General features: G+C 63.6%; 53 protein-coding genes (1 of these 53 only partly in view). 22 read left to right on the forward strand and 31 right to left on the reverse strand.

Features of this window, described 5'->3' with window-relative positions; all coding sequences use genetic code 11:
• Positions 1–311: 311 nt before the first annotated feature.
• Positions 312–830 carry a low molecular weight phosphatase family protein gene (locus B1790_RS07820; protein ID WP_079922649.1) on the reverse strand — a complete coding sequence of 173 codons (519 nt, stop codon included), beginning with the start codon at positions 828–830 and terminating at the stop codon, positions 312–314.
• Between the two features lie 393 nt (positions 831–1,223).
• Between B1790_RS07820 and B1790_RS34180 the strand changes: the two genes are divergently transcribed.
• The 4 genes from B1790_RS34180 (at position 1,224) to B1790_RS07835 (ending at position 6,037) form a co-directional block, all read left to right on the forward strand.
• Complete coding sequence (locus B1790_RS34180; protein WP_142271129.1) at positions 1,224–2,525, forward strand: hypothetical protein; 1,302 nt, start codon at positions 1,224–1,226, stop codon at positions 2,523–2,525.
• Positions 2,526–2,859: 334 nt separating this feature from the next.
• Complete coding sequence (locus B1790_RS07825) at positions 2,860–4,002, forward strand: DUF1972 domain-containing protein (protein ID WP_079922650.1); 1,143 nt, start codon at positions 2,860–2,862, stop codon at positions 4,000–4,002.
• Positions 4,003–4,029: 27 nt separating this feature from the next.
• Entirely contained in the window at positions 4,030–5,169 is a 1,140-nt protein-coding gene (locus B1790_RS07830) for a Gfo/Idh/MocA family protein (RefSeq protein ID WP_079922651.1), read from the forward strand.
• Between the two features lies 1 nt (position 5,170).
• Positions 5,171–6,037, forward strand: a complete 867-nt coding sequence (locus B1790_RS07835) for a hypothetical protein (protein WP_079922652.1) — start codon at positions 5,171–5,173, stop codon at positions 6,035–6,037.
• A 124-nt stretch (positions 6,038–6,161) separates the two neighbouring features.
• Here the strand turns inward: B1790_RS07835 and B1790_RS07840 are convergent, their stop codons facing one another.
• Positions 6,162–7,211, reverse strand: a complete 1,050-nt coding sequence (locus B1790_RS07840; protein WP_142271132.1) for an SGNH hydrolase domain-containing protein — start codon at positions 7,209–7,211, stop codon at positions 6,162–6,164.
• A 644-nt stretch (positions 7,212–7,855) separates the two neighbouring features.
• On the opposite strand from B1790_RS07840, the gene B1790_RS07845 reads away from it, so the two are divergent.
• From B1790_RS07845 to B1790_RS07855, 3 genes are all read left to right on the forward strand, one after another.
• Positions 7,856–8,764, forward strand: coding sequence for a bifunctional 2-polyprenyl-6-hydroxyphenol methylase/3-demethylubiquinol 3-O-methyltransferase UbiG (locus B1790_RS07845; RefSeq protein WP_079922654.1), 909 nt, complete (start codon positions 7,856–7,858; stop codon positions 8,762–8,764).
• A gap of 8 nt (positions 8,765–8,772) precedes the next feature.
• Positions 8,773–9,861 carry a glycosyltransferase family 4 protein gene (locus tag B1790_RS07850; RefSeq protein ID WP_079922655.1) on the forward strand — a complete coding sequence of 363 codons (1,089 nt, stop codon included), beginning with the start codon at positions 8,773–8,775 and terminating at the stop codon, positions 9,859–9,861.
• 122 nt (positions 9,862–9,983) lie between these two features.
• Complete coding sequence (locus B1790_RS07855; RefSeq protein WP_369832306.1) at positions 9,984–11,108, forward strand: glycosyltransferase family 4 protein; 1,125 nt, start codon at positions 9,984–9,986, stop codon at positions 11,106–11,108.
• Here the strand turns inward: B1790_RS07855 and B1790_RS07860 are convergent.
• Positions 11,002–12,021, reverse strand: coding sequence for an SMP-30/gluconolactonase/LRE family protein (locus tag B1790_RS07860; RefSeq protein WP_369832307.1), 1,020 nt, complete (start codon positions 12,019–12,021; stop codon positions 11,002–11,004). The two genes, B1790_RS07855 and B1790_RS07860, sit on opposite strands and share 107 nt — an antisense overlap.
• A gap of 143 nt (positions 12,022–12,164) precedes the next feature.
• On the opposite strand from B1790_RS07860, the gene B1790_RS34185 reads away from it, so the two are divergent.
• Positions 12,165–13,358, forward strand: coding sequence for a hypothetical protein (locus B1790_RS34185; protein ID WP_142271133.1), 1,194 nt, complete (start codon positions 12,165–12,167; stop codon positions 13,356–13,358).
• 143 nt (positions 13,359–13,501) lie between these two features.
• Entirely contained in the window at positions 13,502–14,257 is a 756-nt protein-coding gene (locus B1790_RS07870) for an FkbM family methyltransferase (protein ID WP_233165002.1), read from the forward strand.
• 33 nt (positions 14,258–14,290) lie between these two features.
• Here the strand turns inward: B1790_RS07870 and B1790_RS07875 are convergent, their stop codons facing one another.
• From B1790_RS07875 to B1790_RS07905, 7 genes are all read right to left on the reverse strand, one after another.
• A complete protein-coding gene (locus tag B1790_RS07875; RefSeq protein ID WP_198951945.1) occupies positions 14,291–15,358 on the reverse strand; it encodes an O-antigen ligase in 1,068 nt (355 codons plus the stop codon).
• A 425-nt stretch (positions 15,359–15,783) separates the two neighbouring features.
• Positions 15,784–17,268 carry a lipopolysaccharide biosynthesis protein gene (locus B1790_RS07880; protein ID WP_079922660.1) on the reverse strand — a complete coding sequence of 495 codons (1,485 nt, stop codon included), beginning with the start codon at positions 17,266–17,268 and terminating at the stop codon, positions 15,784–15,786.
• A gap of 60 nt (positions 17,269–17,328) precedes the next feature.
• Positions 17,329–18,054, reverse strand: a complete 726-nt coding sequence (locus B1790_RS07885; RefSeq protein WP_079922661.1) for an SDR family NAD(P)-dependent oxidoreductase — start codon at positions 18,052–18,054, stop codon at positions 17,329–17,331.
• On the reverse strand, positions 18,051–18,983 hold the full coding sequence (locus B1790_RS07890) for a phosphoglycerate dehydrogenase (RefSeq protein ID WP_079922662.1): 933 nt from the start codon (positions 18,981–18,983) through the stop codon (positions 18,051–18,053). The genes B1790_RS07885 and B1790_RS07890 overlap by 4 nt, the downstream gene beginning before the upstream one ends.
• A complete protein-coding gene (locus B1790_RS07895) occupies positions 18,980–19,654 on the reverse strand; it encodes a cytidylyltransferase domain-containing protein (RefSeq protein WP_079922663.1) in 675 nt (224 codons plus the stop codon). Before B1790_RS07895 ends, B1790_RS07890 begins: the two co-directional genes overlap by 4 nt.
• A gap of 20 nt (positions 19,655–19,674) precedes the next feature.
• A complete protein-coding gene (locus tag B1790_RS07900) occupies positions 19,675–20,634 on the reverse strand; it encodes a glycosyltransferase (protein WP_079922664.1) in 960 nt (319 codons plus the stop codon).
• A gap of 335 nt (positions 20,635–20,969) precedes the next feature.
• Entirely contained in the window at positions 20,970–22,379 is a 1,410-nt protein-coding gene (locus B1790_RS07905) for a polysaccharide biosynthesis tyrosine autokinase (protein ID WP_079922665.1), read from the reverse strand.
• A 693-nt stretch (positions 22,380–23,072) separates the two neighbouring features.
• Here B1790_RS07905 and B1790_RS07910 point away from each other — a divergent pair.
• Complete coding sequence (locus B1790_RS07910) at positions 23,073–23,270, forward strand: hypothetical protein (protein WP_142271139.1); 198 nt, start codon at positions 23,073–23,075, stop codon at positions 23,268–23,270.
• Positions 23,271–23,384: 114 nt separating this feature from the next.
• Here B1790_RS07910 and B1790_RS07915 read toward each other — a convergent pair whose 3' ends face one another.
• The 5 genes from B1790_RS07915 to B1790_RS07935 form a co-directional block, all read right to left on the reverse strand.
• Positions 23,385–24,815, reverse strand: a complete 1,431-nt coding sequence (locus B1790_RS07915; protein ID WP_079922667.1) for a bifunctional dTDP-4-dehydrorhamnose 3,5-epimerase family protein/NAD(P)-dependent oxidoreductase — start codon at positions 24,813–24,815, stop codon at positions 23,385–23,387.
• 13 nt (positions 24,816–24,828) lie between these two features.
• Entirely contained in the window at positions 24,829–25,824 is a 996-nt protein-coding gene (gene rfbB, locus B1790_RS07920) for a dTDP-glucose 4,6-dehydratase (RefSeq protein ID WP_369832312.1), read from the reverse strand.
• Complete coding sequence (gene rfbA / locus B1790_RS07925) at positions 25,824–26,693, reverse strand: glucose-1-phosphate thymidylyltransferase RfbA (protein ID WP_079922669.1); 870 nt, start codon at positions 26,691–26,693, stop codon at positions 25,824–25,826. The genes rfbB and rfbA overlap by 1 nt, the downstream gene beginning before the upstream one ends.
• Before the next feature lie 163 nt (positions 26,694–26,856).
• Entirely contained in the window at positions 26,857–28,710 is a 1,854-nt protein-coding gene (locus B1790_RS07930; RefSeq protein WP_079922670.1) for a DUF4012 domain-containing protein, read from the reverse strand.
• A 124-nt stretch (positions 28,711–28,834) separates the two neighbouring features.
• A complete protein-coding gene (locus B1790_RS07935; RefSeq protein WP_079922671.1) occupies positions 28,835–29,323 on the reverse strand; it encodes a hypothetical protein in 489 nt (162 codons plus the stop codon).
• A 627-nt stretch (positions 29,324–29,950) separates the two neighbouring features.
• Between B1790_RS07935 and B1790_RS07940 the strand changes: the two genes are divergently transcribed.
• Positions 29,951–31,657, forward strand: coding sequence for a PE-PPE domain-containing protein (locus B1790_RS07940; RefSeq protein WP_079922672.1), 1,707 nt, complete (start codon positions 29,951–29,953; stop codon positions 31,655–31,657).
• A 69-nt stretch (positions 31,658–31,726) separates the two neighbouring features.
• Here the strand turns inward: B1790_RS07940 and B1790_RS07945 are convergent, their stop codons facing one another.
• From B1790_RS07945 to B1790_RS07970, 6 genes are all read right to left on the reverse strand, one after another.
• Complete coding sequence (locus B1790_RS07945) at positions 31,727–32,626, reverse strand: cyclopropane mycolic acid synthase family methyltransferase (protein WP_079922673.1); 900 nt, start codon at positions 32,624–32,626, stop codon at positions 31,727–31,729.
• 137 nt (positions 32,627–32,763) lie between these two features.
• On the reverse strand, positions 32,764–33,654 hold the full coding sequence (locus B1790_RS07950) for a cyclopropane mycolic acid synthase family methyltransferase (RefSeq protein ID WP_079922674.1): 891 nt from the start codon (positions 33,652–33,654) through the stop codon (positions 32,764–32,766).
• 77 nt (positions 33,655–33,731) lie between these two features.
• On the reverse strand, positions 33,732–34,610 hold the full coding sequence (locus B1790_RS07955; RefSeq protein WP_079922675.1) for a cyclopropane mycolic acid synthase family methyltransferase: 879 nt from the start codon (positions 34,608–34,610) through the stop codon (positions 33,732–33,734).
• 154 nt (positions 34,611–34,764) lie between these two features.
• Positions 34,765–35,667: an alpha/beta fold hydrolase gene (locus tag B1790_RS07960; RefSeq protein ID WP_079922676.1), complete on the reverse strand. Its 903-nt coding sequence runs from the start codon at positions 35,665–35,667 to the stop codon at positions 34,765–34,767.
• Entirely contained in the window at positions 35,667–37,013 is a 1,347-nt protein-coding gene (locus B1790_RS07965; protein ID WP_079922677.1) for an AarF/ABC1/UbiB kinase family protein, read from the reverse strand. Before B1790_RS07965 ends, B1790_RS07960 begins: the two co-directional genes overlap by 1 nt.
• A 66-nt stretch (positions 37,014–37,079) precedes the next feature.
• Positions 37,080–37,298 (reverse strand): hypothetical protein, encoded by a 219-nt coding sequence (locus B1790_RS07970; RefSeq protein ID WP_142271141.1) that lies wholly within the window; start codon positions 37,296–37,298, stop codon positions 37,080–37,082.
• 407 nt (positions 37,299–37,705) lie between these two features.
• Between B1790_RS07970 and B1790_RS07975 the strand changes: the two genes are divergently transcribed.
• A complete protein-coding gene (locus B1790_RS07975) occupies positions 37,706–37,951 on the forward strand; it encodes a hypothetical protein (RefSeq protein ID WP_079922679.1) in 246 nt (81 codons plus the stop codon).
• On the opposite strand, the gene B1790_RS07980 is transcribed toward B1790_RS07975, so the two are convergent.
• Complete coding sequence (locus B1790_RS07980; protein ID WP_079922680.1) at positions 37,948–38,856, reverse strand: alpha/beta fold hydrolase; 909 nt, start codon at positions 38,854–38,856, stop codon at positions 37,948–37,950. The genes B1790_RS07975 and B1790_RS07980 overlap by 4 nt on opposite strands.
• A 64-nt stretch (positions 38,857–38,920) precedes the next feature.
• Here B1790_RS07980 and B1790_RS34190 point away from each other — a divergent pair, with 64 nt between their 5' ends.
• Positions 38,921–39,412 carry a hypothetical protein gene (locus tag B1790_RS34190; RefSeq protein WP_142271143.1) on the forward strand — a complete coding sequence of 164 codons (492 nt, stop codon included), beginning with the start codon at positions 38,921–38,923 and terminating at the stop codon, positions 39,410–39,412.
• A gap of 53 nt (positions 39,413–39,465) precedes the next feature.
• Here B1790_RS34190 and B1790_RS07990 read toward each other — a convergent pair whose 3' ends face one another.
• Positions 39,466–40,077, reverse strand: a complete 612-nt coding sequence (locus B1790_RS07990; protein ID WP_079922681.1) for a DinB family protein — start codon at positions 40,075–40,077, stop codon at positions 39,466–39,468.
• A gap of 2 nt (positions 40,078–40,079) precedes the next feature.
• On the reverse strand, positions 40,080–40,604 hold the full coding sequence (locus B1790_RS07995; protein WP_079922682.1) for a DinB family protein: 525 nt from the start codon (positions 40,602–40,604) through the stop codon (positions 40,080–40,082).
• 64 nt (positions 40,605–40,668) lie between these two features.
• On the opposite strand from B1790_RS07995, the gene B1790_RS08000 reads away from it, so the two are divergent.
• Entirely contained in the window at positions 40,669–41,781 is a 1,113-nt protein-coding gene (locus B1790_RS08000; RefSeq protein WP_079922683.1) for an epoxide hydrolase family protein, read from the forward strand.
• Between the two features lie 89 nt (positions 41,782–41,870).
• Here the strand turns inward: B1790_RS08000 and B1790_RS08005 are convergent, their stop codons facing one another.
• The gene (locus tag B1790_RS08005; protein ID WP_233165003.1) at positions 41,871–42,719 is read right to left on the reverse strand and encodes an LLM class flavin-dependent oxidoreductase; all 849 of its coding nucleotides are present in this window, start codon (positions 42,717–42,719) and stop codon (positions 41,871–41,873) included.
• A gap of 64 nt (positions 42,720–42,783) precedes the next feature.
• On the opposite strand from B1790_RS08005, the gene B1790_RS08010 reads away from it, so the two are divergent.
• On the forward strand, positions 42,784–43,281 hold the full coding sequence (locus B1790_RS08010; protein WP_079922684.1) for a MarR family winged helix-turn-helix transcriptional regulator: 498 nt from the start codon (positions 42,784–42,786) through the stop codon (positions 43,279–43,281).
• A gap of 31 nt (positions 43,282–43,312) precedes the next feature.
• Here B1790_RS08010 and B1790_RS08015 read toward each other — a convergent pair whose 3' ends face one another.
• Positions 43,313–43,888 (reverse strand): TetR/AcrR family transcriptional regulator, encoded by a 576-nt coding sequence (locus B1790_RS08015; protein ID WP_079922685.1) that lies wholly within the window; start codon positions 43,886–43,888, stop codon positions 43,313–43,315.
• A gap of 86 nt (positions 43,889–43,974) precedes the next feature.
• Between B1790_RS08015 and B1790_RS08020 the strand changes: the two genes are divergently transcribed.
• The 3 genes from B1790_RS08020 (at position 43,975) to B1790_RS08030 (ending at position 46,188) form a co-directional block, all read left to right on the forward strand.
• Positions 43,975–44,874: an SDR family oxidoreductase gene (locus B1790_RS08020; RefSeq protein ID WP_079922686.1), complete on the forward strand. Its 900-nt coding sequence runs from the start codon at positions 43,975–43,977 to the stop codon at positions 44,872–44,874.
• 230 nt (positions 44,875–45,104) lie between these two features.
• Positions 45,105–45,515 carry a hypothetical protein gene (locus tag B1790_RS08025; RefSeq protein ID WP_142271145.1) on the forward strand — a complete coding sequence of 137 codons (411 nt, stop codon included), beginning with the start codon at positions 45,105–45,107 and terminating at the stop codon, positions 45,513–45,515.
• Positions 45,516–45,837: 322 nt separating this feature from the next.
• Complete coding sequence (locus B1790_RS08030; RefSeq protein WP_079922727.1) at positions 45,838–46,188, forward strand: type II toxin-antitoxin system HicB family antitoxin; 351 nt, start codon at positions 45,838–45,840, stop codon at positions 46,186–46,188.
• A 6-nt stretch (positions 46,189–46,194) separates the two neighbouring features.
• Here B1790_RS08030 and B1790_RS08035 read toward each other — a convergent pair whose 3' ends face one another.
• From B1790_RS08035 to B1790_RS08050, 4 genes are read right to left on the reverse strand one after another with little or no spacing between them, the layout of a single operon-like run.
• Positions 46,195–47,928 (reverse strand): aminotransferase class V-fold PLP-dependent enzyme, encoded by a 1,734-nt coding sequence (locus B1790_RS08035; RefSeq protein WP_079922688.1) that lies wholly within the window; start codon positions 47,926–47,928, stop codon positions 46,195–46,197.
• Complete coding sequence (locus tag B1790_RS08040) at positions 47,925–48,692, reverse strand: amino acid ABC transporter ATP-binding protein (RefSeq protein ID WP_079922689.1); 768 nt, start codon at positions 48,690–48,692, stop codon at positions 47,925–47,927. The genes B1790_RS08035 and B1790_RS08040 overlap by 4 nt, the downstream gene beginning before the upstream one ends.
• Positions 48,685–49,596 (reverse strand): amino acid ABC transporter permease, encoded by a 912-nt coding sequence (locus tag B1790_RS08045; protein WP_079922690.1) that lies wholly within the window; start codon positions 49,594–49,596, stop codon positions 48,685–48,687. Before B1790_RS08045 ends, B1790_RS08040 begins: the two co-directional genes overlap by 8 nt.
• Positions 49,586–50,548: an ABC transporter substrate-binding protein gene (locus B1790_RS08050; protein WP_079922728.1), complete on the reverse strand. Its 963-nt coding sequence runs from the start codon at positions 50,546–50,548 to the stop codon at positions 49,586–49,588. The genes B1790_RS08045 and B1790_RS08050 overlap by 11 nt, the downstream gene beginning before the upstream one ends.
• Before the next feature lie 124 nt (positions 50,549–50,672).
• Between B1790_RS08050 and B1790_RS08055 the strand changes: the two genes are divergently transcribed.
• The 4 genes from B1790_RS08055 to B1790_RS08070 all read left to right on the forward strand — a co-directional run bounded on the left by B1790_RS08055 (position 50,673) and on the right by B1790_RS08070 (position 57,416).
• Positions 50,673–51,626, forward strand: a complete 954-nt coding sequence (locus tag B1790_RS08055; protein WP_079922691.1) for a YafY family protein — start codon at positions 50,673–50,675, stop codon at positions 51,624–51,626.
• A 143-nt stretch (positions 51,627–51,769) separates the two neighbouring features.
• The gene (locus B1790_RS08060; protein WP_079922692.1) at positions 51,770–55,897 is read left to right on the forward strand and encodes an NEW3 domain-containing protein; all 4,128 of its coding nucleotides are present in this window, start codon (positions 51,770–51,772) and stop codon (positions 55,895–55,897) included.
• Positions 55,804–56,505, forward strand: coding sequence for a malonyl CoA-ACP transacylase (locus tag B1790_RS08065; protein WP_369832308.1), 702 nt, complete (start codon positions 55,804–55,806; stop codon positions 56,503–56,505). The genes B1790_RS08060 and B1790_RS08065 overlap by 94 nt, the downstream gene beginning before the upstream one ends.
• Positions 56,505–57,416, forward strand: coding sequence for an ROK family protein (locus B1790_RS08070; RefSeq protein WP_079922694.1), 912 nt, complete (start codon positions 56,505–56,507; stop codon positions 57,414–57,416). The genes B1790_RS08065 and B1790_RS08070 overlap by 1 nt, the downstream gene beginning before the upstream one ends.
• A 15-nt stretch (positions 57,417–57,431) precedes the next feature.
• Here the strand turns inward: B1790_RS08070 and B1790_RS08075 are convergent, their stop codons facing one another.
• Positions 57,432–57,671, reverse strand: the 3' portion of a protein-coding gene (locus B1790_RS08075; protein WP_079922695.1) for a bifunctional 3-(3-hydroxy-phenyl)propionate/3-hydroxycinnamic acid hydroxylase. The gene runs 1,305 nt beyond the window's last position; only the last 240 of its 1,545 coding nucleotides appear in the window; the start codon falls outside the window, past its right edge; it ends in the stop codon at positions 57,432–57,434.

Below are 57,671 nucleotides of genomic sequence, written 5' to 3' on the forward strand. Positions count from 1 at the left end.
CCCAGGCAGGGGTGCGACAGGTTTGCGAACGGAAAGTCGCAGGTCGGGCAGGCGCCGTCGGTGCGGATGGGTGGCGATTCTGGCTTGTGGCCGGTGTGAATCCACGCGACCCACGCGTTTCCGTGTAGTGCCAACAGACCGTTGATCATGCGTTCCCCCGAACTTCATCGGGCCAGCTCCCCCAACCCGATGTTCAAAACATTAGCCGATGGCAACGTCGGTGTGAATCGGGGAGAACCCTCGAGTTTCGGGAGGGGGCCCTTGTCGGCGCTGGACAACAACCGTGCTGGTCAGCGGCGCGACTGAGCGGCCTAATCCGGCTGGCAAACCTCGAAAATGGGTGGTAGCAGGTGAGCGATCTGGGATCCGATTTCAGCAAAGACCTCCGGCGACTGGCCGATGGGGTCGGGGATGTCCAGGAGTTCGTCTACAGTCAGCAGGGAGCGGCGAGCGGCTAGGTCGGGGACGGTGCGAGCGCCGCGCTCGAAGATCAGCCGTGAGGCCTCCGCCAATGTGAACGTTCGATGCAGCCGGTGAGGTGCCAGCTCCAACACCGCATCGCGGTGGGCCCTCGTCATTGTCAGGATGAGGTCAGCGGCCGACGCGATCTTCGCGGTCAGCTGGCGTGCGGCGAAGTTTGAAGAGTCACCGCCTAAGCGCTCCAATACGGGAGCGGCTTCGGGGTGAATCGGATGGCCGACGACGGCGCGAGCTCCAGCACTGGATGCCTGAATACCATGGAGCCCGTTTGCACGGGCTAGCGCAAAAAGGAGTCGCTCGGCAGTTGGCGACCGGCAGATGTTTCCGGTGCAAACGAATAAGACATGCATATGAACTCCTCGTTTGACCCTTAACGGGGCGCTGCCCAGACCAGCGCCTGGACCGAGGTCAGTATCGGTGGTGTGGTTAGGCACAGTGCAATGGGTCTCGGTTCGGCGCATCGCAAGCGATTGGTTCCGTCGCGTGCATGAGGCGGCGTTGAAGTCCGCAGAGCAAGCGCATTTCGGCTGGTGGGCGGGCAACCGGCCCTGACTGCTGCCAGGCCGTATCCTTGCGGCGGTGGTACCAACCAAATTGGGTCTCGCGATGTGTAGTTCGTACTAGTGGGGGAGTAACAGGCGGTGGGAATGCCTTTCGCACGCCGCGTCGCTCTTCGCGGGGCCGCTCAGGGAATTGCAGTAGGGACGGCAGCCTTGCTCGGTCTTTGGCCGAGAACAACGGAGGTGACATCCTCCTCGCTCGAGTTCAACCTTCCTGCCGCGATTCCGGCCCCGCCGACTTATCACGTCTCCAATGGAGGCGACGACAGCAATGACGGTCTCTCCCCTGGCGCGGCCTGGGCAACCATTCAGAAGGCCAATCACGCCCTGCCAGGCGATGGATCCTGTCTCCTGTTCCGAAGAGGTGACACCTTCTACGGTGAGCTCAACCTCCCCTTTGGGTGCGAGGTCGGGGCTTACGGTGAAGGAGCCCGGCCGATCCTGACCATGTTCAAGTTGCTGACACGCGCGGACGGTTGGGCAGAAGAATCACCTGGAATTTGGAAGATCGATCTGGGCTCGCCTGATACCCATCTCGGGTACACCGCGACCACTGACGCCAATATTGGCTTTCTCGAAGTGGACGGGGTTGTTCAACCGGCATTGAAATTTGATTTGTCGGAGTTGAGCACAACCTGGGATTTTTACTGCGACATCCCGAAGAACACACTCTTTGTTAAGTCCCCCGGTAATCCTGCCTTGCTGTCCGACACCATCAAGGCAGCGCCGAAGGGGAATGCGTATGGAGCTACCGGGACAATTATTTATTGTCAGAGCGGGAATAATGAGATCCATGATGTCCACATTACGGGGACGGGAGCGTGCGGCATCCGCGGTAATGGTTCTGATGTTCATGTGCACGATTGTCTAATCGATTACATCGGCGGATCGTGGTTGTCGGGGCAGTATGAAGCCAACACGCGATACGGGAACGGTATCGAGCACTGGCCCAATGTGCGTCGATGGACGATCGAGAATAACGAAATAGCCGAGGTGTACGACGTTGCTTGGAGCCCGCAAGGTCGTGACCCGGAAGGCGGCCCGGTCTGTTGGGAGGACATGGTTGTCCGCAACAACCATATTCACGACTGTGCGCAAATGTTCGAGCTTTGGTCTCAGAATGGCAACCCAGATTCACCGGGTTTCGTGCGAATAGTTGTTGAGGGAAACCTCTGCGAACGTGCTGGAGGGGGAGTCTTCTCGGATGTGCGTCCCGACCAGAACGTCAGAGTCGATCTGCTAAGTTACAAATTGCAGACACCTGTCGACATAACGATTCAGGACAACATCTTTAACGGTGCGCACACGGCTTATAGTTACCACGAAAATGAGCCGCCTGCTGGTTACGTCACCCGCAACAATACGATCCGCTTGAAAGCGGGCACCAAAATCCAGTTTCAGCGTGACGAAACAGTGGAGGAAGCTGCAGCGTGGCAAGCTGCGACTGGTCGCGAAGTGGGCTCGAACTTCATCGTCGTTCCGTAGCTGCCGTAGGCCTGGTGGGCAAGTGCGCTCCGCGTGAACTGGAGTTTTTGGAGTGGTTGGCGGCCCTTGCCGGCTCGACGGGCCGCCTACTCGGGATGTAGCGCTGATAGCGCCGCGCAAATCCGACCGGGGCCCGGTGCACGCATCGTCGATAGCGACTAGGATTTGGCGTGGGGAGGGGTAGTGCCCGTGCGTCTTGGGGGGAATTCAGTGGTTTGTATCGAAAGCGATGTCGTCGGTCGGCCGGTGCCTTGGGCGCGCGATTTGACTAGTGCTGGTGTGAAAACTCTTCGTTTATGCGCAGCAAACCATCATGTCGTGTCGTGGTCGGCCGGTGGCTGACGTGCTGGACGGCCAACCGACTGTTCGGATACTCGGAACTCATGGCGTGCCCGCAAACTACGGCGGTTTTGAGACCGCTGCCCAGAATGTGGCGCGCTACTTGGTCGATCACGGGTGGCGGGCGATCGTGTATTGCCAAACTGACCACGACGGCCCGGTCTACGAGGACGAGTGGAACGGCATCGAGCGAGTCAACATCTCCGTGCCAAACCTGGGATGGCTCGGAACCGCAAAGTTCGACTGGCTCTCGATCGTCCACGCTGTTAGGCACCGTGACGTCTGCCTGACGTTCGGTTACAACACCGGAATTTTCAACTTATTGCAGAGGCTGTATCGAGTTCCGAATGTCATCAATATGGACGGTATCGAATGGTCGCGGAGGCGATGGGGACTATTTCGGCAGGCGGTTCTCTATGTCAACGAGCGTTTCGCCGCATTGTTCGGCAACGAGCTGATTGCCGATCACCCAGAGCTGAATACCTACCTCCGAACCCGCGCGCCGGCGCGCAAGATTACGACGATCACTTACGGTGCGTACCCAATCGCCGACGCACCCACCGGGCCTGTCGAGAGGCTTGGCCTCGAGCGAAACGCCTACCTGACGTTGATCGCACGCCCCATCCCCGAAAATTCAATCCTTGAATTGGTTGAGGCATTTTCGGCAAAGAGGCGAGGGATCCGCCTGGCCGTGCTCGGTGCCTACGACGGTACATCCGACTCGTACCATCGTGCGGTTCTGAAAGCAGCGAGCGACGAAGTCGTCTTTCTAGGCGCAATCTACGATGCCGACACCGTGCAGGCGCTGCGTTATCACGCGCTCGGGTACCTGCATGGGCACACAGTCGGTGGCACGAATCCGTCACTGGTCGAGGCGTTGGCCGCCGGGAACCCGGTGATCGCACATGACAACAAGTACAACACGTGGGTCGCTGATGACGCGGGCCTCTACTTCAGCACGCCCGCCGATGCCGAGAAGAGAATTGATGAGCTCCTCGACCAGCCTGATTTGGCAAGGAAGTTGAGCCGCAACGCGCTCGCCAGATTCAACAGCGAGTTCACGTGGGATCACGTTGCTGGCCAGTATGAAGCGCTGTTACGCAAGTGTCAGCGTCACTCCCGGCCGCGAGCGAGTTGAGGGGATTGGCGCACTTAGGGGGATGGAATGGTCAACGTCGGGATCATTGGGCTTGGGAAAATGGGGCTATCGCATTTCTCAATCATCAACGCGCACAAGGATGTCAAGGTTGTCGGTGTCTGTGACGCGAGTGGGTACGTACTCGACATCCTCGGCAAGTACACCGGGGTGGACACGTACAACGATCTAGGCAGAATGCTTGAGTCGGGAAACGTGGAAGCGGCGGTGATATCGACGCCATCGAAGTTTCATGCGCCGATGGTGCGGGAGTGCCTAGAGCGGGGCATCCACGTCTTCTGCGAGAAGCCGTTCTGCTTGGACCCTGCCGACTCACTAAGTCTTACCGCGCTTGCGCAAAAGAAGTCGCTGATCACCCAAGTTGGTTACCACAACCGGCATTTGGCAACGTTCGGCGAGGTGAAGCGGATTCTTGAGCTAGGTGCACTGGGCAGGGTCACGCACGTCCTGGCCGAGGCGTACGGACCTGTAGTGCTGAAGCCCAAGGGCAGCAGTTGGCGCAGCAAGAAGGCCGAAGGTGGAGGCGCGTTGTACGACTACGCGGCACACCCAGTCGATCTGATGACGTGGTACTTGGGTCGACCAGAGTCGGTGTCGGGCACAGTGCGTGGGCAGATATTCTCCGCCGAGACCGAGGACGAGGTGTTCACGACACTGATGTGGCCCAGCGGCGCTAGTGGCCAACTCTCTGTCAGCTGGTCGGATGAGTCGCAGCGCAAAATGTCGACGCGGATGTCGATCTGGGGCACCAACGGCAAGATCTCCGTCGATCGGCAGGAAATGCAGGTCTATCTGCGCGATGCAGCGTTAGCGCCCGACGAATACGCGAAGGGCTGGACGGTTCGCTATACCACTGAGTTGACTGAGGAGGTTGACTTCTACGTTCGAGGAGAGGAGTACTCCGCGCAGCTCGATACGTGGATCGAAAGGATCGCCAGCGGTGCGGTTTCAGGCCCTGCTGACTTTGCAGAGGCCAGCGTGACCGACGAAGTGCTCTACGCAATCCTCAACAGCTCTGACGGTGGGCTGCGCAGTCTCGATGTGTCCCAAAAGTCAGCCGATGACCAATTGGGGGAGACCACCGGCTTCTGGGGCAGGCGAAAGGAACGACGTCGAAACCGCTCAGTTCGCACGGGCGGGGGAAACTGACATGGACCGCCTGCTATTCGGCGACAACCAGTTCTTTGGCGTGAACCACATGTCCGAGGAAAAGGCACGGGCTCAGGCGATGCGCTTTCAATCGCTCGACGCCGTCATGTCTGTTCTCGACGCGGCGTACGGCGCCGGTGTTACGACCTTCATGTGCACTACCCACGACCGCATTGCCGACGTCGCCCAACGGATCCGGGCCGAGCCTGAACGTTACGTCGAACAGGTATTCATCCCGTGCATGCCCTACGCGCACAAGTATGCGAATGCGATGTCCGAAGCCGGGATGTTTGGTGCTATTAAGCAGTTCCTGCCCGACGGAGGTTTCCTCGATGCGGCGATGCGGGGCGGCAAGTCGTTCGCGAGGAAAGACGTTGAGGGCATCATAACTCTGCTGATCGATGCCGAAATGAAGATGTTTCACGGTTTAAAGACGCCAGTTGTGTTTCTTCAAAACGTGGTTGTCGATTTCCTATTGGGAATGGGTTTTGTCGACGCCTTCCGAATTTTTGCCGATCACGTCTCGAGTGAATACAAGGCTGAGCCGGGGTTCATCACGATGAACATGCCGCGCCTGCTCGACGCCCTCGATGCAGCCGGAATCGAGAACCCTATTGTCTGCTCCAATATTAATAAGCTCGGCTTTCGCATGTCTGGCGGGATCGACAGCTACATCGACGCGTTGACCAACCGCAGGTTCCGGGCCGTGGCAATGTCGGTGTTCGCGTCGGGCGCGATTCCCGCGGACGAAGCGATCGAATGGGTTGCCTCGCTGCCCAATATTGAATCGATCGTGTTTGGTGCCTCGAGTCGAACGAACATCGACAGCACCGCTGAATTGATCCGGAAGTACTGGGCGGTCCAATAATTGCGGTCCTTCATCGGCGCGGCAGCAGGTCAAGCCTCCCGCGCTGGTGAGACAGTCAGGCGAACACCGATCACCGATCACCGACGTGCCAAGGTGCTCACAAGTGCCGGAGGGCTGTCTCCGCTCAGAACGCCCCCGCGGCTCGCAGCGATTCCTCGATGGCAGGGTAGATCTTCTCTCCATAGGGCGGCGCCATGAACACGGTATCGCGCTTTGTAGGGGTGGATCCCACAAAGCTGGGGCACCGCTTGCCGTTGTTGCAGAACCATTGACGCGAGTCAATCCACAACCCGTTCAAGGATTTTGCGATTTCCAGTTCGGCCACGGCCATTGACCTCCATAGCTTTGGCACCTGACTGACGCAGTCCGCGGGTGCCTTGGCTGGATAGCACTCGCTTATTTCTATCCCCGCAGGCGGTGGGGATAGAAATACGAACTTCTTGACTCTGTTACGGATCGTTTCGGCAATTTTCAGCATCGACTTGGACCAACGACCAGTCGTCACGTTCTGGTCGCTGCCAGCGATGGTTCTCGCACCGTAGGACTGCGAGATGATCAAGACGTCGGGGTTCCAATGGTTGATTACGTCGATGACGTGGTTCTTCCGCGCTGGACAAGCGTCAAGGAGAGATTGATCAGTTGTGGCTATGAGGTCGTCGACGAAGCTGCATCCGCGCATCGCCTCGGTGTGCACTTGAATCTGTCCACCCGAGTTCAGCGCAATCTCGCGGAGAGGGGCGGCGTAGCTCAACCCGACAGAGTCGGCTACCAGGACGATGTGCGTCTTGGCGGTAAACGGGCCCCAGGTGCACGCGAGTGCGTCGGGGAATTGGACTCCGCCGCAGTCGGTGACCTCTGGGGGCAGTGAAGGACCTGTGATCACGGATTCCATGGAGGGCACCAGAGTGGGCCACTGGGTGGCCTTGAGCGCCGCCTGTATCTCTTGACTGAGCGCAGCCGCCAGCGGTGTTGGTGTGGCACCGGTGTCGCCGTCCGCCGCGACGGAGTTTTGGTGATCCTGAAAGTCCGCGCTGGGTCGCGTGGCGGTGTACGCCGAAATCCCAATTATCAGGAGGATCAGCACGACGATTGCTACGTATTTCGTGCCCGAATACTGGTGGTGCGCGCGAAACTCACGATGGAATCTGCACAATCTTGCCCACAGAGCCGTCACTGTCCCCCCTTGCTGCTTGTGGCAATCCCCCCGGAGATGGGGAGATTGTATCGACGGCGCTGATGCACCTGTTCGGTACGACTCAAGATGGACGGCGTCGTCCGATGGGAAAGGGAACCCCTTATGTGCAGGGGCCGTTCCCCAGTGCCGGAATTACGCCTTGCGTGTGGCGCGCATGCCATGAAGTGGTGTCGGCGGGGGCCGAGTCGCTAACGCACCTAGATTCGTCACCGGCTGTGTTGCGTTGATTCGCAACGAATTTCATGTCGACCCCGTGATCATCTGACGGCTTGGTGCGCCCGAGCAAGTATCACCGTCTGTCAGCGCTAGACGGTCGCGGCCGGAATCTGTTCCTGCGAACTGCAGAGCTGGCATACGCGTAGGGCGGCCCGCCGCGCTAACCTGATGCAAGGGGTGGTTATCGGATGGGGCTTGCCGATCTTAGATTGCTACAGGCCGTACACCATTAGGGGAGGATGGGACCGCAGCGGTGATCGTCGGATGTACGGGATCGTGTCTGCGCAATCTTCCTCAACCCTTGTACGGAACGCCCCCTTGTTCACTGGCTGCTAAGTAGACGAGGAAGTATTGTCGATGAAGTTAAGGCGAATAACCGTCGTCGATGTGGCGGATTTGGTTCCGTCGTGAGCGCGGGGGGCGGGAAATTTCCGGAAGTCACCGACGAGATCGTCGATCGTTACCGTGACAACTACGCACTTTCGTCTGACATCGTGGTCACCAAAGAGATGGTCCAGAAGCACGTTGACCTTGAATACTCTCTAAAAGAAGTGCTGCTCAGCTCATCGCCAGAACAGCGACCAGATGTCTGGGCCGAGAGTTATGACCGCCTATATCGCGAGTTGCCGTGGCTGGCGGAGACATCGTCGATTGAAAACCGCAGTACAGATCTCCAGTTCGGTCAGTTTCTGAGACTTATTCCGCTCGGGGCTCGAGTGATCGAAATAGGGTCGGGACCTGGTTTCTTGGCCAGATATCTGACGGAGAATGGTCGAAATTGCGTCGCGACTGAAATCACCGCCGAGCGTGGAGTGCGTGAAGATGGCGATGTGTCCTGGCACCTAACGGATGGAATTCACCTGGATTCGTTCGAACCGCAATCCAGCTACGATGTCGTGCTCTCGACGCAGGTCATCGAGCACTTCCACCCAGACGACGTCCAACGTCACTTCGAAGGTGCATTCGCTCTCGCCAAGCCGGGTGGGAGTTACATTTTCACAACGCCGCACGTCTTTTTCGGCCCAGCTGATCTGTCCAGAGTATTGCACCTGGACAGAGCGCACTTCATGCATCTCAAGGAGTACACCCACAGGGAACTCGGTGAGACTGCCCGTCGGGCGGGTTTCAGTCGCGTATACGCCGTCTACGTCCCACCCGCCGTTGTTCGCAAACGTCTTCCGTTTGTGCTCCGATCGCGGTTGCTTTACGTAGTTCTGAGTCAACTTGAACGCCTCTTCGCGAACGCTCGACCTCCACGGCTAGTGCTACGGGCTTTGATGTTCCATGGTGACGTCTTCATCATGGCGACGAAGTAAGGGCACCTATGCGCGTTCTGTGGCTTAGCCCGTGGCTGCGTCCGCTTGCACGGGCCAACGTCGAGGGTCTTCGTGCGCTCGGCGTCGAGGTGATGTTGATAACCGCACCGCTCCATCCAGAATCCGACGCGCTGCGTGAGTACGAAATCGAGTTGCTCGGTCGTCCGCTGCCCCACAAGGGGTGGCTCCCGTTTATCGCGGCGTACGGGCTTGCCAAGCGTTTTCAGCCGGACGTCGTCGTGACCGAATTTCTTCGCGATGTCCGTTGGCGTGCTTTTGGGTCTCTTGCGCCGCGTGTCCGCCTCGTTCACGATGCGCGGCCACACGACCCTACGGAGGTGCTCCCGTGGTGGACTCGGATGTTCTTCGATCGGTGGGACGCTACGGCGGATGCAACCGTGGTCTTCAGCAAGTACGTGTCGGACGCTATTCGCGCTGGGGGAGACCTCCGGCAGCCACTGTACGAGGCCCCGCTCACCAGTGACCTTGACGCTGTATCGGTCCCTTCGTTCGTAGCCGCTGCAGAGCGGAAGAACTTCGTGATGGTCGGCAGGCAAAAACCGTACAAGAATCACGACGTCGTGTTCGCGGCCTGGGAAGCGCACATAGCGGGGCCGTTCTGGCGTGGGGATGAATTAGTGCTGTTGGGCGACGGGGTGATCTCCCGGACACTGCCGAATCATGCACGTTGGCAGCGGGGTTCATATCGCTACCGGCAAATAGTGCCTGAGCTCGCTGCGTACAAGGGGTCGATCGTGCACAGCCGCGCCGCCTCGCAAAGCGGGGTTCAAGTGTTGTCGATGCAGCTGGGCGTACCAACCCTTGTGTCGACCGCCGGCGCCCTACCCGAATACCAGCCACACGGTCTCAGTGTCACGGGCATCGACGACGTTGAAGCTCTAGCGAGCGCTATCGACGCCCTCGCAGATCCGTCTGAGGTCGTTAGGCAGGCAAAGGCGGCCAAGGCGCATTACCAGACCTACTTCGCTGCCGAGATTGCGGCCGGGCGATTGCTCGAGATCTTCACCGACATCGTGCGCGGCGATCAGGCCGCCACTGTGGACCGCCCGGGCAATGGTTTAGGCAAGCGCGGGTGAGGTTACGGCGAAATGGCACTTTGGGCCGAAAGCGGAGCGATCCTGTGCCCAACGGTCAACGGGCACTTTGGGTTTCGTCAAGCCTTGAAACGTACGGCGGTATTGCGACCTTTGTACGGAATATGAGTGAGACTCCGCTTTGGCTCGAATGGCAGGTTCGCCACGTGGCGACCCATTGCGACGGAACGAAACTGGCCCGGATCAAGATCTTCGCGTCCGGGCTCGCGAGCTTTGTCGTCGAAATAATCCTTCGTCGGCCAGACGTTGTCCACCTGCATACCTCGGAACGCGGAAGCTTCGTGCGCAAGGGGATTCTGATCTGGGTGTCCGCTGCTTTCCGGCTGCCGGTGGTGCTCCACATGCATGGTGGGGAGTTCCACGAGTATTTCGAGAACGCGGCCCCATCCGTTCAGCGGGCTATCCGGGCAACGCTTGTCCGCGCTGATGTTGTCGTAGCCCTCGGTGACGTCTGGGCCAAGCGGTTGCGAGATGCCGCTCCCGGCGCACGGGTTGAAGTGATGCCGAACGCGATTCGGTCACAAGATGCCGTCGACCAAGAGTGTCCCGGTGTGGTGCAAGTGGTGTTTCTAGGCGAGCTGTGTGACCGAAAGGGAACATCGGTCCTGATCGACGCTTGGAGCATGATGCTTGCTGGCAACGATGTCGTGTCGACGAAGCTGACCATCGCGGGGTGGGGCGAGATCGATCGCGCTCGCGAACAGATTCGACGGCTCGGCGTGGAGGATTCCATAAGCTTGGCGGGCTGGTTGTCTTCAGCGGAGGTCGCGCAGTTGCTGGCACACTCCCACGTACTCGTACTGCCATCGATCAATGAAGGTCAGCCGATGGCAATACTCGAAGCAATGGCGCGCGGAATATGTGTTGTGTCAACGACTGCCGGCGGCATACCGGAGATGGTGGGCGACGGTGACGGGGTCTTGGTGACCCCCGGCAGCGCACGCGAGTTGGCCGACGCGCTTGAGTTAGTCGTCTCCGACGACGCTGCGCGGCGGCGATTTGGTGAACAGGGACGCCGGAGGGCAAGGGAAGAATTTGACGTCGGAGTGATATCGCGTCGATTCGACGATATGTATCGCAGTGTCGTCGGGGCCGATGAACCGCTTGATGGGCTGGGGACGGCTATCCTGCGAACTCCAGGGGATGCGCGCCCCGGACGCCGACCTCGACGGCGAAAACTGCGCCGGCGTCTGGCTCCCGATCGTCAGGCAGACCCTGGCGCGAAGTAGTCACAAATAGCACGGTGCGATCTGCGCCGCCGAATGTGCACGAACTCGTCTGAGTGACACCGGGGACGCTAATCGTGTCAACCAATCGTCCGGAGGTGTCGTAGTGGTTGACCGCGCCTGCACCCCAGAGCGCGACCCAAAGGCCGCCCTCTTCGTCAATCGCCATGCCATCAGGAAGGCCTGGCGTATCAGTAATTTCGATGTGCGGCCGACGGTTCGACCACGCTCCGTTATCGTCGACGTCGAAGGCATCTACGCGCCTCGTCGGAGTATCGATGTAGAACACACGAGTTCCATCCGCGCTCCATTGGAGTCCGTTCGAAATCGTCACGGGGCTGAGGATTTGAGCGACTTCTCCGTCGGGCGTGACGCGGTATACGGCTCCCTTGTCTGAATCGCCGTCGTAGTTCATCGTTCCGATTACGAAGCTCCCGAGTGGGTCGCATCCTCCGTCGTTGGTTCGTACGGTCGGGTCGAGCACGACCCGAGCAAGAGGCTCGAACGTGGCCAGCTCTGAATCTGCGAGGACGAGCCCATGTTCAGTGGCGAGGACGAACCCAGGCCCTGAGCGATGTCTGATGACCGTTGCGGCTTTGCTTGGAACCGGGTAGCGACGAACTCCGCCCTCTGTGTCGATTGCGACGACGGAAGCTGCCAGAACATCCATGCAAAGGAGTCGCCCGCCGCGGGAATCCCAAAAAGGGCCTTCGCCGTGGTTGGCGAATGAACGAGTGAACCGTTCGGCGCCACGCACTGGTGGTCGACTGGAGCTCATTGGCGGAATAGTAGCCTTGGCGGGCGCTGATGACTTCGCATGGCGGTCGCTGTTTTCGGTTCGAGTTCTGATTTCGGCGGAGAACCTGAGCAAGAACCTAATTTGTACCGGCGCCGACAAGCGACCCAACTGTCCCATTGACGGGAAGCTGTCGGCACACCGCGGCGAACTGTGATGCTGCGATGGGCATGTTAGATTTTTCGTGTGCCTTCGCTAGGAACCGCCAATATTGTCGCATTGACATCAGGTTCGTTCTCATCGCTGCCAAAGGCTTTGAGCCGATGACAGGGTATTCCTTTTCGAGGAAGGTGCGTCTGAAGCGTGCGTTGAGACGCTACTTCAATCTGGTCGCCGGCTTACTTCGAACACCAATTCGTCGACCAATGGCCACGATTGTCTCGGGCGCGGCTTCGGTGGAGAAGGCTCAGGAGGTAGAGGCAAGGCTGCGATTCCTATTCGAGCATCTCGAAAGCGACCTTGATATTCGAACGGTCCGGCGGGCGTCTTGGACGTCATACATCCGGGATGCCGCGGTAGTTGCCGCCGACAGCTCAGCAGTCCATGGTTTTGCGTTGCGGCACCTGGAATGGGTAGCCGATCTCGACTACGACACGAATCTGGCTGACGGCTGGTCGTTGATGGAGCTCGGAGTTGCGATGTCGCCCCGTCGCACCTCCCGCGCGCGAATAGCGGTCGCGGGTAAACGATTTCGAGAGCATATCCGAAAGCTTGAGACGAATGAACCTCGGCCGGCATATATCTTTGGTACTGGCCCGTCGTTGCATCTTGCTCTCAATCGTTCCTTTGCAGACGGAGTTACCATCGTGTGCAACACGATCGTGCGAGATCCAGAACTATGGCGGCACTTGGCGCCTGCATTTCTCGGCGCAGGCGATGCTATTTATCATTTTGGTGACAATCCGCATGCCAGAGCTTTCCGTGCTGACGCATTGAGCCGACTTCAGGAGTCGGAGGGTCGTACATTATTCGTTTATCCGGCCCAGTTCGATGTGATCGTGCAGTCCGAGTTCCGTGCTGTCGAGTCGCTCTTAGTGCCCGTCCCGTGGGGTGAACATACAAACATTGCAGTCGACCTCAATGACCAATTTTTTCTTCCCGACGTCGAGAATGTATTGGCGAATCTTCTACTGCCTCTGGGCTGTTCACTAAGCCGCGATGTCCGGATGTGGGGGTTCGATGGACGAGGGCCGAGTGACAGCGGCTTCTGGGCGAATTCCGATCGGCATGCTTATCCCGAACTCATGCAGTCCATACGGGATGCGCATCCTGCGTTTTTTGCCAATAAGACGCCGAAGGGCAACGAAACTAAGTATGTCAACCAAGTCCACGGGGATTTGTTGGACGAGCGGATGGCGGAAGCCGAGCGGCGCGGCTTCCGGTTTGAAATGCTCCACCCATCGTGGACACCGACGCTACAAAAGAGGTACCGCGAGGAGTCCTCGGACCAGCTTTGATGGCACGAGCACCTCTAGTGGAAGGCTGTGGTCTAAGAAAGTGTGGGCCGTGCATCGGTCGGCCCGTGCACCGGGGTTTCGGTTGTCGGGCCCAGTGCGCGGATAGGTAGACTGCGACATGTTCGTATTCTCAAGGGGGGCAAATGAGATCGATTCAGGAGACTGCAGCACGCGTTAAGTCGGGCCTCATCAAGCGTCGATTGCCCTATGTGGTGACGCTGAGGGATTTCGAGACGGACGGCGTGCGGTTTGAGATCACGAACCTCGTCGAGCATCACAGAGTTGTCGACCATGGCGGCGAGACGGTCTATACGGCCGCGATGCTTGAGAACCTTCGCGAAGACGATGTTCTCTTCGACGTCGGCGCCAACGTGGGCATGGTGACGCTCCACGCGGCAAAGATTTGCCGCACAGTGGCTTTCGAGCCTGACCCCTCATTCCGGCATCGGCTTGAAGTAAACGGCGCGCTGAACGCTGATCGGACGTTCACCCTCGAACCAACTGCGGTGAGCGACGCGGATGGCACCGTGGTTCTCTACACAGACGGTGACGATGGGAACAGTCCGAGCCTGGTCCATCAGCGTGGAGAAGGCGGCAGCGTTTCGGTTGTCGCGCGGTCTCTTGACAGCCTTGTTTCAGAAGCCCGTCTTCCTCGGCCAACCGTGATCAAGCTGGATATTGAAGGCGCGGAGATATTGGCTCTGCGTGGGGCTGTTGAGCTACTGACCGGCCCGGAAAAGCCCCGAGCGTTGTTCATCGAGGTACACGACTCATTCTTGCCTGGGTTCGGGTCGTCCGCCGAAGAGGTGAACGCGTTGCTGCACCAGTTCGGATATACAACTGAAGCCTATCGAGCTCAGCGCGCGGATCAGACCCATCTCATATTGCAGGCTTCATAGGTGCCTGAGGATGCCGCAGCGCGCGGTTGGTAGTCAGACGATTTCCTTGCTGACATCAGGTGGTGGCGGGCTTGATGCAGATGATAATCCTGTGGTATTTGGTTCTGCGAACTCAAGTTCACGCACCGTTTCGGGGAGTTCATCTGGCGGAGACTGACAGGCCACGCCGATCAGCACCACGAGCAGCCAAAAACTATCCTGCGAACTTCCCGGCGCGATCGTCACCTGAGTCATCGAATTGAGCAGCAGGGTAACCATGGCCACAATGGCGGCTAATCCGGCCGCACCCCAACGCGTTCTATAGCGCGACAATCGGATAGTTGCCCAAAGGATGGCGACCGTGAGCAACAGCCATCCGACAATTCCGCCGTCGAACAATTGTTGAAGAAATGAATTGTGCATGGACGCCAGTTCCGGGTGTCGAACTGTCGAGGAGAGCGCCTGTGCGTACGACATTGAGGCGCCAGAACGGTATTGCCCCTGTTGGCCAAAGCCGAACAGCCAATTGAATTCGCTGTCGACCCAGTTCATCCAGTATTCAGTCGATTTTCGCCAAATGATGGAACGGTTGTTCAGCGTGCCAACGTCGGCGGCACGGGTGGTGCGCTCCGGCGCGATGAAGGACAGGAACGCGAGGAGGGCAGGTTGCACCAATGCGACTAAGGCTGGCAGAACAAGAGCCGATATTGATGCAAAGACCGTCACTACAATTCCCACCCATCGGGCGATGAAGGGAAAGAAGATGACGGCGACTGGCAGGGCGACGGCGGCGAAGAGCGCGGTTCTGTTCCCACCTTGAACTATGACGGCAAATGCAGCGGCAAGACCCGCGAGGCGAAGTGAGCGGCGTGTCCAACCCCGCTGGAATATCAAAAAGGCCGTTGCGCCAATGTAGACAGACGCAATGGTTGGTGCGATTTCTAGCGAAGGCGAGAATGGAAATAGAATCCGGAGAGTGCCGCCAGAGTCTCTGATATCGCCAATGCGATCTGCCGCGCCGGGAGAGCGCAATCCTGCTGCATAGCTTATTACGTTCAGCGCAAGGTAGATTCCGGCGCCATCCACAAGCGACGCAATGATCGCGCCGGCGTTGATCGTCATCACTAGGCGGACAACGAGTGCGACTAACAGCAAGAAGAATAGGAGGTCACCCTTCGGCTCTGGTCGCGTGAGAACCAGTAGCGTGGATCCAATCAGAAGAAGGAATGGGCCAGCTTGTATCGTGCGAGTTAGATCGGATTTCCGTGCGTAGGCAGCAAAACCGAGTAAACCCAACGCGAGCAGAGCGGCGGTTGTGCTGAAGGTGCGGATCGCGAACACTGTAGGCAGGAGAAGGACGATCCAGTCGACGGGTTCCGCGCTTGTTAACAGCCCCTCGCGCGATCTGGCGAAGCGTGTCGCGACCGCGTCCGTTTTTGACAATTCCCCCACCTCGGCTTAAACGAGAACCCCGACCCGCCAAACGCGTCGCGGGATTCTAAGAAATGCTACTGGAAGCGACACGCGGTGGCGCCAGATGCAGCGCCTCATTGTGTTGGCCGAGCCGGGTTGCGCGATCCGGGTCGCGCAACCAAGAGCGCAGTGCCGGTCAGGACGGCGAGGCAAACTCCGGCGAAAGCACGGCTCAGCCACGAACCCACGGGGAGGGACAGCGCCGCGACGGTGCAACTCAGAGCCATCGCACCGAGCACAAGTTCAGGCCAGCGCACGGCCCATGCGCGCCATGCAATTTCGAGCTTGGTGAATCGCGTCAGCATGATTGCTACTGCTGCCATGGCGACGTAACCAACCGTAGTTGCATACGCGACTCCGGTCGCGCCAAATTCTCGACCGAATACAAATATAGAACCCAATATTATGACCGCGCCCGTTCCAGTTGCGAATGCGCTGTACTTCGGTAGTCCGGCCGTCAATACGAGATAGTTGATCGCAATCGGGTATAGCCCATATGCAACTTGACCTATCAAAAGGATGCCCGTCAGGGCAAACGCCGGCCAGTATGAAGAAGCGAAGATCCATTGTCCGAAGATTGCCAGAGCCGCACCTACAGCAGCCGGTACTGTGATTGCAACTAGGATCTGCCACCTCACAACGGCATAGGTGTGGTGAGTAGGGGCGGGAAAGGCCTCACGCGAGTAATTTGGTTGCACTGCGCGATTAATCTCAGTTACTACGAGCGTAACGGTCGACGCCATGTTCAAGCCGAGCGAGAGTAAACCGACTTGCGTCAATGACGCAACCGTGGCTAAAGCGGGTCGACTCAAAGATGTAATTGCCCAGTACGACGCCTTATGTGGGATGAGGGGTATGGCGAACTTGGCAACGGTGACAATGTCCGCTTTGGTCAAGCGTGCGCGCGGAGGGCGAACGAGCGCCATGGCTAGTAGTGCCGAGATCACCGCGGTGATCAGATCGGAGATCACCCAGCCTAGAACCCCCAATTTCCAGACGACTAGCAGCATCAACTTGGACGTCGTGAGAACGATGATCGACGTACCGGCTAGACAAACGAATCTGGGCAAATCCCTGCGGGACTGCACCATGGGAAGCGCAAATACTGTCATCGCCGACTGGAAACCAATTGCGAGTATTTCGATAGCCCATAGAGAGCCTGAAACGCCGAGGAAGTCTGAGACGAAGGTTGCAAACAATAGAGCCACCACCGCCGCCGCTACAGGCAGCAGGATGTAGCAATACAATCCTATAGAGCGCAGGAGTCGAGGTGCGTCCTCGCCGCCTCTTGGAACCGTTCTAAAGACCAACGCGTCGAGTGGCTGTGCTAGCAGAGCCACCAAGAGAACGGCCGCCGCAGTGAGCATAGAGGCGGCACCATATTCGGCCGGCGACATAACGTGTGAAATGAACGGCAGGATTAGCAGCGAGATCCCACGCTGCAAACCTGCAAGCAGGAGATAGGTCAGGGCGGCGCTGCCGGTCGACCCGACCCGTTCCTGGCCTTGCGATCGCTTGGACGAGGGCCGCCGCTTGGCGACGCTCCTGTGGCGGGACATCACCAACCCATCAGATATCGAACGAGACGCTACTGATGGAGAGCCTGAGCCACGCTCTCGTCACTCGGAACCCAAACGGGCGGTGGCGCCTCCATCGACGACCAGAACGGAGCCAGTGATGAAACGGGCGTCGCCGCCGATCAAGAATGAGACGGCCCCAGCGATGTCGCTTGGGTTTCCTATGCGACGCAGGGCCGTTCGTTGCCGCAGAACTGCCTTTCGTGCCTCAGCCGATTCATCACCCCAGCGTGCAAACCCCTCGCGAAGCTTCGCCGTATCTATCGCCCCCGGAGAGACACCGTTGACCCGAATATCTGGGCCAAGGTCCATAGCGGCAGATCGAACCCATCCTTCCAACGCGGCCTTCGTCGTGGCGTAAGCCGTGACTCCGCCAGATGTTGCTCGGCCGTGGACGCTGCTGATGGCGACAATCGATCCATCGTTGGCGGCGAGGTTCTCGCGAGTACCTGACGTGAGTGCGTCGACCGCAATGACGTTGACCCGCAGCGCATCGATCCACTCTTCAAGTGATGTCTCGCCGGCCCTGCCGAGCGGTTGCACCGCGCCATTGTGGATGACGGCTTTTAGTTCGTAGTCCCTTGCCAATTCCTGGCCGAGCTTCACCAATTGGTCAGACTTCGAAAGGTCGAGTTGCACATCCACATCGGCCGCTGGCGCAGGGTTGCGGTCGATTCCGATTGCGACATAGCCGTCCAGCCGCATCCGTTCGCACAAGGCTGCGCCAATTCCGCCCGCGGCTCCGGTAATGACTACGGCCCGGGTCAAGGCGCCAGCTCCTCGAGGAGAAATTCGACGGCAGTATTGCTGGCGCGGACGACGCCTTCGCGAGTGTTCGATGCGTTGTGCGCACCCAAAATCACGTTCGGCAGCGTTCGGAGTTCACTAGACAGGGGGAGGGGCTCAACCTCAAAGACATCGAGAGCGGCTCCGGCCAGCTGGCCATTCCTGAGTGCGTCGATGAGGTCGGATTCCAAAACAACTGGACCCCTCGCCACATTGACTAGGTAGGCATCCGGACTCACTAGGGCCAGACGGTTGGCGTCTATCAGATGGTAGGTCTCAGGTGTCAGCGGGCAGGCCAACACGATGAAGCGGCTGGTTGCCAACAGCGACTCGAGATCAATCATGGCCACCTGCGTCGCCTCTGCGCGGACATATGGGTCGAAGGCGACGACATCCATGCCAAAGCCCGCGCCGCGCTTGGCGATCTCACGTCCGATCGCGCCAAAACCCACCACGCCGAGTCGCGCACCGGCAAGTGTTATCCCCTCCACTTTCGGCCATTCGCCGCGCCGGACTGCGGCATCTATGGAGAGGTAACCTCGCACAAGGTTCAGGATGTAGCCGAATGCCGAATCGGCGACCTCGTAGCCGAAGACACCCGGCGTGTTGCGAACGGTCACCCCGTGCTCTCGGGCAGCTTCGTGATCAACCGAGTCCATTCCGATGCCCCATCGAATCACGGTCGTCAATCTTGTTGCACCGTCGAAGAACTCGCGGTCAAGCTCGTCGTCGCCGGCGATGATACCTACCAGGCGAGACCCATATTCGAGTAAGTCGGTTGCAGTGAACTGCTGACGGCCATCGAGATCCGGCGCCAGGACCTCGAATCCGAGGTCTTCGATGCGCTGACGATGTCGTGGAAGCTCGACTTGCATCTGGCGGCATGTGACCAGAACCAGCGGCACGCTCATTTGTTGCTCTCGATGCTCGCGGCAATGGCTGCGGCCATTGCGAAATCCTCTTCGGTATCTATGTCGATTGCCTCCAGCGGGGCCATCTCGACCATGAGCGGGAGGGCGCCGACCCGATTTCCTCGCTCCCGCAGAAGGTCTGGAGTGAAGATGAAGAAGCATGAATTCTCGATGAACAGCGGCGCTAAATCTTGCGTGCGGAGGAGGACCGAGGGGTCGTGGTTGACTGCCTGGGACTCGGCGTCCCATAGTCGGGCTTGCAATCGTGTGACGCTGAACATGGAGTCGAATGCGCCATCGCGTTCCTGGAATTTTCTCAACGCGCCAGACACGGTTTCAGCTTTCAAGAACGGATTCGTGGAGTGAGTCTGTAGGGCAACGTCGGCGTCGACTTGGTCGAGCGTGTTGATCAGCACGTCGTTCATTGCAATAGCGCCGTCGCGAAGGTGCTCAGGTCGGAGGAGTACCCGCACGTCCGGGAAGTGCTCGGCGCAGTCATCGATGATGAATTCACTGTCGGTGTCGATCACTATGAGGTCGATCTCAGCTACCGCGCTCAACGTACGGACCACATGGTGGTACAGCGGAATTCCACCTAAGTGGCGGTAATTCTTGCCTGGCACGCGCTCACTGTTGTGGCGCATTGGGACGACGGCGACGGTGCAGTTCATTGCTCTCCACGGGGGATTGGCTAGGTGCCTTCGGAGTACTCGATCTTTCGACCGGGTGCGGCGGTGGGGGCTTGTTGCTGTGAGTTGGCGGGGTAGTAGAACCGCTGCAGGAGCCGCTCTGAAACGTGGTCTGGCTGACGGAAGCCTTCCCAGGTGCCGATGAACTGTGCGAGCCTGAACAACGGAATGCCGATCACGTTGTTGTGGAGCCGGTTGGCTCTAGCTGCGCCGAGATAGTCACCGGTGATGTTCGTCAACGCGAGGGCAACAGCTCTTGGCAGAGACATCTTCGACCCCTCTACGATGCGCGCGTATGCGATCGCCTCACGTCGATACCGGTTGCGGATGACACCCCAAGTCTCCTCGTGGACGTGGACTACTGGCGCGTCGGCGACGTAGGCGATCTTGTGTGCGTTCGCAATGGCCTTTCGCGCAAAATCGAGATCCTCGAGGCCGGTGAGAGTCTCGTCGTAGGGCGATTCCTGCCAAACTGACCTGCGCACTGCGGCATTGGCATTGTTGCTGAATGGATGGCCCTGGTCCCAGATGTTCTCGGTCGGAAACCATTTGAGCATCACGCGCGATTCGGAGTACTTCGTCCGCTCGTCGCCAATCTGACGTCCATATGCGATGGCTACGCCCGGACGATCGAAGGCGCTGACGAGATGTTCTACGTAAGTGTCGTAAACGGGGTAAACGTGTGCAGATGCAAAGAGGAGAATGTCGCCGGTCGCTGCAGCGCACCCTCTGTTGAGTGCTCGCCCGAACGAGAATTCGTTCTTGGCAATGCGCACAACAGTGCAGCCTGCTGCCTCGGCAATCGCGACGGTGTCATCGGTCGACCCGGAGTCGACGAGGATGATCTCGTCAGGCTTGACGGTTTGTTGGTCCAAACCCCTCAACAGACGGCCGATGTGCTGGCCTTCGTTCAAGGCTCGGATGACCGCCGACACGCGCCGCGGTTGGTCCACGTCACTCATTTCGACGTTGGAAACATTTTGCATTTCGACCGCAGTTGCTCAAGGTCTTTAGTCGTGAAGTACTGATCCCCATTGCCACCCCCAAGTCGCAGAATACTAGAGGCTGGCATGCTGTGCGTTGCAACCCCCTCGACTATCGCGATGTGAAAGTGCGACACCCAATCATTTTGGGCGACAACGGCTGTCAGTCCGGACTCTCGACTGCTGGGCGATGGACGTATTGTAGAGCTTGCCGTCGCCGCTCGAATCAGAACTTGTCTCCCTCCGTCTCGTCGAGCGACGACGTCGTTGACTCTTGCGGAGCGATAAGGCGAGACGGTGGAGCTCAACGGGCATTACGTGTCGCTACGGCGCCGGCGGCCACGTTTGCCGCTGGTTCCAGCAGCCTGCTTTGGTGTGTCTTCGCTGTAGTAGCTGTAGCTGTAGTAGTCGTTTCCGCGGTGAGGCGTCATCGTGAATACCGTGCCGAGAGGTGAAACGCCAACACCCTCTAGGTTCCTGACCGCATGCGCGAGTTGCTCTCGTTTGGTCTGTCCGTATCGGGCCATCATGAGGACACCATCGGCACTGGTCGCAAGAATGGCGGCATCGGTGACTGCAAGCAACGGTGAAGAATCCACGATGACGTAGTCGAATTGCGAGCGCAGTTCACTCAAAATCTTCTGCGCTGCCAAGGATCCGAGGAGCTCGCTCGGATTTGGTGGGGTCGGTCCTGAAGCGAGAACGGTCAACCCCGGTGTACTCGTCTTCTGAAGCACTTCCGATAACGTGGCTGCCCCGCTCAGTACGGTGCTGAATCCAACGGTCCCGACAACGTCGAGATACTTGGCCAGCATGGGACGACGCATGTCGCCATCGACGAGCACGACGTTGTGTTCACCCTCCGCCAACGCGAGAGCGATGTTGATGGCGGTCGTTGACTTACCTTCGCCCGGCAGAGAACTCGTAACGACGATCAAACGCGGCGGGTTGTCCACGGCGAGAAACTGGAGATTGGTGCGAAGTTTGCGAAAGGACTCAGCGATTGCAGAATTGTCGTTCTCAAAGGCGATCGACGGGTTCTCTCGACGTTCCTTATCGAGCGGAATCGTGCCCACGAGACCAGTCTTGGTGATCTCCTCGAGGGTCTCTTGATCCTTGATGGTGTTGTCCAGTCGGTCTCGGATCACTGCAAGCCCCACGCCAAGCAGCAAACCAATACCAAGTCCGGCGAGAAGGTTACGCTTCGTGTTCGGAACCACAGGTTCCGCAGGAACGGTTGCACGCTGTTCGACGATTACGCGCGCGTCGGGGATCGATCCGTCACCCGGCGTTTCCAGTTCGCGTGACATTGCCACGAATTCGTCGGACAGTGTATTTGCGATGTCACGCGCTCGAACGGGCGATTCGTCGTGGACCTTCACCTCGATCAGAACCGTGTCGGGTTTCGCCGTAGCCTCGACGTTGGCGCTCAGCGTTTCCGCGGTCGTGTCCAGACCCAATTTATCGATGGTGCGCTGCGCCAAGGTTTCTCCTTGGAGCAACTCCGTGTAGGAGAGCACGCGCTGCTGCGAGAACAGATTCCCTTGGTACAGCTCGTTCACCGAGGCACCGGAAGTTGTCGACACGAAAAGCCTGGTAGACGCCTGGTACAACGGCGTTGTGAGAAGTGTGACGGTCACTGCTCCGAGTACCGCGACCAGCACTGTCACGCAGACTATGAGCCAACGGGAACGCAGCAATCTTACGAAGCCCCGTATATCCATATCCGTTTCCGCCCCTCACCGCTGGTCGCCCAGCCCCCCATGGCCCCTAAGCTCCGTCGTCCGAAGTCACGGCTTGGGCAACCATACCGCTCACATCGTCGGCGACGCTCCTTTAGCGCCGCAACGCGACGCGATCGTGGCAATCGGATTCGCCCGCTCGTAGGCGGTCACGAATCATCCATGCATGTAGGTCCCGAGACGGCGGGAACGAGGTCGTCAACCAATGGTTGCACTGGGACACGAGCCTCTCTCTGAACCGCCGGTTCGGTTAAGGGGATCGTCCTTTCCCCGGATTTACCGGCGGTATGGCTATCTGAATTCGGACGCCGGGTGGCCGAGTTCCGTGCCGCGTACTACTGGTACTCGTTCGGCCGTTGACGGTTGCGCTCGTCAGGATCACGCCCTTGGTGGTGGCGATCGAACGGACTGACGTCAACATGGTGTCGATCGGCACCTTGATCGGGCTGGAGAGAATCGAGCTGAAAAACAGGCCTCTCCGTAAGCCGAGACTGGCAAAGTCTTGCGAACGTCTATCCGTGGAGTCCATAATTTGGGTAGCTGTCGCCACCGGGGGGGTTGGACATGGCCAATTGGCTACTTTTTTATTTCATCGGTTGCGTGCCCGTCGTGCTTGCGGTGAGTTGCATCGGATTTGCGAAACGGATGTCGCACCAAATGGGACGTCACGCGACAGTGCGATTGTCGTTCGCCGCTGGCCTGCTGTGGCCGCTGTTGGCGGTCGCCGGGGTGCAGGTCGTGGCACTGCTCATTCTGAAGACGGCGCTCGGGTCGGTGCGGAGCCTCGGCAGCAGCGCTGTCGTACGTGTTGAGATTCCCGCGGTGGAGAACCTGACGCCAGCAGTCGCGTCGCCCGTCGCCGCCGCGGCTTGACGTCTTGCCGCTGCCTCGCTTCTACCGCAATCACACAAGCAGGACGTAATGGCGAACGCTGCTGCCAACAAGGCGAAGCGAGCCGGCCTGACCCGACCAGGGGCCTGCCGGTTCCTACCGTGTCGCGGTGGGGGTTTCTCGCGCCAGGTAGCCCGCGAGTGCGTCGACCGCGTCAGCAGGCGAAAAGCCCACCGACTCGATCTTGGCCAGGTCGAGGGCGCTGTTGTTGGGCCGTGGCGCAACCGGATTGGATGCCGTCGCGAAGTATTGGGCGGTGCTCACTTCGGTAACCCGATTCGGGTCGTGGCCCGTGAGCGCGAATACGCGCTTGGCGACGTCGGCCCACGACATGACCGGCCCGGCCCCCGTCACGTTGTAGGTGCCGTACGGCGATCGCTCGTCGACCAGATGGCGGATCGCCCGGCTGAGATCCGAGGTGAAGGTGAGGCGGCCGACCTGGTCGTCGACGACCGACGGGTCGACCCCGCGTTCGGCTAGAGACGCCATCGTCTTCACGAAGTTGGCGCCGTCGCCGATCACCCATGAGGTGCGCACGATGTAGTGCCGTGGCACGGTGCCGACGACGAGGTCGCCAGCCGCCTTCGTCTGGCCGTAGACCCCGAGCGGGGACACGGGATCGTCCTCGCGGTAGGGGCGTTGCGCGGTGCCGTCGAAGACGTAGTCGCTGGAGACGTGGACCAGCGTGATGCCGTGCGTGGACGCGATCCGCGCCAACGCGGCCACTCCGGTGACATTGGCCGCCCACGCCGCGGCACGCCCCTCGGGCGTCTCGGCGGCATCCACGGCCGTGAACGCGGCCGTGTTGACGATGGTCTCGTAATCTCGCCAGCGACGGACGCTTTCGAGGCCAGGTGCCGTGAGGTCGACGTCGCTGCGGTCGGCGAATTCGACGCTCGACAGATCGGCGTACGCGTGGCGCAACGCTTGGCCCAGTTGTCCGCCGGCGCCGAGAACCAACGTCTTGCGCGGCGGGACGGGGGTGACGTCGGCCAACCGCGGATGGTCGCGGTCCTTCGCCGACAACTCCGCGCGCTCCAAGGGAATTGGCCAGTCGATCGCCACCGTCTCGTCGGCCAGGTTCAGGAACGTGTACGAGGCGTCGGGGGAGTAGTGGTCGTTGACCAGGTAGGTGTAGGCCGTGTTGGGCTCGAGTGTCTGGAAGGCGTTGCCGACGCCGCGGGGAACGAACACCGCCCGTGACGGGTCGAGCTCGGCGGTGGCCACCGCGCCGAACGTGGAGCCGGCGCGCAGGTCCACCCATGCGCCGAAGATGCGACCGGAGGCAACGGAAACGAACTTGTCCCACGGCTCCGCATGGATGCCGCGGGTGGTGCCTTCTGCGTCGTTGAACGAGACGTTGTTCTGGACGGGACCGAAGTCGGGTAGTCCCGCGGCAACCATCTTCTCGCGCTGCCAGTTCTCCTTGAACCAGCCGCGATTGTCGCCGTGGACGGGCAGGTCCCACACCGTCAGCCCGGGGATGGCAGTCGGGTTGGCCTGCAACGACTTTCCGTACTCGGTCACGGGCTCGTCGCCGTCACTGCCCGAGTTCGGCGTAGAACGCCTCGGTCGAGTCCTTCGTCGGGGCCCACCAGTCCTCGTGATCGCGGTACCAGTCGACGGTGGCGGCCAGTCCACGCTCGAAGTCTCCGTACCGCGGCCGCCAGCCGAGTTCGTCGCGAAGTTTGGTCGAGTCGATCGCGTAGCGCAGGTCGTGGCCGGCCCGGTCGGTGACGTGGTCGTAGGCGTCGGCGGGCTCACCCATGAGTTGAAGGATCAGTTCGACGACGGTCTTGTTGTCCTTCTCGCCGTCGGCGCCGATGAGGTACGTCTCGCCGATTCGGCCCTTCTCCAGGACCGTCAGCACCGCCGACGAGTGGTCGTCGGCGTGTATCCAGTCGCGCACGTTGCGGCCTTCGCCGTACAACTTGGGCCGAACTCCCCGAAGGACATTCGTGATCTGGCGCGGGATGAACTTCTCGACGTGTTGGTACGGGCCGTAGTTGTTCGAGCAGTTGGAGATCGTCGCGGCGACACCGAAGGATCGCACCCACGCCCGCACCAGCAGATCACTACCGGCCTTCGTCGAGGAGTAGGGCGACGAGGGGTTGTAGGGAGTGTCTTCGGTGAACCTCGCTGGATCGTCGAGATCGAGATCTCCGTAGACCTCGTCGGTCGAGATGTGGTGCAGCCGGGTGCCGTGCTTGCGCACCGCCTCCAGCAACGTGAACGTGCCCACGATGTTGGTCTGCAGGAACGGGTTTGGGTCATGCAACGAGTTGTCGTTGTGCGACTCGGCGGCGTAGTGGACGACCGCGCCGACCGACCCCACCAGCTCGTCGACCAGAGCCGCGTCGGCGACATCACCTCGAACGAACGCCACGCGGTCGTCGGGCAAACCCTCCAGCGACGCGAGATTGCCGGCATAGGTCAGTTTGTCCAACACGGTGACGTGATGGTCGGTGTGGTCCACGACGTAGTGCACGAAGTTCGAACCGATGAAACCGGCGCCGCCGGTGACCAGCAGCCGCATCATCGTCCCCGCTCGAGCAGATCGAGCAGGTAACCGCCGTAGCCGGACTTCACCATGGTGGCGGCTCGAATCTTCACCTCGTCGTCGGTGAGAAAGCCTCGGCGCCAAGCGATTTCCTCGGGTACGCCAATCTTCAACCCAGTGCGTCGCTCCATCGTGCGCACGTAGTCAGCGGCGTCGGTCATCTGATCGAACGTCCCCGTGTCCAGCCACGCCGTCCCTCGGGGCAGCACCTCCACATGCAGGCGGCCTTGTTGCAGATACGCACGATTGACGTCAGTGATCTCGTACTCGCCGCGAGCGCTCGGACGCAGGTCATGGGCAATGGCGACTACGTCGTTGTCGTAGAAGTACAAACCGGGTATCGCGTAGTTGCTCTTGGGTTGCGCGGGCTTCTCCTCCAGCGACACCGCTTGTCCGTCACCGTCGAACTCGATGACGCCGTATGCCGTCGGCTCGCTTACCCAGTAGGCGAAGATGGCGCCCCCGTCGATGTCTGTGAATCGACTGAGTTGTCCGCCAAGGCCCGGGCCATACAGCAGGTTGTCGCCCAGTACGAGTGCAACCTTGTCGGTGCCGATGAAGGAGGCGCCGAGGGTGAACGCTTGGGCCAGGCCATCCGGTGAGGGTTGGCGGGCATAGGAGATCGACACTCCGAACTGGGAGCCGTCGCCGAGAAGACGCTCAAAGCCGCTCGCGTCGTGAGGGGTGGTAATCACCAGAATGTCGCGGATGCCGGCGAGCATCAGTGTCGACAATGGGTAATACACCATTGGCTTGTCGTACACCGGGATCAGCTGTTTCGACACTCCCAGCGTGATCGGATGCAATCGCGTACCTGACCCCCCGGCCAAAATAATTCCCCGCACGCGTACATCGTGGCACAGCCGGCGGAACAGGGCTTTGCCACTTGGGTCGTGGCTCCGCTGCAATCGGTGCTGACGTGGCGGTGGACTCAAACAGTCTGGTCAACAACGACATTGAGAAAGAAGCCTTATGGCAAACGCTCGACAATCCGTGCGGACTCGGGCTCTATCCAGTGCACGTTGGCACCAAAACCGTTGGAGTGACATTGTCGATCAAAGGCTGAACTGGTACCCGCGCCTCACCCGGAGCCGTCGGCTCTGAGAGCCGGAAAGTCAAAACAGCAGTCTTTCCAGGCGGTATTGCCACTTGGGCTTCAAAGCTCGGGTGGCCGCGCTCCGACGCTCCGAAGACACGGATCCTAGTGTCATTGGCAAGGACACCAATTAGTTGTGCATTTTTGGTGGCGAGAAGTCGGACCGACGTGAGCATTGCGCCTTTTGGAATATTCTCCGCGAGTCCGGTGAAGAAGCCCAATCGCCCTGCGACGTAATCCGATAGAGGTGTCGCATCTGCGAGTGTATTGGTCAACCGAACCGTGACGGTCGACAGTCGTGTATCGCCCTCGCATCCGTCGGCAACATACTCGATCTGCCGCTTCAAGTAGTAGTCCATCTTGTTGCCGCCGAGATTGTTGACGACGACTCCTGCGTATGGCGCCGGATCGTCGGGGACTTCGTGGGCCAGCGGAGTTTCCTCCAGAAGTTTTTGGTCGGCGGGCGACGAGCTCCACACCAAGATTCGGCGCTCGCTGACCGCTCGACCCAAGGCGTCGAACAATATGCGGGGAGACTTCACCGGGCCGCTGATCTTCTTGACCACTTCGCTGGCAACGTCCTGCAGATACTGTTTCCGTGCGGCTTGGTCGGTGGGAAAGCGGTCATACACCGTCGACTCGGTGAGTTCGACGACGTTGCCTTCCGTCACCGTCTCGCCACCAGGCATCACCACCGGTCCGGTAGCGCCGAGGATGTAGCTCAAGGCGACAGGGTCGATGGCGATGACGCCGTCAACGTCCATCCCTGACTGTTGGGCCCACATCGACTTCCAGATTTGTGCCGCATACGGGAAGTGGGCGCTTTGATTGCTGTTCTTGATATCAGTGGTCGGCTTTGTGAACCCGTACTGTTGATCGAAATCTTGGCCGAGGCTGATCGGTGTGAATGGCTTGTCGAACAACTCGGTGTTCGGTCCCAGCGCGTCCACACTGGGCTTGCCGTTGTCGAACCGCAGGACTCCGAATCCCCCAAGCAAGCCTCCGGTGCCTCGCGCTTCGGCGTTGGTCTGGAAGCCCATGAAGTAGCTGCGTGGGCCGTCGGCACCCATCATCGACGGCGCCAACCGGGCGGCGATGGCCGTGCCGCCCAGAAGGTGCGCAACGTCCGATGTCTGGGCTTGCAGTTTTGATCGGGCCTCCCCAATCACGGAGAGGTACCGCGGATTCGAAATCGCCTTGGCGTCAGCGTCGAGCCGGGCCGCGGCTGCGGCGATCTTGCTTAGCGCTGGCTCTTCTCGACGCAGTGCCTCCACGTCCAGCCGACCGTCAGCCAGCATCTGATTCGGCGCGACAGTCGCTCCGGCGTCTGCAGCGGGCTTCAACACGTCGGCGGTCAGCCCGAGCACCACGTCGGATATCTGTTGACCGGTCTTGAAGGGGCTGCCCAACCACGGCACGACGGAAACGATGTTCCACGGCAGGCTGTGTGTTGCGTCTCGCGCCGCCTGCGCGTGTGACTGCGCATCACCTGCAAAGCGCGCTGCGTCAGCCGTATTACCCTGCAGCAGGGCATCTTTGGTCTGCTGCGCGCTTGCCCGCGCTTGTTCGAGATTGGTCTTGGCTGCTTGCGCTCGGAACCCGAGCCAGCATCCGAAGGCGATGACGACCACTATCACCGCAAGCGCCGCCAAAGCAACAGGGCGGCGCCTGAACCGGTGCCGTCTTTCATCGTCGTCTTCTATGGTTCGAGACTCGTCGTCGGAGATCGAATCGCCGTCAGACCGACGCCAGCTGAAAAGGCCCACTCAGTACATTCCCCGCGCTCCGGTTGCAGTCTGCACCAGCAGAACAGCTACAAAAGTTGGCCAAAAAGAAACAACTCGCCAGATGCCTGTTGGCATTGACTGGCGAGTTGCGTCCAACCTCGTTCTATTGAGCGGTCTGGTAGGGCCCGACCTGGAAAGTGATGGCAATGTTGTTGGCGAAGGCGCTTACCCCGTCGCCCACGTTGGTGAAGAAGGTGCCGATCGGCCCCGGGAGAACGCTGCCAATTACCTTGAAGAGTTGACCGGTACTCGCGGCCACGACATAGGCGGCGGTTCCGATGTAGACGACCGCCCCCCTGACGATGGCTTGGGTTCCGGCGGCGAATCCTTGCACCGCGTAGCACCCGATTGAGAAGTTCACGGTCGCGCAATCCGCAGCGGCCGACGGGGCGGCGAGTGCAGCGCGTGAGATGACTGGACTGACTTCCTCCGTCACATATCCACCGATGCCCTGGATGAATGTTGTGGTACTCGGAGACGCATAGGCCATCGTCGGCGCGAGCGCGGCCGGCGTGAGCACGGTGGCGGCGGTTAGGGCCGCAGCGGCGGCGCCTACCTGGAACTTTGTGAAGCGAGTGGCAACGGTCGACATTTCTCCCCCAGCTGTTTGACCAAGCTAATTGCGATAAACATCCCAGACTGTGAGCCTGTTGTCAACAGGAAACGCGGGCTGAAGTGGGACGATGGTGGGCACAATGCCTTCATGGGGCACGAAATATGGCTGGAGAACCTGCCCCCTCTGCAAACGAAGATGGCCAATGTCTCGAGAAGGTCTGTCGGTGAAGTCAATAAATCTGTTAGCTGTTTCCGCCAAAGGGCTCGGACATGGCCAGTTGGCTCCGTTTTTATTCAGCCGGGTGTGTAGCCGTGATGCCTGGGGTGGCATACCTCGGGGTTCAACGAAGCGGTCGTCACATGAAATGAGGCGTCGCGCGACCGCGCGATTGTCGTTCTCGCCTAGCCCGTCGTGGACCGTTGATGGCGGTCGCCGGCATGCGGCGACGGCACTGCTCTCTCGAAGAGGACTCCCGGGTGAGTGCGGAGTCTTGCCAGCAGCCGCTGCGGCCTGACGCTACTTCCCATGGCCTCGCACCTACAGCAACCGCACAGGTTCCTGACGCGACGGTCAATCAGCCCGTCTGTCGCCACCCGCTGTGCGAGCATTCCCGATGGGTCAGCGCTCGCGAGGCCCATGGGCGCGGTAGGTGGAGGTCGGTACATGCGTCGCACGGTTCGTTCAATTGGGGTCCTGTTCGTCGCGATGCTCGGCGCAGTCGGGCTGGTCATCGGCTCGGCGTTCGCAGCCGCCTTGGCCTTTGGTGCCACCGCGCTGATCGTGCCCGGCACGGGAACCCACAACATCCTTCCGCCGAACGCGGTCGTCGGTTACAAGGAGAACGCGGCCGACCGTTACATCAACGTCTCGGGCCAGCCTTGTACCTCGACCGACGGTTGCAACCTCGTCGGCGTCGACTATCCGGCGAGCTTCTTCCCGTTGGCCATCATTCCGGGGTGGTGCCCAGGGCTGAAGTGCGACACCTGGGACAAGTCGGTGGGAACCGGCGTCACCAACCTCGACACCGCGCTGACGGACACTCTCGAGAACACGTCGGACCCGATCGTCATCTTCGGGTATTCCCAAGGCGGAGCGGTCGTTTCGCGGGAGATGTACAACATCGCCGAAGAGGACAAGGATCGCGTCTCCGTCGTCACCATCGGCAACATCAACAACCCGCTTGGAGCGTGGTCGCGGCTGAGCTTCCTGCCCCACATCCCGTTCCTGAACATCTCGTTTGGCCCGCAGTTGCCCACCGACATCGGAATCAAGAGCACGAACTACAGCTTCGAATACGACCCGGTCGGCGATGCTCCGCAGTACTGGGGCAACCCGCTGGCGCTGCTGAACGCGTTGGTGGCCTTGGAGTACGTGCACGGCTACTACCTGGATCCGACCAGCAACGCGCCGACCGACTCGTTGCCGTACGGGTACGACGACGGCACGCTGGCGACTGCCATCACCAATGCGCCGAAGCGCACCTACAACGACGCGACGTTCGTCCTCATCCCGCAGCAAGGGGCGCTGCCGCTGTACCTGCCCGTCCTCGACATCGGCAAGCAGCTGGGTATCAGCGGGCTCGTCAAACCTCTTGTCGCACTTCTCAACCCGGTGACCAAGTTGCTCGTCAACCTCGGCTATGACCGCATCACAAATCCCGGCATCGCCAGGACGCTGTCGATCCTGCCGTTCAACCCGTTGACCTTCAACCCGGTCGACTTCTCGGTGAAGTTCGTGGCCGCCATCGCACAGGGCATCCAGGATGCGCTCGCCGGTGGCGCATCGTTGACCCCGGCCACGACGCCGGTGACGACACTCGCCGCCCGCGGCGCCGCCCCGCAGACCGTCGACGCGATCGAGACCAAGACGGTCGCCCCGGTCGCCCTCAACTCGAGCACGTCCGGTACCGACTTGCCGCAGGCGTCGGGGGAGAAGGGGTCGACGGATCAGGACGCCGACGCGAAGGCAAAGGCCGAGGCGGACAAGGCCGATGCCAAGGCTGCGGCGGAGGCGAAGGCGGCTGAAGAAAAGGCCGCAGCCGACGCCAAGGCTGCTGCGGACAAGGAAGCCTCGGACAAGGAAGCCACGGAGAAGGCAGCGGCCGAAGCAAAGGCGAAGGCCGACAAGGAGAAGGCTGCTGAAGAGAAGGCCGCAGCCGACAAGCTGAAGGACGCCAAGGAAGCTGCCGACAAGGAGCAGGACGCTGCGGCGAAGGCTGCCGCGGACAAGGCGAAGGAAGCGGCCGACAACGCCAAGGCCGCTGGCGCCGCAGGTGACGGCCCGACCAAGGTCACCGGCACCGACACCGGCACCACTGCTGCCCCTGCCAAGGACGCGGGCGCCGGCGACACGGAGAAGCAAGCCGCCTGACCCGAGGACAAGCGAAAGAAGCCCGGCACTCCGCGAGGGAGTGCCGGGCTTCGTTTTCGTCCGTGACCGTCAGGCGACGGTGGCGGCGCCAGGCTTGAGGTAGGTGACCAGGCTGACGTCGATCGACTCGTCGACGAAGTAGTACTGGCACCCCTTGAGGTACTTCATGTACCGGTTGTAGTTCTCCTCGTCGGTCGCGGCGATCGCCTCGTCCTTGTGGTTCTCCAACGCGGCGGCCCAGATGCCGAGGGTCTTGATGTAGTGGTTGCGCAGCGACATCGCCTCCGGCACCACGAAGCCGGCCTTCTCGCCGTGTTCGACCATCATCTTGGTGCTCGGGATGCGGCCGCCGGGGAAGATCTCGGTGATCATGAACTTGATGAAGCGGGCCATCTCGAAGGTCAGCTTCCGACCGCGCGCCAGCAAGTCGTCGGGGTGGTAGCCGACGCTGCTCTGCAGCGTCATCCGGCCGTCGTCGGGCATCACGTCGAAGCACATCTTGAAGAAGTCGTCGTAGCGCTCGAAGCCGAAGTGCTCGAAGGCCTCGATCGACACGATGCGGTCCACGGGGGAGTGGAACTGCTCCCAGCCCTCCAGCCGCACGTCGAACTTGCGGTCGCTGCCAAGCTTGCCCAGCAACTGTTCGCAGTAGGCCTGCTGGTTCTTGCTGAGGGTCAATCCGATGACGTTTACGTCATACTTCTCCATCGCGCGCTGCAGCGTCAGACCCCAGCCGCAGCCGACCTCGAGCAGCGTCATGCCCGGCTTCAGGTCGAGTCGCTCGAGGTGCTGGTCGACGTTGGCGATCTGCGCCTCGGACAGCGTCGCGTCCGGGCCGGTGAAGAACGCGCAGCTGTACTTGCGCGTCGGGTCTTGGAACACCCCGAAGAAGTCGTCTGACAAGTCGTAGTGAGCTTGAATGTCCTCGAAGTGCGGCGTCATGTCCTTGATGCCGGTGTTGTCAGCCATATTTCCTGCTGGGCCTTTCTTCATCGCTGCAGCGGGTGCGCAGATGTGTCGTCGTCGTGGTCCCGTTGGTTCGGACCCTACCCGCGGATAGGGGTCGCAACGCGCAAACTCGCCCCTCAGGCGCTACAGAGTATCGGTTAGTGGGAGGTCGACCCCAGGTCGACCGGAGACTTCGTGAACGTGAACTGGTTGACGTCGGCCTGCCCTAGCTTGAACAACCGGGCGCATCCCGTCAGGTAATGCATGTAGCGGTCGTAGACCTCCTGGGACTGCAAGGCAACGGCCTCGTCACGGTGCGCCTCGAGCGACTCGGCCCAAATGTCCAGCGTGCGCGCGTAGTGCGGTTGCAGCGACTGGGTCCTGGTCAACGTGAAACCCGCCGACCCCGCGAGCTCGCCGACCATCTCGGTCTTGCAGAGCTGACCGCCGGGGAAGATCTCGGTCATGATGAATTTGATGAAGCGGGCGAGCTCCATCGTCAGCGGCACGCCGTTGGCCCTGGCGTACTCCATCGACACCCCGCAAATGGTGTGCAGCATCATCACGCCGTCGTCGGGCAGCACCCGGTAGGCCATCTTGAAGAACTCGCCGTAGCGGTCGAAGCCGAAGTGCTCGAAGGCCCCGATGGACACGATCCGGTCGACGGGCTCGTCGAACTGCTCCCAGCCGTTGAGCAGCACCCGCTTGGACCGCGGGCTCGAGGAGTCGGCGAACAGCTTCTCGACGTGGGCGTGCTGATTCTCGCTCAACGTGAGGCCGACGACGTTGACGTCGTACTTCTCGATGGCGCGCATCATCGTCGCGCCCCAGCCACAGCCGATGTCGAGCAACGTCATCCCCGGTTGGAGGCCCAACTTGCCCAACGACAGGTCGATCTTCGCGAGCTGCGCCTCTTCGAGCGTCATGTCCTCGCGCTCGAAGTAGGCGCAGCTGTAGGTGTGCGTGTCGTCGAGGAACAACCGGTAGAAGTCGTCGGACAGGTCGTAGTGCGACTGCACGTCGTCGAAGTGGGGAACGAGGTCGGCCATGAGATGGGTCCGCCTTCCGGGTGATGGGACGCGAAACCAGGTGGTCGAGGGGAGTCGAACTTCCGCGATGGGGGGAGTTACTTGGCGAGGGTGAACTGACAGACGTCGATGTAGCCCTCGTGGAAGCCCTTGGCGCAGCCGGTGAGGTAGTGCATGTACCGGTCGTACACCTCTTCGGACTGCACGGCGATGGCCTCGTCCTTGTGCGCTTCCAGCGCGGCCGACCAGGTGTCCAGCGTTCTGGCGTAGTGCTTCTGCAGGGACTGCGTCCTGGTCAGGTTGAAGCCGGCCTTGCTGCCGAACTCGCCGACCATCTCGGTGGTCGGCAGGTAGCCGCCCGGGAAGATCTCGGTGAGGATGAACTTCACGAACCGGGCGATCGAGAACGTCAACGGCAACCCGGCCGCGGTCATCTGCGGCAGCGTGAGCGCCGTGATGGTGTGAAGCAACATGACGCCGTCGTCGGGCAGCGCCTTGTAGGCCATCGTGAAGAAATCGTCCCAGCGGTCCTTGCCGAAGTGCTCGAAGGCACCGATCGACACGATCCGGTCGACGGGCTCGTCGAACTGTTCCCAGCCGTTGAGCAGCACGCGCTTGGTGCGCGGGCTGTCGTGCTTGGCGAACTCGGCCTCGACGTGGGCCTTCTGGTTCTCGCTCAGGGTCAGACCGACGACGTTGACGTCGTACTTCTCCAGGGCCCGAAGCATGGTCGAACCCCAGCCGCAACCGACGTCGAGCAGGGTCATGCCCGGCTCGAGGCCCAACTTGCCAAGGGCCAAGTCGACCTTGGCCAGCTGAGCTTCCTCCAGCGACATGTCGTCGCGTTCGAAGTAGGCGCAGCTGTAGGTCTGGGTGGGGTCGAGGAAAAGACTGAAGAATTCGTCCGACAGGTCGTAGTGGGCCTGGACGTCCTCGAAGTGCGGCTTGAGGCCACCCTTCTTGCGGGTACTCGACATGGTGAAAAATGCCTCTCTTAGCTGATCAGGGGCTCGGTGACGTCGACAGTGACATACCCGAGCCGGCCGATGCGCTCCAGAGGCACTCTACGCCGCCCTCCCGTGGGCAGCCGAATCGACCGAAGCGCCACCTCGCGGCGGTGTTCGCCCCGTATCAGGGAACTTCAGCAAACGTGGTCTTCAGCTCGCCGACGATGTCGTCCCACAGTGGTTCCGGCAGATCGTGGGCCATTCCGTCGAACAGCACCAACCGAGATCGGCGAATCGCCTTGGCGATCGCGCGGCCACCGGCCGGGCGCATCAACTTGTCGGCCCGACCGTGGATCACCACCGTCGGCGCGGTGATCTGCTTGTCGTAGCGCAGCAGGCTGCCGCTGCCGAGGATGGCGCTGAACTGCCGTGCGACGCCCGCCGGGTAGTACGAGCGGTCGTAACTCTCCATGGCGTCGGCCATTGCTCGATCCTCGGGCACGGGGTAGCCCGGGCTGCCGATGATCTTCCCGACTCGCACGGAGTTGGCGATGACGCCGTCGCGGGAGGTGTCCTTGGGGCGTGTCGTCACCGCGCGGAGTTGCTTGGGCCCGGGCGGGGGGAGCATCGCCTGGTTGTTGCTCGAGAAGATGACGGCGAGGGTCTTGGTGCGCTGCTGATACCGCGCGGCGAAGATCTGCGCGATCATGCCGCCCATCGACGCACCGGCGACGTGCGCCTTCTCGATCTGCAGGTGGTTCAGCAGCGCCGCGGCGTCGTCGGCCATGTGCTCGAGGGTGTAGACCGCCGGGTTGCGCAGGCCGAGCTGAGACCGCGCCATCCTGGGCAGCAGCTTCGCCCCGGTGTGTCCGCCCTCGACCTTGCCGGACAGTCCGACGTCGCGGTTGTCGTAGCGGATGACGCGCAGCCCCTGGTTGACCAGACGCTCGCAGAAACCCTTGCGCCAGAACACCAATTGGGCACCCAAGCCCATGATGAGCAGGACGGCGGGATCGTTCACGTCGCCCATGTCCTCGTAGGCGATGTCGAGCTCGCCCGACTTGGCGGTGCCCGTGCGGATGTCCACTAGGCGTCCAACTCGTCGGAGTGCTCGCGGGAAACCTCGACCATGAAGTTGGCGAAGTACCCCGTCAACTGCGGGTCGGTCATCATCTGCCACTTCGGTGCCAGCAGCTTCATGTAGCGCTCGACGTAGAGGAACTGCTTGCCGATCAGGACGAGCTCGCGCGGCAGCTTCACGTCGTAGGCCTCGGCCAGCGTCGAGAGCTGCTTGCCGATCTCGGCGTAGGACAGGTCGCCAAGCGAGGTCATCGTGAGCGGAGTGGCAAATGCCTCAAGGTCTTTCGCGGCTGCGTCCCCGGGCGTCACGTTGCCGACGGCACCCATCAGCACGACGATCTTGCCCGCGGCGGCGTGGTCCTTCTTGACCAGCAGCGCGTACACCAACTCCCGCAGCAGCCACCGGGTGCGGGGGTCGATGCGGCCCATGATGCCGAAGTCGAAGAACACGATCTTGCCGTCGCCGTCGACGTAGAGGTTGCCCGCGTGCAGGTCGCCGTGGAACAGGCCGTGCCGGAGCCCGCCCTCGAACACGCTGAACAGCAACGCCTTCACCAAGTCGGTGCCGTCGAACCCGGCCTTGCGGATCGCCGCGACGTCGTCGATGCGGACGCCCTGAATGCGCTCCATCGTCAGCACGCGCTCGCTGGTGAGATCCCAATAGACTTGCGGCACACGGATGTTCTTGCCCAGTGGCGAGGTGTGCATGTGTGCCACCCAGGCGTCCATCGACTGCGCTTCTAGCCGGAAGTCGAGTTCCTCGGCCAGGTTGTCGGCGAAGTCGGCCACGACGTCCTGGGCCGAGAGTCGTCGACCCATCTTGGCCATTTCGACCAATTGCGCGCCCCGCTTGAGGATCTGAAGGTCGGCGGCTACGCGCCTGCGGATGCCGGGCCGCTGAATCTTGACCACGACCTCCTCACCGGAGTGCAGCGTCGCGTAGTGCACCTGGGCGATCGACGCCGAGGCGAACGGCAGTTCGTCGAAGGTCTTGAACAGGTTGGCGGGGTCGTCGCCAAGCTCTTCCTTGAACAGCTTGTGCACTTGCGCGGTGTTGGCCGGCGGCACCCGGTCGAGCAGGGTGCGGAACTCGCGGCTCATCGGCTCGCCGAATGCGCCGGGGCTCGACGCGATGATCTGGCCGAACTTCACGTAGGTGGGGCCGAGGTCGGCGAACGTCTGCGGGATCTGCTTGACGATCTTCTGCTGGAGGGAGCCGCGGCCGGCAAGGTTCTTGACGACCCGCGCTCCGGTGCGGGCAATCTGCCATCCCGTCACTCCGACGCGGGCGGCCTCGACTGGTAACGGCACCCGATCCAGCCGGGCTACCTCGCGGTGCTTGGTGGTTGTCATATCTGCAGTGTCTCAAAGGTGCCGAGTGGGCGGAAATTTCGTGTGGCACGCGTCACATCGGGTGTGCTACTCCTCGGGCGGCAGCGTCGCCCGGTTGATCCCAAGGACGTCGCCGATCTGGGTCCACGAGGCGCCGGCGTCGTGAGCCGCCTCCGCGGCCACCTGCACGGCATACGCAGCGGCCTCGAGTTCGGTGGCGGCACGTTTCCGCCGCCACCGAGATTGCTTCTCAGGTTGCCGCCTGGCGCGCTCCAGCGCAGCCTGCGCCTCGACGACGCGGTTCATGTGATCGCCGTGAACGGCTCGTTGCGCATCGACCGCGTCGTCGGCCTGCCTGTGCCTGCCCATTGAATTTGCCGACCCCCCGATCAATGACGACCATGATGTCAGGGCTCGCTGCGGTAATCAAACCCGGAACAGCAGCTCAGGGCATGGGGCCGCCGCGGCAACGCTGGAGTGGCGGTTCGGGCCTACGTCGTTTGCCGGCGAGGCCTCATCGCCGAGGCTGCCGGCCTGAGACGCGCGCCATGCGGTCACCAGACTCGCTGGCAATAACCTGCCGACTTGAGCATGGGTTCCTTGAGAAACCGTCGCAGGCCCCGGTGGCGCTACAGACTCCCAGCAACCACTCAACGGAGTGCAACCAACCTGCGAGGTTGGACGACGAAGTACGGCAAGGGAGTTCGATCGACATGTCTCTGAACCAGGTACACGGACTGCGCGTCAAGACCGCTGCCGCAGCGGCGGGCGGGCTCGCCGTCGTGGCGATGGGCCTCATCGGGGTGATGGCCAGCGGCGCCCCCGACGCACGCGCGGACATGGGCGCGCCAACGCCGGCGATGAACGTGGGGGAGACGACGACGATCACCACTCCCGCCAAGGACATGCCCGCCAAGGCCGTGCCCGTGGTCAAGGCTGCGCGGTACGGGGCGAGCTAGCGGGCGTTCTCGACCACCGCGTCGACCACGGGGCGCCACACGGGCTCGGGTAGATCATGGCCCATGCCGTCTACGACGATGAACCGTGCACCGTCGATGGCGCGAGCGAGGTTGCGGCCGTTGCGGATTCGCATCATCGGATCGTGAGACCCGTGCACCACGACGGTCGGCGCGGTGATGCGACGGGTGAAGCGCAGCAGGCTTCCGGTGCCGAGAATCGCGTCGAACTGACGCAGGCCGCCCTGCTTGTAGTCGCTGCGCGCGGTCAGGGTCTCGACGCGATGCCGCAGCTGGTCGTCACTCGGCAAGAAGTTGGGGCCGTTGATCACCGCGATGTTGCGCATCTCCACGGCGACCTTCGCGGCCCGCGGCGCGTCCTTGCCCGGCGCGTTGAGCGCCAGCCTGATCACCCGCCACGAGGGCAGCGCCGACAACGGCTTGCCGGAGCTGGTCATCAGCAGCGCCAATGAGCTGACCCGCTCGGGATGCATGCCGGCGAGGATCTGGGCGATCATGCCGCCCATCGACGCACCGACGACGTGGGCGGCGTCGACCCCGAGGTGGTCCAACAGACCCGTCGCGTCCTGCGCCATGTCGACCAAGGTGTACGGCACCGGACTGGGGCGGCCAAGGAGATAGCGCCCGATGCGCGGCACCACCGAACCCTCGGCACGCTGACCGCTCATCTTCGTCGACAGTCCGACGTCGCGGTGATCGAATCTGATGACGCGGTAGCCCCGCTTGACCAGCAGCTTGCAGAAGCCGTCCGGCCACATCGGCAGCTGCGCGCCGACGCCCATGATCAAGAGGACAGCCGGCGCCGTCCGTGGGCCGATGTCCTCGTAGTACAGCTCGACTGGCGCGGAGGGGTCCCCGCAGACCGCTCGTCCTCTCCGTGCGCGCATCGTTCATTTCTACCGGGAGCGCACAACGGGACTCGACGCCGCTGACGACGTCGAGTCCCGCTGGGTGGTGACTAGCGCTTATCCGGTGCCGGGGATCGGCGGGGTGCACACGCCGCCGGCGCAGGCCTGGGTGCCGTTGGGGCCCGCGCCCGCACTGGCTCCTGGCACGGCCGCCGTCGCACCGCCCGGGCCGGCACCCGCGCCGCCGCCGGGCACACTCGCCGTCGCGCCACCGGGTCCCGCACCTGCGCCGGTGTCGGAGCCGGGAACGCTGGCCGTCGCGCCACCTTCACCTGCACCCGCACCCGGCGCACCCGATTCCGTGCCGGACGGCGCGGGGGCCATCGTCGACTCGGACGGTGCCGTGGTCATGGTCGTGGTGGTCGTCGTCTCGGTGCTGGTGGACTCGGAGGTGCTGCTCGAATCGGAACCGCTGCCGCTGTCACCGCACGCCACGGTGAGCGTGCCCACCGCGAATGCCGCGGCGATACCTGTCGCGACTCGGAAACGAACGGATCTGCGATCGGCGATCATGGGTGCTCTCGATTCTGTGTAGATGACGTCTCCTCAATGAGGACTTGAGGGCCTGTTACCCGCCAACGCGCGAAGTCAATCGAGATCGTTTGAGTTTGCCGGCGTGAACGGCTTGAGCCAGTCGGTCTCCGGCCACCCTTCGAGGCCTGCCAACAGCTCGTACATCGTGGCGCCGTCGATGCTCTCCCTGATGACGTCGCCCTGACCGGCGTGCCGGGCCAACTCCTCGATCATGTGGAACATCACCCACCGCACCGACCACGCGTCGACGTCCTTGGGGAACCACGGCGCATCTCGGGGTACGGGCACCGCGGCGTCCAAGTCGGCCGTCTCGACGAGGCGCAACGTCTCGGCGCTCTGCGCCGTGAACGCCTCGAGCAGCGACGCCAGCGTCTCGTCCGACCGCATCGTGAATTCGTCGGCGTACTCCGCCTGGCGCTCCTCCATCGGGCGCTCGTCGGCCGGTGGCGGTTCGGGTGCCGCGGCGACGCGCGCCATCCAACTGCGCTGACAGCCGGTGGCGTGCTTGATGAGCGCGCCCACCGACAGGGCGCTGACCGATGGCGTCGACCGCGCCTGGTCGTCGGTCAAGCCGAACGCCATCGCGTGAAAGGCGTACTGCTGCTGAAACAGGTAGTCGCGCAACGCTTGACGTTCGTCGGCAACGGGACCGGGCATCGCGGGCATGGTCAGTTCTCCTTCGTGGTGGTGTGGACGTACAGATCTCGGAGTAGTGCAATCTCGGCGCCGTGGTGGATGACTTCGCGGTTGATGTGCAGGATCAGGTCGAACATCGGGCGGTCCGCCCAGGGGCCTTCGGCGGGGCCGATCGGCTTCTCGAGGTCGGCGGTCGTCACGGTGCGGACACCGGCGGTCCAGTTGGCGTAGGCGTCGTCGAGCTGGCTCAGTGCGTCCGCCGCGGTGGTCGCGTAGCTCCACGTCTCGTAGTCCGCGGGCGGACCGCCGAAGTGGGAGTGAGCCCGAACCGCGAGGACGCCGACGATGACGTGGGCCAACCGCCACGCGATGGTGGTGACGGGCTCGGGTTGCGGCGGCGGGTAGGCGAAGTCGACGCTGCCACCCGCGTGGACGGTCCAGCAGTCGGGCACCGGCTGCCAGAAGTACTCGGCGTCGGTGAGGCCGTCGAACCGGGGGCGGAGCTGGTGTTCCCAGTGCCAGTCGAGTTGCTCCGAGAGCTGGGCTGCGAGGTTCATGGGTTTACTCTCGCAGCTCCATAGGACTGTTTCGGTCCTAAGAGGATGGGCTACTCATGACGACATGACCAACCCGGAGCATGCACCACGCGCCGTAGCACAACCCGTACTCGACGATCTGCGAGCCAGAGTCCTGGCATATCGGCGGATCGACCTGCCCTCGGGATTCGGTTGGGAACGGGGAGTCGACGGCGACTACCTCGCCAGCCTGATCGACTATTGGGGCACGTCCTATGACTGGCGCGATCACGAACATCGGATTCGTTCACTGCCGTGGACGCTCACCGGACGTGACGCCGACGTTCCGATTCGGGCGATCCACCAGCGCGCCGACAACCCCGAGGCCACCGCGGTGCTCCTCCTGCACGGATGGCCGGACTCGGTGCTGCGGTTTCAGAAGGTCCTGCCACTGCTGTCCGACGTCCACGTGGTGGTGCCGGCGCTTCCTGGCTATCCGTTCGCCGCGCCAACCATTCGGCGCGGACGGAACGCGGCGGAGTCGGCCGAGGCGATCGCGACGGCGATGGCCGAACTCGGCTACGACCGGTACGTCGTCAGCGCGGGAGACGTAGGCACCGACGTCGCAGAAGTACTCACCGCTCGTCACGGAGATCGCGTCGCCGCGCTGCACCTCACCGACGTGTCGCAGAACCGGTACTTGGTGAACCCGCCCACCGACGTGTCCGAGGCCGAGCAGGCCTACATGCAGCACGGGCACCGCTGGCAGGACACCGAGGGCGCCTACATGCACCTTCAGGGAACGAAGCCGCACACCGTGGCCGTGGCGCTCGGTGACTCCCCTGCGGGGTTGGCCGCCTGGATACTGGAGAAGCTGCGCAGCTGGACTGACTGCGACGGCGACGTCGAATCGATCTTCACCCGCGACGAACTGCTCACCTGGATTACGTCCTACTGGGTGAGCGGCGCGATCGGCACGTCGTTCACGCCCTACGTCGAGGGCGGTCTCAACCCTCGCGAATTCATCGACGTCCCTACGGTGTTCACGATCTTCCCGAAGGATCTCGTCAACGCCCCGGAGGAGTTCGCGGCACGGTTCTTCAACGTGGGGTCCTTCGTCGAGATGGCCAGCGGCGGGCACTTCGCGGCGTGGGAATGCCCCGACGATTACGTCCAAGGCGTTCGCACCGCCCTCGACCTCGCGGATCGGCCGCAGTAGCGGACGCGCAGCTCTACGCCTGGCCCTCCTCGGCGTCGGCGCCGTGATGATCAGCGGCACGGGACACCCACCGTTCTGGCCCTGACGGCCTACGGAAGGCCGACGGCGTCGGCCAGGCGGGAGACCTCGGCGAGGTCGTCGGTGCCGGGGATGAAGACGATCTCGTCGACGTCGAGCTGCGTGTACTGATCGATCAGATCTCTGACCGTTGAGCGCGACGTGCAGACGACGACACTGCTGGCGATGTGGTCGGGCGCCACCTGGTAGAAGTGTCTGACGTTCGCCAAGCCGGCGTCAGCGTCGGTCAAGGAAAAGTATGCCAGCACAACCAGTTTGGGCTTACCGGGACGGCCCGCTTCGCGCCAGGCCCGCCTCGCCTCGGCAAAGGCGGGTGCCGTCATGGTCGCCGGCAGCGCACCGCCGACGTAACCGTCGCCCCAACGCACCATCCGGGGCATGGTGCGCGTGGAGTATCCACCGATCAGCACGGGAACTTGGCGCGTGCCAACGGGGACAACGGGATCCGATCCCTTTGCGCTCCACGTGTCGCGGTAGGTGTCGAGGTCGGAGTCCAATCGCCTGCCGCGCCCGGCAAGACCCAGTCCGGGCGTGACGAATTCTTCTTCGCGTGAGCCCACGCCGACGCCGAGGGTGAGTCGGCCGCCCGACACGCCGTCGATGCCGGCGATCTCCTTCGCCAGCAATGCGGCGGGCCAGGTCGGGGTGAGCAGAACCGCGGTCAGGAGTTTGATCGTCGTCGTCGCGCCGGCGGCGGCCGCGAGCGCGACCGTGTCCATCACTCCGGGGTACGCGTACCGCCCGGTGGTGGCGAGCGTCGCGAATCCGGCGCGTTCGGCGTCGGCGGCCCAGCGCGGAATGACCGACGCGGTGACGTTGCGTACCTGGTTGGGGAGTCCGATGCCGATGTCCACGAGCACGTCCTGTTCACGTTCTGTCGGCGGGGTTCGCCATCTTCGGGGTCACATATGACAGCATGTTGTCATGACGGACTATAGCGTCACACGACAGCATGCTGTCAAGTCTGAAGAGCCGCGGTGCGTGGCCTTCGCCGAACTCATCGATCAAATCGGCAAGCTGGCGACCGTCGTCGAGGCCATCGGCAACGGACTCGCGCGGCCCAGCGGCCAAAGCCTGGCCCGCTGGCAGGTTCTCGCGGCCGTCGACGTCGAGGCTGCCCCGGTGTCGGGCATCGCGGAACAACTCGGGCACAGCCGGCAAAGCGTGCAGCGCATAGCCGACCTCCTCGTCGAGGATGGACTGGCTCTCTACCGTCCCAATCCGGCGCACAAAAGGGCGAAGATGCTCGAGATCACGCCCGCCGGACTCACGGCACTGCATCGGATGCGGGCGTTGTTCGACCAACTCGCCCAGCGGACGAGCGCAGGGCTGGAACCCGAGCACCTCGAGCGCACCCGCCACACCCTCGACGAACTTCGTCGTCGTCTCGAGGCGGAGCTGCCCCATCTGCCCGAAAGTTGAGCAGCGGCGCCGGGCTGCCACGCGACCCGCGTCAGCGGTCGAGTCCAGCTGTCACAGCGCCCACTTCGCGAACGACGTCCATCACGATGGCCTCGAACGAGCGTCGTTCGCCCTCGGCGATCCAGTGTGCGAACGCGATGCCGAACGCCATCACGGCGAGTTGGGCCGCCACGTCCGCCGTCATGTCGTCGACGCCGCAGTCCCGGAGGGCGCCGCCGAGGGCGCGCCCGAGCCCGACGAGTTTGAGTGCCTCCCGCTCCTGGAGGGCGGGGTTGGCGTCGATGACGGACTGGCGCAGGCGAGAGTGCGACCGGCGCTCGTCGTCGAAGAAGCTCGCGGATGACCGTAATGCGCTGACCGCCAAGTCGATTGGCGATGCATCGGGGGGCGCGTCATGCAGTCCGGCCAGGAAGGCGTCGGTCAGGGCCTGCTGGCCGTGGAAGAGCACCTCGCGCTTGTCGGTGAAGTGACGGAAGAAGGTGCGCTCGGTGAGGCCGACGGCCTGGGCAATCTCGGTGGCGGTCGTCTGTTCGTAGCCGCGGGCGGCGAACAGTTCGAGGGCGGCGTCCTGAAGCCGCTCGCGAGTTCCCGGCTCCCACCTGACCATGGGGGCAGTCTAGGTGATGACAGGAACTGACTTCACGTGTACGGTCGGCCATGTCAGCAACTGACATCAATTGAGGAGAATTCACCGTGCACGTCTTCATCACCGGAGCCTCGGGCTGGATCGGCAGCGCCGTCGTCGACGAACTGCTGACCGCTGGCCACTCCGTCAGCGGACTGGCCCGCTCCGACGCGTCCGCCGCCGCACTCGAGGGCAAGGGGGTCGCGGTCCGCCGCGGCGACCTCGACGATCTGGACGCCATTCGTTCCGGGGCCCAGGAGGCCGACGCCGTCATCCACCTCGCCAACAAGCACGACTGGTCGGACATGGCGGGAACCAACGCCGCCGAACGAGCCACCACCCAGACCGTCGGAGATGCGCTCGTCGACACCGGCAAGCCGTTCCTCCTGGCGTCGGGGCTCGCCGGTCTGACCGACGGGCGGGCGGCGACCGAGGACGACGCGTCCCCGTTCCACGGCGCCGAGGCGCCGCGCGGGGGGAGCGAGAACCTGCTGCTCGACTTCGCCGACCGCGGAGTGCGATCGGTGGCGCTGCGTTTCTCACCCACCACGCACGGCACCGGCGACCATGGATTCATCGCCACCCTGTGCCAGGTCGCCCGCGAGCGAGGCGTGTCCGGGTACCCGGGCGAGGGGCTCAACCGCTGGGCCGCCGTGCACGTCGCCGACGCCGCACGCATGGTGGTCCTTGGCCTCGAGAAGGCGCCCGCCGGCTCACGTCTGCACGCCGTCGCCGAAGAGGGGATCCCCACCCGGATGATCGCCGAAGCGATCGGCCGCGCGTTCGACGTGCCCGTCGCGGCCATCCCGGCCGATCGCGTCCAGGAGCACTTCGGCTGGATCGGCGGGTTCTTCAGTGGTGACATGGCCGGCAGTAGCCTTGCGACGCAACGACTCCTGGGTTGGACTCCCACTGGACCGACCCTGGTCGACGACATCGACGGTGGCGCGTATGGGCGGGCATCGTGACCACCACCAGCGCTGCCCCGGTGCGGTCGAAGACCCTCGCGCACTGCTGAAGCCGGGTGGTGCCTGGTCTGCGCGAATCTCGCTCTCAGTCGTGGTGCTGAAAAGCGAACAGTCGGCACCGAATTCGTGCGTGGCTCGCCGGTGCCGGAAGCTGACGGCGCCGTTCTGGGCGGGGACCCACCCTCGAAGTCTCTATCACCGGCGATATCAGTGCTCGAGTGATATCGCCGGTGATAGAGACTTCCAGACCGGGTGGTGCCCGACACCTGGGGACGAGGAGTCGACGACGGCGGCCGCCCCACACCCCGAAGCGCTCGGGCACCGCATTCCGGCTCGACCTGAAGGCACTGTGGGAGGCCATCGTTGCCGAGGGACGCACGGTCGGCGCCCGCGCGCGAGTCGACTTCCTCGAGCAGTCCACGTTGATGGTGTGGGAGGCGGTGGAGGCCAACACCGGGGAGGTCGTCCGCGGGTACCGGATCGCGCAGGAGAGTCTGAACGACATTCGTTCGGCTGCGTGGAACCAGCTGTTGCTCGACGGGGTCCGCACATGTGCACCGCCGTCGACGTCGTGGCCGCGGCAAGTGATGAACTTTCGGATGGATTGCACGCCAACGTCTTCGGACCTCTTCAACGGTTGACCGAACACGAGCGCGGTAGCGTGTTGGAATCTGTTGGTGACCTGGTCGAGCACGGTGGAACGATCGCCTTCGCGATCGAGGCGCGTCGTCAGGCCAGAACTTCGTCGGGGTAGCGATATGCCTTCACCGACGACTCGACGGTCGCAGGTTCCGGGCGGGGACCCGCTCTCGAAGTCTCTATCACCGGCGATATCAGTGCGCGGGTGATATCGCCGGTGATAACGACTTTCAGACTGGGTGGCCAAGGCCCCTGGGGATGACCCGTCGGCGACGACCCACTTCGCCGGCGATCGTGTCGGACCGCCCCGCCACGATCGGTGCCATGAAGAACTACACCTACCGAGCACACTGGTCAATGGAGTCCGGCGACTACGTCGGCATCTGCCTCGAGTTTCCGCTCGAGGAAACCCACGCCCCGACCGCTCTCGAGGCAATGGCAAGGATCACGGAGAGAGTCACCGTCATCCTCGAGGAGTGCGAAAGGGACGACGCCGATCCTCCGCCGTCGCTCACCGACCGGCACTACAGCGGCAACTTCCTCGTCCGCACCTCGTCGATGCTGCACGCGCGGCTGATGGTCGAATCCGCCGAACAGGGCGTCTCCCTCAACCATTGGGTGGTCCAGAAGCTCGCGGACCGAGGACCCGTCGCCACCACCGATCCGTTCTTCTGAGGGTGGTCAGCCGCGGACCTCGTTGAGGTAGTTGTAGATCGTGTAGCGGGTGACGTCGAGCTGTCCCGCGACGTGGTCGACCGAATCCCGAATCAGGAAGAAACCGGCTTCGTCGAGCTCGCGGACGACGGCGGCCTTGTGATGCTTCTTCATCTCGGGGGTCTGGACGCCCACCTTCGCGATCGCACGGTCCACCAGGAACCGCTGCAGGCTGTCGACGTCGGGCGGGAAGGTCTCCTCGCGCTGCGGTACCTCCGCCGAAACGGCCTCGGGTTCAAGGCTGTTGACGCACAGGCAGCCGATCGCGAGACCGTCGGCATCCCGCAGGAACAGGGTGGACGAGCGGATCGGACGACCGTCGGGACTGTTGGTCCGGTAGTTGATGAGGTCCTGGGTGGTCCCTCGGCGGATCAGTCCCAGCAGCAGGTCGGTCATCGGACCTCCGACCGTGCGGTGGGTGAGGTCGCCCGCGATGGCGGCGATCGAATCCGGCAACCGGGACAGGTCGTGCAGCAGCACCTCGTTGCCAGGGCCGAGCATGGCCGCCAGGCCGTGGACCGCCGGCACCAGTGACGCGAGTAGGTCGTGGGTGGCGCCACTCGCACTGACGGGAGCCGGCGTGGGATCCGGCCGCCTCGGCTGGGTCAACGTGAGTAGGGCCGCCCCGAGGCGTTCGACGGTCTCCGACGAGGTGGTCACGTGTGGCGAGAGCCGAATGTGTTCTGGCCGAACGGTTGTCGCAATGCCCGCCGCGGTCAACGCGGCACCGATCTGCTCGGGGGGATGCTCCGGCATGGTGAACGCCAGAATGCCTGCGCGCCGCTCACGGGCGGACACGATCTGCGCGCCCCGCGACAGGAGCACCTCCTCGAGCTCCGCCACCCGTGCGGCGACGTGCGCGGCGATGACGTCGACGCCGGTCTCCTCGACCAGCTCCAGCCCCGCCGCGAAGGCACCGGAGGTCACCGGGCTCAGGTTGGAGATCGACCATGCCGCCGCGGTGGTCTCGGCGGGGTGGATCTCGTCGTCGAACAGACCGGGATCGCGCGCACCGGTCCAGCCCGACAGGACCGGGTCCATGCGCTCCAGCGCGCGGTCCGACAGCACGGCGAAACCCGTTCCCCACCCGGCCCGCAACCACTTCTGTCCGCCGACGACCAAGATGTCGGCCACCTCCCACGGCGCCTCGATCACGCCGAAGCCCTGGATGCCGTCGACGACCAAAATGCGGTCACCGACGACCTCGCGCAGCGCGGCGAGGTCGGCCCGGTAGCCGGTGCGGTAGTCGACGGCGCTGACCGAGACGACGGTGATCTCGTCGGTGAGGGCCTCCGCGACCCCGTCGGCGGTGACGTGACCGCCGGGCAGCCGCCGGACCGTCAACCGCCCGGCCTGTTCGGCCCGGGCCCACGGATAGGTGTTGGCGGGGAATTCGGCCGCCGACACCAGCACGGTGCCCCCCGCCGCGTTGAACGCCGCCTGCAGCAGCCCGAGGCTCGTGTGTGGCTGCAGCACGACGTGGTCGACGTCGCTGTGGCACAACCGCGCCGCCGCAGCCTTGGCGCGGGTCTCCTCGCGCATCAATTCGTCGACGGTGGCCGGCCCGGCGTGCGTCGCCTTCTCCAACAGCCGGGCGGTGGTGTCCAGAACGGCGTGCGAGGGTGGTCCGAAGCGGGCGAAGTCGAGGTAGCCCGCCGGTTCGGAGAACTGCATGCGGTAGCGCGGCGAGATCGGCGTCATGCGAGCACCCGTGCCAGAAACTGGCGCGTCCGCTCGTGTTCGGGGGACTTGAGGATGCGCTCGGGAGGTCCGGTTTCCACGACCGCACCGTCGGCCATGAAGACGACTTCGTCGGCGGCCTCTGCGGCGAACGCGATCTCGTGGGTGACGACGACCATCGTCATCCCGTCGGCGGCCAGCCCGTTCATCACGGCGAGCACCTCGCCGACGAGTTCGGGATCCAAGGCCGAGGTCGGCTCGTCGAACAACATGAGCTTCGGCTTCATCGCCAGGGATCGGGCGATCGCCACGCGCTGCTGCTGACCGCCCGACAGCTGCGCCGGGTAGGCGTCGCCGCGTTGGCCGAGGCCGACCCGGTCGAGCAGTTCGAGGCCCTCCTTGCGCGCGACGTCGGGCGCGGTGCCAAGCACCCGAATCGGGCCCTCGATCACGTTCTCCAACGCGGTGCGGTGGCCGAACAGGTTGAACCGCTGGAACACCATGCCGATGTCGCGCCGCTGCTTGGCGACGTCACGCTCGCGGAGTTCGTAGAGCTTGCCGTTGCGCAGTCGGAACCCGATCGGTTCGCCGTCCACCCACACCTCGCCCTCGTCGACTGCCTCGAGGTGGTTGAGGCAGCGCAGAAAGGTGCTCTTGCCCGCGCCCGACGGACCGAGCAGGCAGACGACCTGCCCGCGGTGCACCTCCATGTCGACGCCCCGCAGGACTTCGGTGTGGCCGTAGCTCTTTCGGACGCCGACGGCCCGCAGCAGTGGCTCAGACACGGGCGCCTCTCGTCAACGGGATGGCTCGCAGCGCCTTCGCGGCCTGCGCGGCGACGCTACGCTCGGCCGAACCGAACGTGCGCTCCAGGTAGTGCTGCCCGACGCCGGCGATCGTCACCACCACCATGTACCAGATCGCCGCGGCGAACAGTGTTTCCATGACCAGCAGGTTGTGCGAGGAGATGTTGTTGGACGCGTGCAGCAACTCGGTCACGCCGATCACCGACGCGATCGAGGTGCCCTTCAGCATGTCGATGAAGTCGTTGCCCGTGGGCGGGATGATCACCCGCATGGCCTGGGGGAGCACCACTCGGCGCAGCGTCAGCCCCGGCGACATGCCAATCGACTTGGCGGCCTCGGTTTGTCCTCCGTCGACGCTGTTCAACCCAGCCCGCACGATCTCGGCCATGTAGGCGCTCTCGTTGAGGGCCAAGCCGAGCAGCGCGGCGGTGAACGCGCTGACGAGGACGTTGGTGGGCTCGTTGAGCAGATATCCGCCGAAGGGCAGCGGAATGGAGATGGTCGGAATGACCAGCGCCAAGTTGTACCAGATGAGGATCTGAAGCAGCACGGGCAGACCGCGGAACAGCCAGATGTAGCCCGTTGCAAACCATTTCGCGACCGGATTGGCGCTGCGGCGCATCAGAGCGATGACGATCCCGATCACGATGGCGACCGTCTGGGCGATCACCGCGAGCAGCACGGTGTTCAGCAACCCGACGAGCATCACGCGATAGATCACGAAGTCGGGCACCGTCGCCCACTTGATCTGTGCCTGCGACAGCACGACGAATGCCCCGACGAGCAACGCCAGGATGACGACGGCGCTCACCCATCGTCCCCAGTGCCGGAGCCGGACGATCTCCAGCGGCCGCTCGCGATCCGCGGCGACCTCAGGCGCCATTGATCGCGGATTCCTTCAGCGCGCCCTGCTCGACACCCCAGCTCTGCAGGATCTTGAGGTACGTTCCGTCGGTGATCAGCTCGCCGAGCGCCTTGTTCACCGAGTCACGAAGTGCGACATCGTCCTTGGCGAACCCGATGCCGTAGGGGCCGCCGTCGATCGGCTCACCGGGAACCACCTCGAAGATGCTGCCGTCACCCGCGGTACGCGAGATGTACGCGGCGCTGGGGAGGTCGTTGAGGATGGCGGCGACCCGGCCGGTGCGGAGCTGGTTCTGGTTCTGGGTGTCGCTGTCGGTGGCGGTCACGTTGACGGCGGGCTTGCCCTCCTTGACGCACTTGTCGCTCTGGGCTGCCGCGAAGGTCTGGTGGCTGGTGCCCTGGACGACGGCAACGTTCTTGCCGCACAGGGAATCTGCACCGGTGATGCCCTCCGGATTGCCCTTCTGCACCATGATGGTGATGCCGGAGGAGAAGTAGTCGACGAAGTCGATCTGCTGTTGCCGTTCCTTGGTGTCGTTCATCCCGGCCATCGTCATGTCGATGCGCCCGGACTGCAGGCTGGTGATCAGCGAGCCGAAGGCCATGTCCTGGTAGGCCGTCTGCACGCCGATCTTCTTGGCGATGGCCTTGGCCAGGTCCACCTCGAAACCGATGGGCGTCTTGCCGTCCTCGGCGTAGAAGTTGTTGGGCGCCGACTGGATGTTGGAGCCGACGTTGATGGTCTTGGACTGGGCGACCGCGGGAGGGAGTCCGGCGGCAAGGGCCTCGTCCGGCGTAATGGCCGCGATCAGCTCGGCGTTGTCGGGGATCGCCGACTGCTTGTCGCTGGCGGCGGGCGACTCCGCGGTGTCGCCGCCGACACCGTTGCCGCAGGCGGTGACGCCCGCGGCGAGGACTCCGACGAGCAGCAGGGAGAACCGGGTACGGACCGGCAGCGGTGAACGCATCATGACCTCCAAGGTGTGATGCGGGCGACGCTACAACAATTTGTTGAATCCGTCTCAACAAATTGTTGAAGTGACGCGGGTCAGCCATGGGACAGTTTCGGTCCTAAGACTGAGGCAGACTCGGGTCATGTCCGAAACGACGAGCCGCGTGCTGCAGCTTCTCGGCCTGCTGCAGTCGCGCCGGGTATGGGGCGGCGAAGAGCTCGCCGAGCGTCTCGGGGTGACGGGACGAAGCGTGCGCCGCGACGTCGAACGCCTGCGTGACCTCGGCTATCCCGTGCACGCCAGCAAGGGCCACGGCGGCGGCTACCAGCTGGGCGCTGGCGCGGCGCTGCCGCCGCTGCTGCTCGACCCCGAGGAGGCCGTCGCGATGGCCGTCTGTCTCAGGGTCGCCGCCGGCGGCAGCGTGGCCGGTGTCGGCGAGTCCGCGCTGCGCGCCCTGTCCAAGCTCGACCAGGTGATGCCGTCGCGGCTGCGCGCGCAGGTGGCCGCCGTGCACGACGCCACGACGACCCTGACTTACGGCCAGACCGACGAGCTCGTCGACCCCGACATCCTGATGACCCTCGCGCGCGCCACCCGCGACCACGAACACGTGGCCGCCGGATACGTCGACCGCGGCGGGACGACGACCGACCGCCGCCTCGAGCCGTACCAACTGGTGACCACGGGCAGGCGCTGGTACCTGCTGTGCTTCGACCGCGACCGCGACGACTGGCGCAGCTTGCGCCTGGACCGGATGTCCGACGTCACGGCACGCGGCACCACGTTCCTGCCGCGGGAGGCGCCCGACGCGGCTCGATACGTGCGGCGCGCGATCACCGCGTCCCCGTACCGCTATGTCGCGCGGGTGCGGTACTTCGCGTCGAAGGAAGCCGTGGCCCAGTGCTTTTCGGATGCCTCTGCCGAGATCGAGGCGGACGGTCCGCACGCGTGCATCATGACCGCGGGCGCCGACGACCCCGAGCGCATGGTGCCGTGGCTGGCGATGCCCGGCGTCGACTTCGAGGTGCTCGAACCGCCGGAGGTGGTCTCCGCGGTGCGCGCGGTGGCCGAGCGCCTGCTGCGGGCGGCCCCCTGACCCCCTTCCCGCCCCCGACCTCCTCGCCCCCGCCCTTCCCGCCCCCGACCTTCCCGCCGAACGTGGACTTCTGTCACGCCTGCGGCTCTCCCGCCGTGGCAGAAGTCCACACTCGCGGCGGTGGTGAACCGTAGGGTGGCGACATGCACGTCACCTCGGCGGAGTCGACGGAGCTGTTCACGGGCCCAGCCGACCACCCGCTGCAGGTGGTGCGGGTGTCCTACCGGTTCTGCTCCCACGAAACGCCGGTGCGCGTCGAGGGTCCCGGCTTGCACACGGAGGTTGACGCGACGGCGGTGCCACGTGGGCGGGTCGTCGAGGTGTCGGTACGGGTGGCCAACCCCGTCGTCGGCGAGCGGCGCAGGGCAGAACTCGTCGTCGGTCGACACGTCACCGAATTCGACTTCGTCGTCGCCGAACCCGGGTGGACCATGCACATGGTCAGCCACTTCCACTACGACCCGGTGTGGTGGAACACCCAGGCCGCCTACACCAGCGTCTGGACCGAAGACCCGCAGGGCCGCTGCCGGCAGACCAACGGGTTCGAGCTCGTCACCGCACATCTCGAAATGGCCAGGCGGGAACCTGAATACAAGTTCGTCCTCGCTGAAGTCGACTACCTCAAGCCCTACTGGGACACCAACCCCGAGGACCGCGACGACCTGCGCCGGTTGATCGCCCTCGGTCGGGTGGAGGTGATGGGCGGCACCTACAACGAGCCCAACACCAACCTCACCAGCCCCGAGACGGCGATTCGAAACTTCGTCCACGGCATCGGCTTTCAACGCGACGTGATGGGCGCCGATCCGGCGACGGCGTGGCAGCTCGACGTCTTCGGCCACGATCCACAATTCCCGGGGATGGCCGCCGACGCGGGGTTGACGTCCAGCTCGTGGGCGCGCGGCCCGTACCACCAGTGGGGTCCGATGGCCGACGGCGGCGATCCCGAGCGGATGCAGTTCGCCAGTGAATTCGAGTGGATGGCGCCCTCGGGTCGTGGCCTGTTGACGCACTACATGCCCGCCCACTACGCCGCCGGATGGTGGATGGACTCGTCGGCCTCGCTCGAGGACGCCGAACACCAGACCTACGAACTGTTCTCGAAGATGCGCAAGGTCGCGCTGACCCGCAACGTGCTGCTGCCCGTCGGCACCGACTACACCCCGCCCAACAAGTGGGTCACCGACATCCACCGCGACTGGAACGCGCGCTACACCTGGCCCCGGTTCGTGTGCGCCTTGCCCAGTGAGTTCTTCGCCGCGGTGCGGGCCGAACTCGACGAGCGTGGCGTGGCGCCCTCGCCCCAGACCCGCGACATGAACCCGATCTACACCGGCAAGGACGTGTCATACGTCGACACCAAGCAAGCCAACCGCGCCGCCGAGAACGCCGTGCTGGAGGCCGAACGGTTCGCCGTCTTCGCCGGGCTGCTCTCCGGCGCGCAGTATCCCGAGGCCGCGCTGGCGAAGGCCTGGGTGCAACTGGCCTACGGTGCGCACCACGACGCCATCACCGGGTCGGAGTCCGACCAGGTGTACCTCGACCTACTCACCAGTTGGCGCGACGCCTGGCAGCTGGGGACCGACGCGCGCGACGCCGCCCTCAGGCTGCTGTCCACCGCGGTCGACGGTTCCGTCGTCGTGTGGAACCCGTTGGCGCACAGCAGGACCGACGTCGTCACCATGCACCTCGACGAACCCTTCGACGGCGCCGTCGTCGACGCCGACGGGGCGCCGGTTGACGTCCTCACCGAACACGGCGGGCATTCGGTCAGCTGGCTCGCCCGCGACGTCCCGTCGCTGGGCTGGCGGTCCTACCGGTTCGTCGACGGCGACGGACCGTCGGGCTGGGAACCGTTGGCGGGGGACGGCATCGGCAACGAGTTCTACCGACTGCGGGTCGACGTGGAACGCGGCGGGGGAGTGTCGTCGCTGACCGTCGACGGCCACGAACGGATCGCCGCGGGCCGCGTCGGGAACGAACTGGCCGTCTACGACGAGTACTCGGCGCATCCCAAGGCAGGGGAGGGGCCGTGGCACCTACTGCCCAAGGGGCCCGTCACCACGTCCGCAGGCGCCCGCGCCACCTCGATGCAGCGCTACCGCTGTGCACTGGGCGAGCGGATCGTCGTCACCGGCCGGGTCAAGAACCTGCTGCGGTACACCCAGACCATCACGCTGTGGAACGGCGTCGACCGGGTCGACTGCCGCACGACGGTCGACGAATTCACCGGCGAGGACCGCATGCTGCGGTTGCGCTGGCCGTGCCCCGTCCCCGGCGCGATGCCGGTCAGCGAGGTGGGCGACGCGGTGATCGGCCGCGGATTTGGGCTGACCCACGACCGTGGCGCCGCCAAAGCAGTTGACACCGCCAAGTTTCCGTCCACCCTGGACAACCCGGCATACGGGTGGTTCGGGTTGTCGTCCGCGGTGCGGGTGCGGTTCCGCGGGAAGCAGGACCGTACCCGGGCGATCTCGGTGGCCGAAGTGGTGTCCCCCGGCGGGGACGCCGACCCGGTGGTTCGCGAGCTGATGGTGGCCCTCGCGCGGGCCGGCGTCACGGCCACCTGCACCGCCGCGGCGTCACCCCGCTACGGCGACCTCACCGTCGACTCGAACCTGCCCGACGTGCGAATCTCCGTCGGCGGACCCGACGTCAACGCCTTCACCGCCGCGGTCCTCGGCGGCAACAGGACTGTCGCCGAGCGCATCTGGGTTCCCGCGGCACGGCCACTCAAGGACGTCTGGGTGCCGGGGGCGGACCTCCGCCGCGTCGACGCATTGCCCGTCCTGATCGTCGACGAGGCCGCGGTGACCGCGCTGATCGCCGATCTCGAGGATGCGGAGATCGTCGTCGACCAGGACGCGCCCGACGACGTCGAACGGTTCGAGCACCGGACCGTCGCCGTGTTCAACCGCGGCGTACCGAGTTTTGCGGTCGACGCCGACGGGACGCTGCACACGTCGCTGATGCGGTCCTGCACCGGGTGGCCGTCCGGCACGTGGATCGACCCGCCGCGGCGCACCGCACCCGACGGATCCAACTTTCAGCTTCAGCACTGGACGCACACCTTCGACTACGCCGTGGCCTGCGGCAACGGAGATTGGCGGGATTCCGGAATCCCCTCGCGCAGTGCGGAGTTCGGCCAGCCCCTGCTGTGCGTCGCCGCCGACCACGACCCCACCTCCGGCGGCCTGCCGTCCTGGGGGTCGCTTCTCGAAGTCGAACCGGAGCGTGACGTGGCGCTGGGCGCGCTCAAGGTCGTCGGCAACCCGATCGCCGGCGGCAGCGGCCGACGGGTGCACGCAGAAGACGGCATCGCGCTGCGCCTGGTCGAGACGCGTGGCAGGACCACCGACGTCGTCATCCGCTCGGGCCTGCGCAACGTCTCGGCGCCGCAGAGGCTCGACCTGTTGGAGCAACCCCTGGCCGACCAGCAGGCGGGCCTGACGCTGCACGGCTACGAAATCGCCACCTTCGGGGTCCAGCTGAACCTGCCGCGGGTGCTCGACGCCGACGACGTGGCGCTCGGGCCGAATGCCGAACCGGCGCAACCGCTCTACGCCCGCTACTGGCTGCACAATCGCGGGCCCGCCCCGCTCGGCGGCCTACCCGCGGTGGCGCACCTGCACCCGCATCAACTCGCCGTCGACCCGAGTGATCCGGTCCGCCTTCAGCTCACCGCCGTCAGCGACGCCACCGACGTGGCGCTGCACGGCAAGGTGCGGCTCCTTGCCGCCCCGGGGTGGACCGTGGAGATGGACGAACTGCCGTTCGTGCTGCCGCCGGGGGACTTCCTGGAATCGATCGTCGACCTCACGATGCCCCCCGACACACAGCCCGGGCTCTACCCGTTGCGGGCCGAGCTCGGGGTGACCGGCAGCGCCATCCCGGAGTCGTGGCGCCAGGTCGTGGAGGACGTGTGCGTCATCGCCGTCGGCGCGACCGACGACCGCGTGCTGCGATTCGTCACCGACCCAGAGGCCGTCGTGCTGGCGGCGGGCGAGACCGCCACACTGAGCGTCACCGTCGGCACCCACGCCTACGCCGGCCTCGCGGTCGAGGCCCATCTCATCAGCCCGTGGGGTACGTGGGAGTGGATGGGGCCCAACATCATCGGAGCTGACCTCGCGGCCCGAGGGACGGTCGACCTGGAGTTCGAGGTCGCACCGCCGGCGTGGCAGGCGCCGGGCGAATGGTGGGCGCTGATCCGCGTGGCGTGTGCGGGAGAGCTGCTATATTCACCGGCGGTCAAGATCGTGGTGTCGTGAGCACCGTCGTGGCAACCGTCGGGGACGACGCGGTCCTCGTCGGCGAGGTGGACGCCACCGAAGAGCGCCTGCGCGCGACCCGGCTGGCCACCGCCCTGCCGCGGCCGGGTACCAGCGAAGGCCGGCAGCTGCGTCGGTGGCTCGTGCAGGTGATCGTCACCGCGCGCGTGGTGGCCGCCGAGGCGGTGGCTGCCGGTCTGACCGCCCACGGGGCGCCGACCGAGGAGGAGCTCTTGCCCGACGTGCCCGCACGACTTGAGATCGGCAGCGTCGCCGCGGCCGCGTTGGAGGAGGAGCTGGCGCGCGCGGTGTTCGTCCACGTCACCTCGGGCGTCGCGGTGACCGATCAGGAGATCCGGGACTATCACGCCCGCAACCCCTTTCGATTCGGTGGTCGCGCCGTTGGTACCGGCGGATGGCGGGGTCGCCCGGTCGAGGCAGCCTTCGAGGATGCGCGAGGGGAGATTGCCGAGCACCTGCTGGCCTCGGCCAGGCGCCGTGAGTTTCGCCGGTGGCTCGACGTCCGCCGCGCGGAGCGGGTGCACCTGTCGCCCGGCTACGAGCATCCCGGCGACCCGCGCCAACCCGACAACACCCACAAGCACTGATGGGTGACCTGACACTCGCCGTGGACGTCGGCGGCACCAAGATCGCCGTCGGCGTCGTCGACTCCGACGGGAGCCTGCTGCACCACGCACAGCTGCCGACACCGCGCTCGGACGCCGAGGCCATCTGGGCGGTCACCGAGGGACTCATCACCGACGCCATGACGACGGCCACCGGCGACGTACACGGCGTTGGCATCTCGTCGGCGGGACCCGTCGACCTACCGAGCGGCACCGTCAGTCCCATCAACATCACTGCGTGGCAAAGGTTTCCGATCGCCGAACGGGTGGCCGCCGCCACGGGGTTGCCGGTGCGCCTCGGCGGCGACGGGCTGTGCACGGCGATGGGCGAGCGCTGGCGCGGCGCGGGCCGTGACGCCCAATTCTTGCTGGGCATGGTCGTGTCGACCGGCATCGGCGGTGGACTGGTGCTCGACGGCGCGCCGTACGACGGGCGGACCGGCAACGCCGGACACGTGGGCCACGTCGTCGTCGAACCGGACGGCGACCTCTGCACGTGCGGCGGCCACGGCTGCGCCGAGACGGTGGCGGCCGGACCGCACCTGGCGCGCTGGGCCCGCGCCAACGGCTGGGACGCACCGCCGGAGGCGAACGCGAAGGAACTTGCCGATGCGGCGAATGCCGGTGACGCCGTGGCGCTACGGGCCTTCGATCGCGGCGCGAACGCCATCGCCCGGATGATCGCCTCGGTGGCGGCGGTGTGCGACCTGGATCTGGTCGTGATCGGTGGTGGCGTCGCGAAATCCGGTGCGCTGCTGTTCGACCCGCTGCGCAAGGCGCTGGGCCACTATGCGGGACTGAGCTTCATCAAAGACCTGCGCGTGTTGCCCGCCGAACTCGGCGGGGACGCCGGTTTGGTGGGCGCGGCGGCACTGTTCAACGCCTCCGCCTAGGCGATTTCGGCGCGCTCACCCGCGGTGACCGCGGATTTCCGCGCCGAAAACGGGGGCGGTGGGAAGCAGGTCCCCGGGCCGGCGAGCGGTGGCCATCACGGTGCGATCGGGTCTGACCAAGGCGGCGGTGGTGCGACCCCGGCGGAGCCACCGGGCCAACTCCGAACCCGGCGCAGCGAAGAACACCATGGTGCGGCGCTGTTCGGCCAACTCCTGCTGGCCTGCCGTGAACGGCACCGCGGTGACGATCGCGAA

The organism is Mycobacterium sp. AT1 (genome assembly GCF_002043095.1).
Lineage (GTDB): Bacteria > Actinomycetota > Actinomycetes > Mycobacteriales > Mycobacteriaceae > Mycobacterium.

Excerpts from the sequence above, each read along its gene's own strand:
- B1790_RS07945 (WP_079922673.1), bottom strand. The coding sequence starts at position 32,626 with ATGGCTGACAACACCGGCATCAAGGACATGACGCCGCACTTCGAGGAC.
- B1790_RS08060 (WP_079922692.1), top strand. The coding sequence starts at position 51,770 with ATGCACGTCACCTCGGCGGAGTCGACGGAGCTGTTCACGGGCCCAGCC.
- B1790_RS08030 (WP_079922727.1), top strand. The coding sequence starts at position 45,838 with ATGAAGAACTACACCTACCGAGCACACTGGTCAATGGAGTCCGGCGAC.
- B1790_RS07990 (WP_079922681.1), bottom strand. The coding sequence starts at position 40,077 with ATGCCCGCGATGCCCGGTCCCGTTGCCGACGAACGTCAAGCGTTGCGC.
- B1790_RS07830 (WP_079922651.1), top strand. The coding sequence starts at position 4,030 with ATGGTCAACGTCGGGATCATTGGGCTTGGGAAAATGGGGCTATCGCAT.
- B1790_RS07850 (WP_079922655.1), top strand. The coding sequence starts at position 8,773 with ATGCGCGTTCTGTGGCTTAGCCCGTGGCTGCGTCCGCTTGCACGGGCC.
- B1790_RS07905 (WP_079922665.1), bottom strand. The coding sequence starts at position 22,379 with ATGGATATACGGGGCTTCGTAAGATTGCTGCGTTCCCGTTGGCTCATA.
- B1790_RS07955 (WP_079922675.1), bottom strand. The coding sequence starts at position 34,610 with ATGTCGAGTACCCGCAAGAAGGGTGGCCTCAAGCCGCACTTCGAGGAC.
- B1790_RS07950 (WP_079922674.1), bottom strand. The coding sequence starts at position 33,654 with ATGGCCGACCTCGTTCCCCACTTCGACGACGTGCAGTCGCACTACGAC.
- B1790_RS07935 (WP_079922671.1), bottom strand. The coding sequence starts at position 29,323 with ATGTCGACCGTTGCCACTCGCTTCACAAAGTTCCAGGTAGGCGCCGCC.
- B1790_RS07995 (WP_079922682.1), bottom strand. The coding sequence starts at position 40,604 with ATGAACCTCGCAGCCCAGCTCTCGGAGCAACTCGACTGGCACTGGGAA.
- B1790_RS07895 (WP_079922663.1), bottom strand. The coding sequence starts at position 19,654 with ATGAACTGCACCGTCGCCGTCGTCCCAATGCGCCACAACAGTGAGCGC.
- B1790_RS07940 (WP_079922672.1), top strand. The coding sequence starts at position 29,951 with ATGCGTCGCACGGTTCGTTCAATTGGGGTCCTGTTCGTCGCGATGCTC.
- B1790_RS08010 (WP_079922684.1), top strand. The coding sequence starts at position 42,784 with ATGACGGACTATAGCGTCACACGACAGCATGCTGTCAAGTCTGAAGAG.
- B1790_RS07835 (WP_079922652.1), top strand. The coding sequence starts at position 5,171 with ATGGACCGCCTGCTATTCGGCGACAACCAGTTCTTTGGCGTGAACCAC.
- B1790_RS07880 (WP_079922660.1), bottom strand. The coding sequence starts at position 17,268 with ATGTCCCGCCACAGGAGCGTCGCCAAGCGGCGGCCCTCGTCCAAGCGA.
- B1790_RS07870 (WP_233165002.1), top strand. The coding sequence starts at position 13,502 with ATGAGATCGATTCAGGAGACTGCAGCACGCGTTAAGTCGGGCCTCATC.
- B1790_RS07965 (WP_079922677.1), bottom strand. The coding sequence starts at position 37,013 with ATGACAACCACCAAGCACCGCGAGGTAGCCCGGCTGGATCGGGTGCCG.
- B1790_RS08055 (WP_079922691.1), top strand. The coding sequence starts at position 50,673 with ATGTCCGAAACGACGAGCCGCGTGCTGCAGCTTCTCGGCCTGCTGCAG.
- rfbB (WP_369832312.1), bottom strand. The coding sequence starts at position 25,824 with ATGCGGCTGCTGGTCACCGGCGGCGCCGGTTTCATCGGTTCGAACTTC.
- B1790_RS07970 (WP_142271141.1), bottom strand. The coding sequence starts at position 37,298 with ATGAACCGCGTCGTCGAGGCGCAGGCTGCGCTGGAGCGCGCCAGGCGG.
- B1790_RS07975 (WP_079922679.1), top strand. The coding sequence starts at position 37,706 with ATGTCTCTGAACCAGGTACACGGACTGCGCGTCAAGACCGCTGCCGCA.
- B1790_RS07820 (WP_079922649.1), bottom strand. The coding sequence starts at position 830 with ATGCATGTCTTATTCGTTTGCACCGGAAACATCTGCCGGTCGCCAACT.
- B1790_RS08035 (WP_079922688.1), bottom strand. The coding sequence starts at position 47,928 with ATGACGCCGATCTCGCCGCGCTACCGCATGCAGTTCTCCGAACCGGCG.
- B1790_RS08015 (WP_079922685.1), bottom strand. The coding sequence starts at position 43,888 with ATGGTCAGGTGGGAGCCGGGAACTCGCGAGCGGCTTCAGGACGCCGCC.
- B1790_RS07855 (WP_369832306.1), top strand. The coding sequence starts at position 9,984 with ATGAGTGAGACTCCGCTTTGGCTCGAATGGCAGGTTCGCCACGTGGCG.
- B1790_RS08070 (WP_079922694.1), top strand. The coding sequence starts at position 56,505 with ATGGGTGACCTGACACTCGCCGTGGACGTCGGCGGCACCAAGATCGCC.
- B1790_RS07900 (WP_079922664.1), bottom strand. The coding sequence starts at position 20,634 with ATGAGTGACGTGGACCAACCGCGGCGCGTGTCGGCGGTCATCCGAGCC.
- B1790_RS07860 (WP_369832307.1), bottom strand. The coding sequence starts at position 12,021 with ATGGGACAGTTGGGTCGCTTGTCGGCGCCGGTACAAATTAGGTTCTTG.
- B1790_RS07980 (WP_079922680.1), bottom strand. The coding sequence starts at position 38,856 with ATGCGCGCACGGAGAGGACGAGCGGTCTGCGGGGACCCCTCCGCGCCA.
- B1790_RS08050 (WP_079922728.1), bottom strand. The coding sequence starts at position 50,548 with ATGATGCGTTCACCGCTGCCGGTCCGTACCCGGTTCTCCCTGCTGCTC.
- B1790_RS07875 (WP_198951945.1), bottom strand. The coding sequence starts at position 15,358 with ATGACGATCAACGCCGGCGCGATCATTGCGTCGCTTGTGGATGGCGCC.
- B1790_RS08045 (WP_079922690.1), bottom strand. The coding sequence starts at position 49,596 with ATGGCGCCTGAGGTCGCCGCGGATCGCGAGCGGCCGCTGGAGATCGTC.
- B1790_RS07890 (WP_079922662.1), bottom strand. The coding sequence starts at position 18,983 with ATGAGCGTGCCGCTGGTTCTGGTCACATGCCGCCAGATGCAAGTCGAG.
- B1790_RS34185 (WP_142271133.1), top strand. The coding sequence starts at position 12,165 with ATGACAGGGTATTCCTTTTCGAGGAAGGTGCGTCTGAAGCGTGCGTTG.
- B1790_RS08000 (WP_079922683.1), top strand. The coding sequence starts at position 40,669 with ATGACCAACCCGGAGCATGCACCACGCGCCGTAGCACAACCCGTACTC.